Source organism: Psychrobacter immobilis (genome assembly GCF_904846175.1).
GTDB classification, from domain to species: Bacteria; Pseudomonadota; Gammaproteobacteria; order Pseudomonadales; family Moraxellaceae; genus Psychrobacter; species Psychrobacter immobilis_E.
This window is the reverse complement of sequence record NZ_CAJGZM010000006.1, coordinates 57,672-115,342: the sequence shown is the minus strand read 5'-3', so window position 1 is coordinate 115,342 and position 57,671 is coordinate 57,672. Positions and strand designations below refer to the sequence as shown.

The following is a 57,671-nucleotide window of genomic DNA, read 5'->3' as shown; positions in this document are numbered from 1 at the left end:
CAATCCAAACCCTGAGCGTGCGGTACCGCCCTGCCCGCATTTTGGCGTCTGTGGTGGCTGTAATCTGCAACATTGGCAGCCAGAAGGTCAAATCAACTTTAAGCAATCTGTGCTTGCTGAAATGCTTATCCATCAAGCCAATGTCGAACCAGATCATTGGCTCGCGCCAGTAGTCGGCGATCGCTTAGGTTACCGAACTAAAGCACGACTCGGCGTCCGTTATGTCGCCAAAAAAGAAACCGCCTTGGTTGGTTTCCGTGAGCGCTCAAGTAACTTTTTAGCGGAGTTAAATGAGTGTCACATCCTAGACCCACGTATTGGCTTTGAGATTGAAAATTTAAAAGCACTTATCAGCACGCTAGAGAGTCGTGACAAGATTGCTCAGCTTGAACTAGCTATAGGTGAAGCGATGCCAGAGCTGCCTGATGGCAATCAGCCCGTTGCCCTTATTGTGCGTAATTTAGCGCCATTATCAGATGCGGATATTGAGAAATTAAAAACGTTCTTTGCGGCACGCAATTGGCAGTTATATTTACAGTCAAAAGGCGCCGATAGCATTCAGCGTATTGCCTTGACTGAGCATGATGACATGAGTGAGCAGTTTGGGCGCTTATATTATCAATTGCCAGAGTATGATTTGACGTTTGAATTTATCCCAACTGACTTTACTCAGGTCAATTTATCGGTCAATCGTCAAATGACCAAACTTGCTTGCGACTTACTAGACTTAAAAGCAGGCGAGCGCGTGCTAGATTTATTCAGTGGTTTGGGCAACTTCAGCTTACCACTAGCACGTTTAGTCGGTGAAACTGGCTCGGTGGTTGGCGTTGAAGGCAGTGAAGCCATGACTGCCCGTGCTGCCGATAACGCACGCCGCAATGGCATTAATAATACTGAGTTTTATAGCCAAGATTTAACCCAAGATTGCACCGATAAACCTTGGGCGAATCAAGGCTTTGATGCGTTATTGATTGACCCACCGCGTTCAGGCGCATGGGAAATTATGCAGTATCTGCCGAAGTTCAATGCCGAACGCATTGTTTATGTATCCTGTAACCCTGCTACCCTTGCGCGTGATACCAAAGCCTTGTTAGAGCAAGGTTATCGCTTAACCCATGCGGGCGTGATGGATATGTTCTGTCATACAGGTCACGTCGAGTCAATCGCGCGTTTTGAGAAAATCCCAGCTTAATATTAGTTTTAATAATACCAATATTAACGCATGGTTTTTTTGAATATGACATTTTTTAGCATAACGTTTGCAAGAATCATAACGCTCATTTTTAACCGCATTGCTTTATGCAAAAACGGATTAAGCGATAAGGTTAATAAGGCGTTATGTTATCTAAACCTACACGGTCATTACAGAGCCTTGCTTGATTTGTCATTTTAAAATGAGATAATAATAACCAGTATACTGAAGCTTTCTTAATCAAGATATGATGAGTACCCTTACTCATCGCTTTATATATTATTTATCTCTATCATTTTATAGCTGCTAAAAAAGGATTTTTTAGCGGCTGAATTGATTTATAGCTAACTGCTTACTTATCGAAAACTTATATTTTTCTAAGTATATATCTTTCTAAGTAACTATGCTTTTAATCAATTCTGAATAGCTAAGAGGAGTGGGCTATGGTAAAAATTCGTGAAGGATTACCGCTGGTAGATGGACAAACCACGCAAGCCGATAGCGCAACATTGGCAGCACAACTGGTCGCAAGTCAGCGTTCTCATCAGTCTGCCAATAGCTATGCCCAAATTCCACACGATATCAAATACCAGCTGTCTACCCATAAGCTACACACTACCTTTGATCGCTCTGCTCAGTATGCTTATCACAGTCATGACCCCAACCTCAAAGATGAGTATTTAGACAATCAACTGCTTGATGATACGCATGCGCTTTCAGCAAAAGAGCTAGAAGAGATTGATTTAGACCAAATAAATATCGACGTGCCTACTTGGCTTGATAATGTCGCCAAGCGTATCGGTCAAGAATCTGTACCCAATCTTGCCGCCGCTTGCGAGTTTATCCGCAGTCACATGAATACCAGTGAATCTGAACGCTCAGGCGCTTATGTCACCGGTATTGCGATGACCGATATCCTAACCTATCTGTATCAAGATGAAGATGCGCTCGTCGCAGCGATGCTTTATCGTAGCGCCCGTAAATCGATTATTAGCTTAGCGGAAATTGAAAAAAAATTCGGTGCGGATATCTCAACCTTAGTCAAAGATACATTGGCGATGGGTAAGCTGTCGGAGATTATCGAAAGCAATAAGCGCTTAGAAGACCACTTTGTCAATAATCAACGTGACCAGCTATCCAACATTTATAGCATGCTCATCTCCGTTACCAATGATGTCCGCGTCGTGCTGATTAAATTGGCTGAGCGTACCTTTGCCATGCGTGAACTGACCTTTTCTAGTGAAGAGCGGCAACATCGAGTCGCGCGCGAGGTCATGACTATTTATGCACCATTGGCTCATAGGCTGGGTATTGCCCAATTAAAATGGGAGCTTGAAGACTTAGCGTTTCGCTATCTTGCGCCTGAGCGTTATAAAGAAATTGCCAAATTGCTATCAGAAAAGCGTAGCGAACGTGAGTCCTATATTCAGCGCGTACAAGATAAGCTTAATGCAGCCTTAGCCGAAGCTGGTATTGAGGGCGAGGTTTCAGGACGCGTGAAGCACATCTATTCTATTTACCGGAAAATGAAGCTCAAAGGTTTATCCTTTGATCAGCTTTATGATATTCGCGCGCTGCGCGTATTGGTCAATAGTCCTTCAGACTGCTATCACGTTTTAGGCTTGGTACACGGTTTATGGCGCTACATTCCTGAGCAATTCGACGACTATATTACCAATCCTAAATCTAACGGTTATCGCTCGCTACATACCGCCGTTATTGCTGAGAATAAATCGCTTGAAGTTCAGATACGTACCCAAGAAATGCACTTTGAAGCCGAGCTTGGCATGTGCGCGCACGTCAATTATAAAGAAGGTTTGAAGAATAAAAAGGATAATTACCTTAACCAAAGAATCAGCTCACTACGGCAACTGCTTTCTATCAATAATGAGACGCGCAATCAACCGCGCTCAACATTATTAACAGGCGAAGAGTTAGAAGAAATCGAATTTGACGAAGAAGAGCAACTGGTTGATTTTGATGAGCTTGAGCGTATTTATATTTTTAGTCGTGACGGCGATATTACTGAACTGCCTAAAGGCGCGACGGTACTGGATTTTGCCTATTATGTGCATACGCAAGTCGGTAATCGTGCGCAAGCGGCGTGTGTCAACCAGCGTTATGTGCCGCTAACTTATCAGTTAAAGACAGGTGAACAAGTTGAAATTATCACCAAAGCATCGCGCGAACCTAACCGCGATTGGTTGGTCGCCTCGCTCGGTTATATTCATACCAACCGCGCGCGCTCAAAACTGCGCCAATGGTTTAACAAGCAGGACCGCGATAAAAATATTGAGATAGGTCGCCAAATGCTCAGTAAAGAGCTTGAGCGTTTATCGGTGCATCCAAACAGTATCGATTTAAACGACTATACGCAGCATTTTAACGTTAATAATACCGATGATATCGTGGTCGGTTTGGTGACCGGCGACATTGGTCTCAATCAGCTTACCAGTCATATTTCTCGTCAATTGCATCTAGAGCCTGAAAAACCTGAAGAAGATTTTACCCCTACTATTAATGCAAAAGACGCAGGAAAACTTGATGCTTATAAAATCCATATCGATGGCTTGGATAATATCGAGATTAACCTAGCAGGCTGCTGCCATCCTGTCCACGGCGAACCCATCGCCGGCTACATTACTTTGTCGCGTGGTGTCAGCGTACACAATCGTGGTTGCCCCGAATACTTGCGCTTGATTGAAAATGACCCAGCACGTGAAATTGACGCTGCTTGGACAGTTAAAGCTGGGCGTTATCAACCGGTAGATATTCATATAGAAGCGTATGATAGACGTGGGTTACTGCGTGATTTGACCCAGATTATCGATAAAGAAAACGTCAATATTCGCCAAGTTGAAACGCTGAGTAATGATGATAACATCGCTTTTTTAAAGTTTCATATTGAAGTTTCAGGGCTTGCACATTTATCTAAGCTCCTTGCTAAGCTTGAACAGCAGCACGGCATCTTACACGCTCGCCGCGCCGTTGTTTGATCCGTTTTTTACACTGCAATCATTAAAACTATTCTCTCATACCGTTAATCCATAATCATAATAGAGTGTTGATAAAAAATACTATGCCTGAGTTGCCTGAAGTAGAAACCACTAAAACCAGTCTTAACCCCTTATTAGGTCAACAAGTGGTCGATGTCAAAGTTTTCCAACCCAAACTACGCTGGTCAATGCCTGATGATTTAAACCAACTGATTAATTATACTTTGGATAGCGTCGAGCGCCGAGCAAAGTACTTGATACTGAATTTTATACCGCTCATTTCTGTCAATACCATCACTCCTATTCAGCCTAATACTTTGGCACCGCGCCAACTATTGATTCATCTAGGTATGTCAGGTAGCCTACAGCAGCATAGCTATGGCACTGATAAGCGTAAACATGACCATCTGGTGGTCACATTCAGCGGCGCTGATGATACCCAAACACAGTTGCATTATTACGACCCAAGGCGCTTTGGCTCGGTGTTATGGTTTGATGATTATGGTCATAAGCTATTAGATCATTTAGGTCCCGAACCATTATCAGCAGAATTTACCGCTGATTATTTATATCATTCAATTCAGCGCTCAGATAGCCCAAATCAAATTTCTGATAATGCTTTAAGCAATAATGTCAGCATCACAACAACCGATACGCGTAAATCAAATACTACCAAACAGCCTATCAAGCGCGCCATAAAATCAGTCATTATGGAACAGCAAATCGTCGTCGGCGTTGGTAATATTTACGCCACTGAAAGCCTCTATTTATCAGGCATCCATCCGGCAACGCCCGCTCATAAAGTTTCATACGAGCAAATAATGACCTTGGTTGACCATATCAAAGCGATTCTAAAAAAAGCGATAACGTTAGGTGGCTCCACATTACGCGATTTTACCGTCGCCAGCGGTCAAACCGGTTACTTTCAACAAACCTTAAATGTCTATGGCAGACAAGGCGAAACTTGTCCACATTGCGACACAGCATTAGAAAATATTAAGCTTAATGGACGGGCTAGTGTGTTTTGCCCTGATTGTCAGCCAATTAATATTAATAAGCTATAAAAGATTAAGACGATAACCTTAATATGGTTATTTTAATCACGTATCTGATATCTAAGATTTTTCATAAATTTCTTTATAATTAAGAGCTGTTCTAGATAAACAAAATAATCTAGGGTAACTCCTACAATTATCTATATTGAGAAATATCCTGCTGATACCAATATAGTGCGCATTTTTGTTGCTTATTAGCTGACATCTTGCTTTAATAGCGCTAATATTTACATAAATAGTGCAAAGCGTTTATTTATCTGTAATAATAAAAAATACCTATCGTTGTCGCCTTGTTTCTATAGAGAAATCGTCTCTGTATGCAAATAGCAGCAGCTATTAATCATACTACTTATAAGTTTTAGGATACTATTATGAGTGCTCCAACTAAACTAAAACGTACCGCTAAATATAAGCTACTGACCACGATAGTAAGCGTAAGCTTAATTTGTGCTAGTATGCAGCCCGCTTTAGCAGCGATAGAAATCGATGAGACTGATTTTGGTCCCTCTTATGAGACTATGGCAGTCGATACGATTGTCGGTAAGCCATTACAATTAGTAGCCGCTGTAGCAGGCACAGCAGCGTATCTTGTAAGTCTGCCCTTCTCACTCATCGGTGGTAATGCCGATCAAGCACAGCAGAAGTTATTCGTTGAGCCATGGGATGCGATGGGACGCTGCTTAGGGTGCACCGTTGCTGAAGATAATTTTTATAAATCACAAGTCATTGATAATAATGTCGTGCGTATCGTAGTCGATGGGCCTTCAGAAATTCTTATTAATACCAATGACTATGTGGTAGTTACGCCATAGCGTTATACGCTTTAAGCTTATCAATCGACAATAAAAAAGGCTAAATTATCGTTAGCCTTTTTTGATTCTGGTAAGCAAATTATATGACTTTATTTCGTAATGTGAGTATTGCTCAGCTTTGCGCTAATCTCACGCAGTAATTGCACCTCTTCTGACGGCTCTGCTACAGCTTCTTCCACCTCATCTTCACGGCGTAATCTATTAACCATTTTGACCATCATAAAGATGATAAACGCCAAAATCAGGAAGTTAATCAACACCGTGATAAAACTACCATAAGCCAACACCGGCACACCTGCTGCCTTGAGTGCATCATAAGTCATTGCAACGCCTTCGGGTGCATCTCCTAGTATGAAAAACATATTTTTAAAGTTAATTTCGCCGCCAGCAATAAAAGCGACGATTGGCATTATAATGTCTTCAACTAAAGAAGTCGTGATAGTTGCAAAAGCGCCACCAATGATGACACCGACTGCTAAGTCCATCACGTTACCTTTTAAAGCAAATTCCTTAAACTCAGATACCATACTCATAATGTCACTCCTTGAAGTTTTTACCTATGGTCAGGTAAATAATTGAATGGTTATTCTTACTTAGAAATAATAAAATTAATTCTAAACAATATAGTTAGGTTAATTAGTTTTACTATTATATAAAAAGACAGGCACAAAAAAAAGCAATATAAAGTGAACCATATTCAGCTCACTTCATACTGCCAATTATATCTCTCAATGCTACTAAACAATAACTAGCATTGCGTGCTTCTTGAATAATAATATAAATTACGAAGTAATTTACATATCGATATTATGCACCTTTCTTACGACCAAAACGCTTACGCTCACTTTCAGTCAAGTAACGCTTACGCAGACGGATAGATTTTGGTGTTACTTCAACCAACTCGTCATCTTGAATGAATTCAAGCGCCTGCTCAAGTGTAAACTTAATCGCAGGCGTTAGAGTTAACGCTTCGTCGGTACCACTAGCACGAACGTTGGTTAACTGTTTGGCGGTTGTTGGGTTAACGGCCATATCATCGTTACGTGAGTTTAAACCAACAATCATACCTTCATAAACTTCAAGCTGTGGCTCAGCAAACATCTTACCGCGCTTTTGTAGGTTAAATAGTGCGAAGCCTAAGCAAACGCCTTTGGTCATAGAAACAAGTACACCATTAGAGCGAGCACCGACATCACCAATTTTTTGTGGACCGTAATGCGAGAAGCTTGACGTTAGGATACCTGTTCCTGAAGTCAAGGTTAAGAACTCAGAACGGAAACCAATCAAACCACGAGCTGGCATAGTTGCTTCAATACGCATACGACCTTTACTATCAAGCTCCATGTTAGTCATCTCGCCTTTACGCAAGCCAACCTGCTCCATGATTGAACCTTGATGCTGCTCTTCAATATCAAAGACTACATTTTCATACGGCTCTTGTAGCTTACCATCAACTTCTTTAACGATAACTTCTGGACGCGACACACCAAGCTCATACCCTTCACGGCGCATGTTTTCAATCAATACAGACAGATGTAGCTCACCACGACCTGATACTTTAAATTTATCAGGAGACTCAGTATCTTCTACACGTAGCGCAACGTTATGAATCAGTTCACGCTCAAGACGCTCACGAATGTTGCGTGACGTCACAAACTTACCTTCACGACCAGCAAACGGAGAGTTGTTCACTTGGAAAGTCATTGATACCGTTGGTTCATCAACCGTTAGCGGTGGCAAAGCTTCAACATGATTAGGATCACAGATAGTATCTGAGATATTAAGCGCGTCAACACCGGTAATACAGACAATATCACCTGCTTGTGCATCATCTACTTCAATACGATCAAGACCATGATAACCCATAATCTTCAATATACGACCGTTACGTGTTTCGCCGTCTTTATCGATGACAGTTACTTGCGTATTCGTAGATATGCGACCACGTTGAATACGGCCAATACCGATAACACCTACAAAGCTATTATAATCGATACTTGATATTTGCATACGGAACGGAGCATCAGCATCAACCTGTGGTGGCTGTACGACATCAACAATAGTTTTGAACAGTGGTGTCATGTCATCAGCTAAGTTATCAGCTTCTAAACCGGCAATACCATTCAATGCTGAGGCGTAAACAACTGGGAAATCTAACTGCTCATCAGTCGCGCCTAAGTTGTCAAACAAATCAAAAATTTGATCCATTACCCAATCAGGACGTGAACCAGGACGGTCGATTTTATTAATAACAACAATTGGCTTCAGGCCTTGTTCAAATGCTTTTTGAGTCACGAAACGGGTTTGTGGCATTGGGCCATCAACACCGTCAACGACTAATAGTACACAGTCAACCATTGACATAACACGCTCAACTTCACCACCAAAATCGGCGTGACCAGGAGTGTCGACAATATTAATACGATACTCAGTGCCATCAGTATCATCTGTCCAGCGGATAGCAGTATTCTTCGCTAAGATGGTAATACCACGCTCTTGCTCAATATCACCTGAATCCATTGCACGCTCAGCAATGTTTGCACGATCGCCAAAAGTACCAGATTGATGTAATAGCTTGTCAACCAAAGTGGTTTTACCGTGGTCAACGTGGGCAATAATTGCAATGTTACGCAGGTGTTTGATATCGTTCGCCATATAAAATGCTCGTTTTGTCTTAAAAAAATGCAGTAGCAGTAAGCGCCGCTGGATAAACTGTTAACATCAACCAGATAGACATGATTGGCTTAGGATTAAATAATTGCACAATACGTACAGCGATTTAATATTAACGAAATCAAATACCTATGCTGATAAATCCATCGTACAGATAGCTATGCTAATGTACACCTTGTCAATTTACAAAGTGTTTGGGTCGCTAGTATAACATTATTGCATCATGAATTTATGCAATAACTTACTTTTCTCACTGCCTAAATAAAAAAAAGCCACCCAGAGGATGACTTTTTTTGTAACTAATTACTTTATAAGATAATTAGCAGCTATTACTTATTGAACAACCATATCTTTAGTTTGTTCAACAGTCATGGTTTTGTCACCAGTGATGATGGCATATACACGACGGTTCATAGCGCGACCTTCTTCAGTGTTGTTATCAGCGATTGGTTGGTCATAACCATAACCAACTGTTGATAGACGGTTTGGAGCAATACCAAATTCGTTAGTCAACATAGATTTCACTGCAACAGCACGGGCTTCAGATAGACGTTGGTTATAACGTGCTGAAGGACCAGTTTTAGAAGCATGACCTTCTACACGTGCTGTAGAGTTAGGATACTCACGCATCTTCTCTGCTACTTTAGCGATTTCTGGTTTGTATTGGTTTTTGATAGCTGATTTATCGTTATCAAAGAATACACGTAGTTCCATTTTTAGCTCATCAGTAATGTCTACTGGTACTGGGCAACCACGCTCATCAACCACTACGTTCATTGGAGTGCCTGGGCATGCATCGATGCTATCAGGTACGCCATCACCGTCAGAATCAAGATCAGATTCAACAACAACGATTGGAGCATTATCAACTAATGGCTCTTGCATTGGTGGAACAGCAACAGTAGGAGCTAAGTGACCGCCTAATACGACTTCTAAACCAGCTAGAGCCATACCTTCCCACCAGTTTTGGTCAAAGTTATGAATCGCACGACCTTCACCACGTAGGCTTAATGCATCGTTGATACGATACATAGCGCCTAAACCTAAGTTACCGATTGTATCTTTAGTACCTGATACCATATTGCCGCTAGCATCTTCGATTTCAAGTTTAGATCGACCAGCACCAATCAATGCATAAGGTTTAAATGCATTATCTGTATAGCCACTGAACTCTTCAAAACCGATTAAAAAGTTACCAGAGATCATTTCTTGTTCGGCGTCATAAGAGCCTGCACCTGGCTTATTACTTATAGCATCAGTATTAGATACACCGTATTCTACTTGGAACTGAGTAGAAGGAGTTAGCTCGATACCTAGTGCTGCACCAGTATACAAACCATTCTCTACGTAAAAGTTTTCTGCACCATCGTTATAGTTTGCTAACAGGTCGCGTTGGTCTTCACCGTCTTCTGTCCAGTGATAACCAAGTAATAGTGGACTAATAGTAACACCAGCGTTTGCTGCTAGTGGGGCCGCTGTAATGGCAAACAATGCCAAAGCAATTTTATTTAATTTCATGAACTTCCTCCAAAGGATAATTTTAGTAATGCGTTAAGCAAAACTGCATCTCAAAATGTCTAAAAATAGACATCTTTTACAAATTTTAAGTGACAAAGCAAAACCAATTAAGGAGTAGCTTAGCGATTATCAACTCAGTTTACAACTTTTTTCGTTAACCAGCTACACATTATTACACGATAATGTCATAACCAAAACACATTAGTCAGCTCAACTTACCGATAACTAACACACTTTACACTTTTTATCTTTTGTATGTTAGGTCGCAATAGATGATGAAACGAATCATACCTATTGTTTGAGCCTATTTTAATACAAATCTTTAGTTTTCTCTATTGATAAAACTGCTCATTCACGAATTGAAACATTATTTGACACTAGATATATATTTAGTCTATATTTAACTAGTAAACATTATTTCATTTTTTTATTTAAGTACTTGGATTTCTACTAAATTCTCTATTCTTTATATAGCTATGTAAAGCTACGAGGTTCATTACTTTATCGATCCTCATATTCAACGTTGGTAGTAAAAAACATTGGCAGTGAAGTCAGATCCATTTATAAGTTGTTTTTCTATATCGCCATACCTCTTATATAGGTAACAGTCCATCATGATTGAATTATATAAAGTATCTTCGAATAAACAAAGACACCTTCGACCACATAATGAACATGGCTTTAATTTAGTAGAGTTAATCGTTACCGTCGCCGTTTTAGCTATCATTGCAATAATTGCAACGCCTTATATCCTAGAGCAATTAGCCCGTATGGAAGCAAAACGTATTGAAAACCAAATTGAAAATACACTCACATTAGCTAAAGCTGAAAGTTATATCAGGAGACAGGACTTGCTGCTTTGTCTGTCTAACGGCGGTGGCCTTTGTCACAGAGACAGTTATAAGAAGCTGTTATTATTCTTAGACAAGAACAATAATAAGAACTTCGATTTAGGAGTTGACGACCTACTAGAAGAACAGGCATTAGAGCCCAAATACAGCACCTTGTATTTACGGGTAGGAGATAAGCGCCATTACACTAAATTTTGGGGTGATAGCGGTAAACCGCGCGGTCATTTCGGACATTTTAAATACTGTCCAACTTCAACCTACAATCACACCATGTATCAAATCTCATTTAGCCAAATCGGTCGTATCACTTATAAACCTAACGAAAGCCACCCTACTGACTGCGGGCAATAGAGAACCATGATAAGGTTAAAATAGTTAAACAATTTGATGCATAGCAGATTTCATCATAACAACCGCTTGCTCTAATCCAACAAAGATGGCATCGGCAATAAGGGCATGTCCAATATTTAGCTCATATATGCCGTCAATTTGGGCAATCTCCTTAACATTGTCGCGCGTGAGACCATGACCAGCATTAATCAGCATACTACTATTAGCGTCTTGGGCCGTCCGCACCGCTTGCCTAATCCTTGTAAGCTCATCATTCATCTTATCGACGTCACTGGCTAAGCTTGCTTCAGCATAAGCACCTGTATGTAATTCAATCGCGTCGGCTCCGCAGCTTACCGCTGCAGCAATCTGCTTATCTTCTGGATCAATGAACAAAGAGACTTTAATACCGACTGCTTGTAACTTGGCGATATAATCCGTCAACCAAGGTATCTGACTAGAAACGTCAAGACCGCCTTCGGTAGTTAATTCGGCGCGCTTTTCAGGCACTAAGCATACCCAGAAAGGCTTAACCTTACCAGCAATCTCAAGCATCTCAGTCGTTGCTGCCATCTCTAGGTTCATTCTTGTGGTCAGCTGCTCGGCAATATCATATACATCGGCATCTTGAATATGGCGACGGTCTTCACGCAAATGAATCGTGATACCATCTGCTCCCGCTTTTTCACATAAAAGAGCCGCTGCCAATGGGCTTGGATAACTGACACCTCGTGCTTGGCGTAAAGTGGCTACATGGTCAATATTGACCCCTAATAGAGGTTTTTTTAAGCTGTTTTCTGAAGTTTCTGCTGAGTTAGCTGTCTGTACTAACGTTGTATTAGTCATAAAAAATCCTTTCAATAATATCCAGATTATTTACTGCGTATTACTTTATAAAGCCTTTATAAATACTAGGATTGATAGCGCTGCTGTTGTTGCCAAAGTAGGCGACTTTGTAATGGCTGATAATCAAGCAGATGATCAATCAGTTGGCGATGCAAACGCGACCAAGTATTGAGAGTGACAATAGATATGCCCCGCTCTACCATTACTAGAACTTCACTACCTTTGAAAATAGTTTGCGCTATTGCATTTTTATTATCGTCATTATGAATAATCGGTACCAAGCCCACATCAGGTAAGAAGCGATAAGAGCAGTCGGACTCAATAGGCTGATCAAGGCTGTCATGTTTTAGCGTTAAAGCAAAGCCCAGTTCATTAAATAGATCCGTCTCAAACTGGCGCAAACACAAACGCAACTCATCAGCAGTTAAAGGCTGCTTAAGCTGCTGTAGACTGTTTTGATAGTGTTGCCATAATACTGGCATAGGATCTTCAGTAGGTAGTAGCCGCCATAATATCTCATTCAAGTAAAGGCCAGCGTACTGATGTTGCCCACTAATACTCTCGTGGTGCAACGCTTCTGCTAGGTTCGCGTTACTGTCCTCTGGCGCTAAAAAATCTTGTGTTACAGAACCTTGAATTGAGCTTAATGGCGCAATATTAATCTGACTGAATGTTTTTAAATCGCGTTTGCCAGTTGCAAAAAGTTGCAGTGGCATAAAGAGCGGCGCGCCTTTTTTACCAATCCCATGGATGACACCATGGTGCTGAGAAAATAAATAGTATAAGGCGCGCTTTTCTTGGTAAGGACGCTGATGTAATAAATAACCGATTAACGCTTCGTTACGCATGGATTATTACCTCAGCAATAATTATATAAATGCATGGCGACAAACATAGATGACGCCATGCAATTTCTGATAAAGCGCTCTTAGTATCCTAAACTGGTCAAAGCACGCTCATCATCAGACCAACCACGCTTCACTTTTACCCATAACGTTAACATGATTTTCTTATCAAACAGCTGTTCCATATCTTTACGTGCATCCATGCCCACTTGTTTGATACGCTGGCCTTTATCACCAATCACGATTGCTTTTTGTCCACTGCGCTCGACATAAATGGTCGCATCGATAAAGGTGCAAGCTTTACGGGGACGACCAGTTTTTGGATCTATATGCGCGGCTTCGTCTTTAAAACCATCAATCTGTACGGTTAAATCGTATGGTACTTCATCACCTGCACTACGCATGATTTTTTCGCGGATAATTTCACTGGCTAAAAAGCGCTCTGAGCGATCGGTAATCTGTTCGGTATCGTAGATAGGATCGGCGATTGGCAAATGTGAGGCAATCACTTCTTGCAAACGATCTAAGTTTTGATTCTTTAAAGCAGAAACAGGGACAATATCAGCAAAATCAAAACTGTCGTTAAAGGTTTCGATCAATGGCAATACGCTACCTTTATCTTTTAAAGTATCGGCTTTATTAATAACCAGTACCACAGTTAAATTGGTATCGCCAAGCTTTTGTAAAACAAGCAAATCATCGTCGCGCCATTGGTCAGAATCAACGACAAACAAGACCAAATCAACATCAACCAACGCAGATACTGCGGCTTTATTCATGCGCTCATTGATAGCACGTACTTCATTGCGATGAATACCTGGGGTATCGACGAACACCGCTTGCATCTCATCGTTAGACAAAATACCGTGAATACGATGGCGGGTCGTTTGTGGTTTACGCGAGGTGATAGATAGCTTTTGACCCAACAAGTGGTTCATCAAGGTTGATTTACCCACATTTGGGCGACCAACAATGGCCACATAACCCGTTTTAAAACCATCAGCTATATGTGCATTATTATTGGGTGAAAAGAACTCTTCGATCGCCGTGTCATTTTCTATTGCGTTATTCTGTAACGCAGTATCTTCTGTGTTATCAACATTTAACTTAGCATCATTTAATCTAGTATTACTTAATTCAGCATGGTTTTGTTCAACGTCATTTGCTTCAACATTATTTTGGGTTGAGCTGGTATTGGTGTTTTCGGTCATATTTTTGGCATTATCTTCATTATTTAATGGCAAGTCGTTGTGATTGCTCATGGGTTAATCCTATGGAGGTTGTCATCAGTCATGCCACTTATTAGTCGTTTGAAGGAAAGTGGCATAAATCTGATCATATTAAGAATATTTGGTATTTCGAATAATCGTTTATTGAAACAATCGAAAAATTAGCACTTAGAAAAATTAGTACTTAGAAAACTGAACATTTCAATAAACGAACTTTAAAAAAGCGCTATAAAACACGTTTGAAAAATGAGCTATGAGCGTTTTTTAGGCTGACCTGGCAATTTATGCAACTGATTAATCATCAGCTCTGCCGCTTTTTGCTCAGCAATCCGGCGGCTTTCACCCGATTCGGTAATGTCAGGACAGTTATTAATATTTACCTGACAGCGCACTACAAAAATTTGATGCGGGGCGTTGCCGCGGGTTTCCATCAGCTCATAATGCGGCAAATCAAACTGCTTAGATTGCAACCATTCTTGTAAGCGGCTTTTGGCGTCTTTTAGCGCTTTTTGATCATTCACATTATCAATAAGGTCACCGTACCAAGAAAGCACACAGTCACGGGTGATATCCATGTCTTGGCTGTCTAGATAAATCGCCCCAATCAATGACTCTACGGCATCCGCTAAGATAGAAGCACGATTGCGCCCGCCACCTTTACGCTCGCCAACGCCCAATATCAATTGGTTAGATAGCTCTAGGTTTTGCGCAATAATGACCAGTGATTCTTGGCGGACTAAAGTTGCGCGCATCCGGGTCAGACGACCTTCATTTTGCGTCGGATAACGATGATATAAAGCTTCACCGACTATCATACCTAGTAGCGCATCGCCCAAAAACTCTAAACGTTCATAGTTTTTCTTACTATCAAACGAGCGATGGGTGAGCGCCAGCTTAGGCAAACTCAAATCATTAAACACATAACCCAACTTGCGCGTCAATATCGCTAAGCGTTGAATAAATTCTGAGCTAATAATAAGCGTGTCATCAGACATGCTACTTTTTTGGTGATTAGGAACCGCCTGAGGATACTGCGAAGTTGGTTTCATGCGTGGTTTGTGATTATCCCTTTTGTTGCATTTTTTTGCATTAATGAATATGGCTAACTTTTGGTGCGTTAGAATCTTTTAAATTTCTTAGAAAAGTAAATATCAATCATGAATATTCACTTTTCTATAATGTAGAGTAAAGATTATTCGGCTGTGGTTGCATCAATATCGCCTTCGAAGCGATTAACAATATCGATATTACCAAAAAGATTATTGGTTACTGCATATTCCTTATGAATAGCAAGCTGACCTGTTTTCTTATCAGTAAAGGTAAAAACCTCTTCTGCTTTAGTATCATAATCAGCATTAATAGAAAGCTGCTTATTGACACGTTCAACAAACTGTTTAGCCGTTTCTTTATTAGCATTGGATTCTTTAAGCTGCGCACTTAACGTTTTAGTTAGCTGATAATCACCAATCTGCGCCGGTACGATAGCGACAATCAATTTAGCAGCCACACCCAAAACGATAATGATAAAAACGATACTAGTCACACTAGCACCGCGCTGCGAAGACAAACCTGATAATTGTTGCACTATAATACCTCTCAAAGGGTAACTTGCTTAAGTTGCTATAGGTAAACCGCCATACTATTAAAGCCATATTATTAATATCATTGCTTAATAGTTGATATTTTTAAGTCATTCAGCAGTTTATTAGATAGCTATAATATTAGCACAAACTATTATCGGTAAATCAATCTTTAGCGCAGCGATGATATCAGTCAATACTGCCATTACGTTTAAAGGTTGGTAAATTAAGACCAGGCGGCTTATGCATCCAAATATAGACCGCTTTACCGGCTAAATTGTCATCAGGAACGAAGCCCCAAAAACGCCCGTCAGCACTGCGATCACGGTTATCACCCATCACAAAGTAGTGACCTTCTGGGACACTGATACGCCATTCTGTTCCTTCAGAGTTGACCACTTCTGGTGACTCTTGCTGTAAAAATGGCGCATATTGCGAACTATTCATATTAGGTAAGTAGCGCACCAAGTGTTTGTTGTCGCCTTGAGTCTCTTCAAAATACTGCGCAGCGTTTTCTTCCTGTTGACCCATTTGTATAGCATTGTCTTCAGTCAAGACTTGCCCTGGCGCAACTTGTCCTGCAGGATATAACTGTGAGGTCAGTTCAGCATCGGCGTCAAAATTTACCGCCTTGGTAGGAACTGGTTTGTCATTAATCGCGAGCGTACCCTTGTTATAACTCACGGTATCACCCGGTAGACCAATGACGCGCTTGATATAATAAATACTTGGATTTTCAGGGTAACGAAAAACCACCACATCGCCATGCTCAGGCGCGCCTGTATCAAGTACTTTATTATAAGTGAGCGGCAGACGCACACCATAAGCGTATTTATTGACCGCGATAAAGTCGCCAGTATATAGAGTCGGTACCATAGACGATGAGGGGATATTAAACGGCTCAATCAAGAACGAGCGCACAATCAACACCACGGCTAGTACAGGAAAAAAGTCATAGGCCCAGCGCACCAACAAGCTTTCTTTACCGCGACCTCGTGTTTTACGTTGTTTCAGCGTCAGCTTATCTAATAGCCAAATAATACCTAAACCAATGGTTAAGGGTACTAGAATCAAATTAAAATCAAAATCCATACTTATTTGCCTATTAGCGAGCTACTTATCTGCCAGTCTTTATTATTCATAAATGAGCTATTAAAAAAGATATTAAGACAGATGACGTTTGGTCATTTATCGGTGATTTATTCAACTTGCAAAACAGCTAGGAAGGCTTCTTGTGGAATTTCCACATTACCGACTTGCTTCATACGTTTTTTACCGGCTTTCTGTTTTGAGAGCAGCTTTTTCTTACGCGAAACGTCGCCACCATAACATTTGGCTAGTACGTCTTTACGCATGGCTTTCACGGTACTGCGGCCGATAATCTGGCTACCAATCGCGGCCTGAATCGCTACATCAAACATCTGACGCGGAATCAGCTCTTTCATTTTACCAACCAATGCATTACCACGATAGCGCGCTTGGTCTTGATGCACAATCATGGCTAACGCATCGACTTTCTCGCCATTAATCAGCACGTCAACTTTTACCAATTTATCTACTTGATAACGCTCAAAGTTGTAATCCAGCGACGCAAATCCGCGCGAGACGGATTTTAGACGGTCAAAGAAGTCCATGACCACCTCGCCCATCGGAATATCAAAAATCAGCTGCACTTGACGACCCATAAAGCGCATATCGACCTGTACACCGCGGCGCTCAATGCAAAGCGTCATCACGTTACCCAAGTAATCTTGCGGTACTAAAATCTGACAGCGCGCAATCGGCTCACGGAATTCTTCGATATTATTTGGCTCAGGCAATCTTGATGGATTATCAACATAAATCACTTCACCGTTCTTCTTTTCAATCTCATAGATAACCGATGGCGCCGTGGTGATTAAATCCAAGTCATATTCGCGCTCTAAGCGCTCTTGGATAATCTCCATATGCAGCATACCTAAGAAGCCGCAGCGGAAACCAAAACCAAGCGCATCAGAGGTGTCAGGCTCAAAAAATAATGAGGCATCGTTAATCTGTAGTTTTTGCAGCGCTTCACGAAATTTTTCAAAATCGGTAGAGTCAACTGGGAACATGCCAGAATACACCTGCGGGGTAATCTGTTTAAAACCCGGAATACGATCAACGTCAGGGGTCTTGGAATGGGTAATTGTATCACCCACGGGAGCGCCTGCGATGTCTTTGATACCAGCAATGATAAAGCCAACTTCACCGGCTTCTAAAATCCCCGTATCTAAAGGCTTTGGAGTAAAGACACCAATCGAGCTGACCAAATGCGCTTCCTTGGTCGATAAGATATAAATTTTATCGCCTTTTTTGACCGTTCCTTCACGCACACGTACGAGCGAAACCACGCCTAAATAACTGTCAAACCATGAGTCGATAATCAATGCTTGTAGCGGCGCCTCACGATCGCCAGTTGGCGCAGGAATAAACTCGACCAAGGCTTCTAGCAGCTTATCGACGCCAAGACCAGACTTGGCTGATACACGTGGTGCATCAACGGCATCAATGCCAATGATGTCTTCAATCTCTTGAATCACACGCTCAGGCTCAACTTGTGGCAAGTCAATCTTATTTAAGACTGCCATCACCTCTAAGCCTTGGTCAACCGCGGTATAGCAGTTTGCAACCGATTGCGCCTCTACGCCTTGCGCAGCATCAACGACCAATAGCGCGCCTTCACAAGCGGCTAATGAACGTGATACTTCGTAGGAGAAGTCGACGTGACCAGGGGTATCAATAAAATTCAGCTGATAACGCTCACCGTTAGGATGGTCGTAAAACAAGGTCACGGACTGGGCTTTAATAGTGATGCCGCGCTCACGCTCAATGTCCATAGAATCGAGGACCTGCGCCTGCATTTCACGATCTTGCAGCGCACCGCACATCTGAATAAAACGATCGGCAAGAGTCGACTTGCCGTGATCAATGTGGGCAATAATAGAAAAGTTACGAATATTGGCTAATGCAGTCACAAAGCGCCTACTAAATAATGGAGGATTGAATAACGAAAATAAATGCTGTTAGATAGAATCAATAAAATGCTTACTCATATTACGGTATCAGCCAATACGCCAATACTGTCGTAATGAGTAAGTAAACTATCATATCTAAGGTAAAAGCTCATGGCGCTTATTACTACTGACTAACTCAATTGGTTAGTGATTAATACGCGCAGGCATGTGAGGGTATTCTAGCAGTTTTCCACTGTAAAGTAAGGCGATTTTATTAGCAAGATGTTGCGTGATACATGATGGCAATCAGCTACTCTGAAAATACAAAAATCTTTGCTCACTGAGAAGCTAGATAAAGCCGCTGAGCTAGACGCTACTTGGCAAAAATCAGGCAAAAAAAAACCAATCACAGAATGATTGGCATTTTTTAATACTGCTAGTCTTGCAATAAATGGTGGCGATGAAGAGACTTGAACTCTTGACCTCACGATTATGAGTCATGCGCTCTAACCAGCTGAGCTACATCGCCATTTAAGGCTCGGTATAATACCGATAGAGATGACTATCGTCAACCCCTAATTATCGTTTATTTGCAAAAAATAGGAATTTTATTCAAATTAATAGCAAATATGCATAATACTAACGATAAAAACGAACAATAAAAAAGTTGGTAGACCGATAAGCCGGGTTCTGTCGTGGACGATCATTCCTCTAGGCGTATCATCGCTGATACGCTCAAGCAACCTACCCGCATCGAACGCGGGCCGCGCCATGCCGATGCCTATTTGGTCTTGCTACGCGTGGAGTTTACCATGCCGTGAACTGTTGCCAGCCACGCGGTGCGCTCTTACCGCACCCTTTCACCCTTACCGATAATGTCTTGCGACACCAAAGGCGGTCTCCTCTCTGCTGCACTTGTCGTCAAGTTACCCTGCCCAGCCGTTAGCTGGCACGCTGCCCTATGTAGCCCGGACTTTCCTCCCCTGCATGTCTGTTGTCAGTGTGCAGCGGCGATCGCCTAGTCTACCAAGCGCGCTAGTATAGCAAATCTAAAGGCTGCGTGGGAATGTCTTTTGTGCTTATTTTGATTTTACACTAAATAATTCAAATAATAATTTAAATAAAGTTCAGCGGCAATATTAAATCATTGTTATTTTTCTGGTCTTTATCTTGGTATGGCAGCTGTAACCAATTGGCATTTGGATAGTTTTGCGCCAGATAGTTTTTTAAATAATCAATGCTGCTATTAGTAATATCAGTATCGGTATTACCAGCAGTATCATGAATATGATTGTAAATCACGCTATGCATCGTTAAACCGCGCGCTCGGATTGCTTCCAAGCTAAGCAAGGTATGATTAATGCTACCAAGCCGACCTGATGTGACTAAAATGACCGGATAACCTTGAGTCACAATATAATCTAAGGTCAATAGCTGCTCGGTTATGGGCACCAGCAATCCACCTGCGCCTTCTAATAGCACAACATCGTAGTTTGCTTGCAATTGCTGCGTAGATTTGGTGATTGTTTCAGGGTCTAAAACGGTGTTGGCAAGTCTCACTGCCAAATGCGGCGACGCAGGCTTTTTATAACGATACGGGCAAGTAGTGCTATCAATATCGCAAGGCTGTAGTGCAATTCCCATCAGCTGACGATGAGTGATAATATCATCGGCAATATTCATTTCACCGTTATCTGGATTTATTGCGACACCAGTCTGCACCAATTTTTGGGTAATGACATTAACACCTTGTTGCATCAGAGCTTTTGCTATCATGCCGGTGGCGTACGTTTTGCCAATATCGGTATCAATGCCTGAAATAAAGAGTACGCTCATCATTAACCCTTTTGCGTTAAATAAATACTGACCACTTTTAATAACGCTTGGCATAACGTCACCAACTCATCATCAGTAATGACATAAGGTGGCATGATATAGACCAATTTACCAAACGGTCGCACCCAAATGCCATTGTCAATTAATAATGATTGGAAAACCGGCATATCAACGGCTGCCTCTAATTCAATGACGGCCACTGCGCCCAAACAACGTATCTCTTTAACGCCAGCTAACGTCGCTGCAGGCGCAAGCTGTTGTTCCATCACAGCTTGCATATTTGCTGTGCGGACTTCGATATCGTAGGACAGAATTAAATCAATCGAGGCAGAAGCAACGGCACATGCCAGCGGATTGCCCATAAAGGTTGGACCGTGCATCAATGCCGGATAATTACTTTGGCTAATGGTATCAGCAATCGTACGCGTACATAAAGTCGCGGAAAAAGTCATATAGCCACCGGTCAGCGCTTTACCAATAGTCATAATATCTGGACTAATATTGGCATGCTCACAAGCAAATAACTTGCCACTACGCCCAAAACCAGTAGCGATTTCATCCGCAATCAGCAGCACGTCATGCTCATCACACAATTGGCGCAACAGTCGTAGATATTCCGGACTATAAAAGCGCATCCCACCTGCACCTTGAATAATCGGCTCAATGATAAATCCGGCAAGCTGATGGCTATGTTTGGCAAAAAATGCGGTTAATTCATCACGTGTAGTTTGATTTAGCTGACGCCCAAACCCTAACGGCGGTGCAGGCACAAAATGCTGCAAAGGTAATTGCTTACCATAAAGGCTATGCATGCCAGCAAGCGGATCGCAGACACTCATCGCGTGCCAGGTATCACCATAATAACCAGAGTGCGTTGAGGCAAACTGACATTTTTGCGGACGCTTAGCGGCAATTTGATATTGCAGTGCCATTTTTAGTGCCACTTCTACCGCGATACTGCCACTGTCAGCATAAAATATAGCATCGAGTCCAGCAGGTACAATAGCTAGCAGTTTTTTGCCTAAATCTATCGCTGGCTGATGGGTCAAACCACCAAACATCACATGCGCCATCTTACCTAACTGTTCAATCATCGCCGCATTTATCTTGGGATGATTATAACCATGCACACTCGCCCACCATGACGACATCCCATCAATCAGGCGCGTGCCATCTTCGGTAACGATATAGATGTCTTCAGCATGGTCAATAACAATATTTGGATAGGTGGGTGGCAAGCTGGCATAAGGATGCCAAAGGTGTTGCTGGTCGAAGTCGTTTGTTGAGAAATTACTCGTTGAGAGGTTGGATATTGTCATATTTTATTGACCAGTGATACGCTTATATTTTGACATCAAGTCGCTTTGGGTTTCGACGTGGTTTGGGTCATGCGGAATACAGTCGACGGGGCAGATGACCACGCATTGTGGCTCATCGAAATGACCGACGCATTCGGTACATAAATCAGGGTCGATGACATAAATATCGTCGCCTTCTGAGATGGCTTCATTGGGGCAAGCGGGCTCGCACACATCACAATTGATACATTCATCGGTAATTAATAACGCCATAAACTGCTCCTTATTTGCTAGCAGTTGATAATAAATGAGTACGTCTGTTGTTTATTATTACACTTAATATTGAACAATCAGCCCATATTTAAAGCTTAACTTACTAAGCGTTTAACTAAATTTAGCGACTGAGTTTTTTTATAAAAGCTTCTGAGACGCAAGGTGGCACAAATTTCGTCACATCACCGCCAAGTTTGGCAATTTCACGAATCATCGTTGACGAAATAAACGAGTAATTTTGCGACGGGGTTAAAAATACCGCTTCAAAGTTTTCATCAAGCTCGCGGTTCATATTCGCCAATTGAAACTCATACTCAAAGTCTGACATCGCACGCAAACCACGCAAGACTGCGGTGGCGTTTTTTTCACGCATAAAGTCGACCAACAAACCTTCAAAGCCAATCACCGACACTTGCGGTAAATCAGCAAATACCGTTTCGACCAAGGCAACACGCTCTTCAAAATCGAATAAAGGCTTTTTATGATGACCTGAGGCGACAGCAATGACCACCTCATCGAACAGTTTCGTTGCGCGTTTAACCAAGTCTACATGACCATTGGTAATGGGATCAAAGGTACCCGGGTATAAAATCTTGGTATGCAATTTTGAAGAAGTAGCAGAAGGGCTCATAACAGGGCTAATATAGTTAATTATAGTGACTCATATGCTAGCAAATTTTACTCAAACTTCATACTTATCTGCTACATTTGTCCTAACAGCCGATTTACCTTTTCGCTGTGCGCTTTGCTACAATAGTCGGTTCGACTCATCCCTTTTGCCATGCTTGATTTGCCGTGCTTAATATGACAAACCAGCATGACAAAAAAACTCTCTATATTTGAGGGTTAGGATGAGGAACAGTTAGACTGGGACAATTTATACAAACAATGTATATTGAAGTCCTTATGGAGAAATTATGTCAAAAAAATCAAAAAAACCGGAAAATCAAATCTGTGCCAATAAAAAAGCTCGTCACGAGTATTTTATTGAAGAGACGTTTGAGGCAGGTCTATCGTTACAAGGTTGGGAAGTTAAGGCTATTCGTGCCGGAAAAATGACCATTACCGAAGCGTATATTATCTTCCGTAATAATGAGGCGTTTATTTTTGGCGCGCATATTCAGCCGCTGCTCTCAAGCTCAACCCATGTCAGTCCTGACAGCATCCGTACGCGTAAGCTGCTGCTCAATCGCCGAGAAATCGAAAAACTTATGGGCGCGGTCAATCAAAAAGGCTATGCTTGCGTGCCGTTATCTTGCTATTGGAAAAACTCTTTGGTGAAATGCCAAATTGCTTTAGCGCTAGGTAAAAAACAGCACGATAAACGTAAAACACTGAAAGACCGTGATTGGGAACGTGATAAGCAGCGCGGCTTTAAAAATGCCGACTAAATTTATTGGTTTAATACTACTGTCTTAAATTAATTATTTTTAGCGCGATAAAAAAGGACGATGCAGCATAATTTGCATCGTCCTTTTTTTATTTGCATCAATTGTTGTCTGTATAAAGCACTAAGCTGCATGAGAAATTTTTGTCATTTTCGAGTGTTTATGAGCGTGGCGCAACTGACGGATACCATGCGCAATTAAGCAAGCAATTCCTAGCCAAATCAAGCCATAGCTATAAATCATTGCTGACTCAAAAGGATTGCCCAAAACGGTAATTGCTAAGATAAACAATAACGCTGGCTCTATATAGCTCATCATACCGTAAACATTTACTGGCAGCATCTGACTGGCATCAACATTGGTTTTCATTGCCAGCACACTAAGCACGCCTAGTCCTGCAAGCATCATAATAAAAAAGCCAGAACTGCCAACCAACCCTAAACTGCTTGGTGCAAATAACAATAAATAGGCTACAGCAAAAGGTACAAAGATGGTTAAATCGACCAACAAACCTGTAATCGCGTCAATACCTTGTAGGCGGCGTAAAATGTAGTAAATAGGATAAGTCCCACAAACCCAAAGCGTCGCCCAAGAAACACTTTGCGTGCGCACAATCTCACTGCCTACGCCGACAGCGGCAAAAGCAACGGCCAACCATTGTAGACGGCTTAACTTTTCACCAAAAAGAACACAGCCAAATATCACCATCATCAGTGGAAATAGAAAATAACCCATCGCGGTTTGTACGCCCTGACCATTGACTGGCGCCCACATAAACAGCCAAAATTGACTGAGAAATATCGGCGTTGGCAATAATAGCCACGCCCACTGCTTCACGGTTTGGAGAGCCTTTAACTTATCAAGATGCAAACTCAAGCGCCCACTAATGAGCAAATATCCTATGAGTGCTGCCCACATTGCTAGCATCCGCCAGATAAAGACTTGCGTGCCAGATAGCGGTGCTAAAAAACTGCTATAGGTGTAAAGCACGCCAAACAATAGATTTGATAATATCGCTAACGCCACGCCCATTATCACTGTCCGTTGCTGAGCACTACCTGCTGTCCATATCGCAGGCAACGGCAGACGCGAAACCGTATTTTCTAACGTACTAGCAAAAACTTGAGATAGGGTTGAGTTGGACATGATAAGCACCGTAAATATAAATAGAGGTTAGAAGCGTTAGCGATTATTTTTATTTTTGCTAACAGAATTATTAACAGCGTCTATTTTACTAAGGTCTTATGAGATATTATTTCTATATAAGAGTTTCTTTGAATAAATTTATCTAAATTTCTAACAAGAAATAATTTTTTTCTTATATTTATAGTTATAACGGTAATACTTATAATCGAATCTTAGAGTAAAATCTTAAGTGACTACGTTTTTTTAGGAATGAGATATTGTGAGCCACCTTTTAGATGATACCGATAAAGCCATTTTAAATTTGTTACAGGACGATGCGAGCTTACCATTAAAGACCGTAGCAGAACGCGTGCACGTCTCTATCGCTACTGCCCAACGGCGCATTCAGGCATTAATAGATAACGGAATAATCACCAAACAAGTCGCTATCGTTGACCCAAATAAGGTCGGTTACGGGCTTACGGCGGTGGTAATGATACAAATTTCGCGCTCAAATACCTCGATGCAGCATCGATTTGAGCGCTTAATGCATGACCAACCACGAGTAATGAGCTGCTATGAAGTGTCAGGAGATGCCGATTTTATGCTCATGGTCAATGCGAAAAACATGAATGACTATCATGAATTTACCCGTAATTTACTGACTTACGAAAACAATGTGCGCAGCTTTAAAAGCCAGTTTGTGATGAACTTTACCAAGAGTGGCACCAAGATTTTGCTTGATTAACGATAGCTACAAAGCCCATTCAATTTTTATCATCAATATGAGTGGATAAGTGCTCTGTAAAAAAGGTACGATAGCAACGAAAGCTTGGCACATTAAATGCTAGATAAACCATCAACCGTATAGCAGACAAGGAAGCCTGATTATGAGTAAAAAGATACAGCCTATCGACACAAACAAGAATACTCAGACCCTATCAAAGTTATTAAACCCAAAAATTTTATTAACAGGTGCATCACTTGCGGCATTGCTTGCCAGCTCAGGCTGCGCAACCAGCTCTTTATTAGAAGGTGATAATCACGTCAGCACCACGACTAGCAAGCAAATCTTATCTGAAGACCAAATTGTCGCCTTTGGTCGTCCTGCCCAAGCATTGCCAAAAACGCCGAACGCTACCATGGTTATCGTCGGTGAAAAGAACAGCTATGTGCTGACCCAAGGCGGGACGGAAATGATTGCCTTACTAAGCAATCTGACGCCAAAAAATATCCACGTTGATAATGATATGAGTTTTTCTGTGCCCAATAACGATGGCTATTTTCAGGGTGAAATGAAGCTTTCTTATGCCAAATTAAAAGATGAATTCCAACGCTCTGACTATCAATTCTTTTTGCAAAATAATGGCCGCGACTGTACTTCAGCTAGCGACCTGCGTATCAACGCTCAGCGCTTTTGCTTTAGCGTTCCTGTCAAAGGTGCTATCTATCCACAAGTCAGTAATTTAAGCTTAATTCAATCTAATTACCGCGCTTTGAGCAAACCTTATATGGTCAGCTTTTACACCCAAAACCAGCAACAACAAGTGTCTCGTAGCGGTGCCAATACTGCTCAAAAGCTGGTATTACTGCCTTTTGCCTTAGCCTTTGATGTTATTACCTTTCCCTTCCAACTATTAGAACAATAATTTCTGCAATTAATAACAGCATCAATAAAGAAGGATTTTTTAACTTTTAATAATCCTTCTTTTATATAGATTACCTTACGCTATCAATAACTTATCGTTAATCCTTTATCAGCGTTTATCACATCCTGAGCGTAATTCATGTTAAAATGAGCGCTTTTAAATGAGCCGTTGTTAATTAATAACAATAACGGCTATTTTTTAGTGCCATTTTCTAATTAACAGGTCCCCTCATGTCTGCCGATACCATCGCCCGCACCGCCTTCAAACAAGGCACCAAACCACTTTACGACTACGACAAACATTGGGCGAGCTGCTACGAGCCTGCGCCTTATTTGCCAATGAGCCGCAAAGAGATGGACGATTTGGGCTGGGATGCCTGTGATGTCATCATCATCTCAGGCGATGCTTATGTCGACCACCCAAGCTTTGGCATGGCGATTATCGGACGCTTATTAGAAGCGCAAGGCTTTCGCGTGGGCATCATTGCCCAGCCAGATTGGAAGAGCAAAGACGCCTTTATGGAGCTTGGTAAACCGGTTTACGCTTACGGCGTGACCGCCGGTAACATGGACAGCATGATTAACCGCTATACCGCCGACCGCAAAATCCGTAGCGATGATGCATATTCGCCGGGTAACGTGGCTGACAAACGTCCTGACCGCGCGGCTATCGTTTATAGCCAGCGCTGCCGCGAAGCTTATCCCGATGTGCCGATTATTTTAGGTGGTATCGAAGGCAGCTTACGCCGTATCGCCCATTATGATTATTGGTCAGATAAAGTCCGCCGCAGTATCTTGATGGATGCCCGTGCCGATGTCTTATTATATGGTAATGCTGAGCGAGCTATCGTCGATGTGGTCCATGGTCTATCAAAAGGTTACAGCTTTGAGCAAATGAGTAGCTTACGTGGTACGTCATATCTATTGACCCCAACCCGTCGCCATTGGCAAGCGGGCATGGTGGAAGTTGCCAGTAACGATGTCGATACCGTTGGCCGCGTTGATCCGATTATTAACCCATATGTGATGACTGAAGACGTTGACAGCTGCAAAATCGAACAAGAAAAGCCATCTGACTCACCCGTTGGGCAAGCACTGTCAGGAATGGCTTCACAATATCCGGGCTTCGTATCTGAGCCAGTGACCAATAAAATATTGAATGCTGACCAAGTCGATGAAGACACGCAAGTAGTGCAAATGCGCGGTTTTGACAAACCGATGACGGCGCGCAAGCATAAAATTAAAATGCCAGCGCGTGAGCAAACGGTGATTCGCCTGCCTGATTATGAGCATGTCAAAGCTGACCCAGTTTTATACGCTCATGCCAACCGTATCTTGCATCTTGAAACCAATCCGGGTAACGCGCGTGCTTTGGTACAGCGTCATAGTAGCGGCGCTGGTAACTCGCATACCTCGATTGACGTTTGGCTCAATCCGCCACCGATTCCACTTTCAACCGAAGAGATGGATTACGTCTTTGACTTGCCGTACGCCCGTCTGCCGCATCCAAGCTATGGCGATGCGCGCATTCCTGCTTATGACATGATTAAATTTTCGGTCAATATTATGCGTGGTTGTTTTGGCGGTTGTACTTTTTGTTCAATCACTGAGCATGAAGGCCGTATTATCCAAAATCGTTCAGAAGAGTCTATATTGCGCGAAGTCGAAGCGATTCGTGATACGGCGCCGAACTTTACCGGTGTCATCTCTGACCTTGGTGGTCCGACCGCCAATATGTATCGTCTCAACTGTAAAGATGAAACCATTGAAAAGAACTGCCGCAAACCATCGTGTGTCTATCCTGATGTCTGCGAAAACCTGATTACCGATCACAGTAATTTGACCCAGCTGTATCGTAAAGCCCGTGACATCAAAGGCGTGAAAAAAATCCTCATTGCCTCAGGTTTGCGTTATGACTTAGCGATTAAAGACCCTGAATATGTCAAAGAATTGGTGACCCATCACGTCGGTGGTTATCTAAAAATTGCCCCTGAGCATTCTGAAGAAGCGGTATTGTCAAAAATGATGAAGCCTGGCATGGGCAACTATGACAAATTCAAAGCCATGTTTGAGCAATACAGCCAAGAAGCTGGTAAAGAACAGTATCTGATTCCGTACTTTATCGCCGCTCACCCCGGTACTAGAGACGAGGATATGATGAATCTGGCACTGTGGTTAAAAGGTCACGGGTACCGCGCTGACCAAGTACAGGCGTTTTATCCTAGCCCGATGGCGACCGCGACCACCATGTACCATACTCATAAAGACCCGCTGCATAAAATCAGCCGTGACGAAGGTGACATGGATATCGTCAAATCTGGTAAGCAGCGCAAATTGCATAAAGCTTTCTTACGCTATCACGATCCAAAAAACTGGGTCATGCTACGTAAAGCGCTGCAAGATATGGGACGCAGTGATTTGATTGGTAAAGGTCGTGGCTGTTTAATACCGCCATTTAACGCTAGCTTGGAAGGTCGCGACGCCGCGCAAGACAGTTATCAATCGGCGCGTAAAAAGAACAGCCGCTTGGGTAATGACTCGGTGAAACGCAGCAACAATAGTCCTAGCGCTGCAAAAAACACCTCGAGTAACGATACTTTAGGTAAAAACAGCAAAAGAGTCAGCAAAGGCAACTTCCAAACTCAGCATACTGGTCTGCCACCGCGTAAGACTAGATAAGTTAAATAGCTGTAGGTGAAATAGCTGTAAGTAATTGCTGCTAAATAAGTTGGAAGTTTTTAATTAAGCTTAAATCAAAGCGCCTATCGGCTCAGCAGTCGATAGGCGCTTTTTTATATTTTTTATATTGAGCTTGTTGGCTTAATTCTTTTTTGCATAGCTGCCTAGCTACTTGCCATTTGGCTCATTTAAGCTTAGCTATTTTACAAAAGCTTTTAAGGGCAGCGTTACATTAGTCAGTGTTTAAGTAACTTAACGAACATGTAACAAACAATTTCTAACATTATCTGAAAAGGCTTTTCGTTAACATATGCGCTATATGCTTAACGCATCGTTAAAAAGCACATTATTAGAAAAATCCCAGCCAAAAAAGCACATAAATTTTTTACACCTTTGGAGAAAACCATGAATACCCTAACCAAATTCGCTATTGCCCTACCTACTCTTGCTCTACTAAGCGCCTGTGCCACTACCGCACCTACTACCCCAAACAAAACCCCTGCTTCAGAAAGCGTAACCGATGTCGCTTATGATCGCATGGCACCAGCACCTTATACTTGTACTGATGGCAGCAAAATCTTGGCAAAACAGTCAATTAATAAAAAACAAGTCATGCTAGACGCGACCTTACCTAAAGTGAACTGGGCAAATCAGCCTATCATCTTAAATGGCGGCGTCCAAGGTGATACTGCAAGCTATGTCAACGAATCAAACTCTGAAGTGGTCTATGCATGGCACATGAAAGAAGACAAAGGTATTTTCGCCATGAAATGGGCAAACGGTAAAGAATATCAAGTAAACTGTCAGGTAGGTAGATAATAATTTTGGTTTAATCGTTAATTGATAATGATAAACCTATAATTATTAGACTTAGCATTATTATAAACAGTCATCATTTGGTGACTGTTTTTTTATGGCTAAAAATCAAACTGTATCATCGCCAATGCCTTGTTTAATAACTTACTTAATGCATTTTTTCTTTTATATCAGTCTACTGTCATTCGTTATTAATAAGAAATTACCTTTTGCAGCATTTAGCTAGAGAAGCACGTTAAAAGCTGTCAAAATAGTTCATCTATAAAAACAGCTCATGACCCACTAATAAAGAGAGTAACTCAATGATAAAGCGCTTATTAAGTATGATGATAATAGCTAGTGCAGGCATGATGACACTAACGGGCTGCGATAATAGCGCTGACAACTCTAATGGCACTGATAGCGTTGATAGCATTGATAGCTCTGATAAAGACTCAGTCACAGCAGCGCCTGATGCGGCAAAAGCTAACACCATTGATTGGTCACTGGTCGCAAGCGGCGAAAAAGCTGCTGACCGTACGAATTATAAATATCCGTTTGCGCTTGATAGCCAAAATGTACGCGATTATGCGGAATATTTTAAATTAGATAACGCCACCGCTCAGCACAACCTGACGATAAGCATGGCAAGCAACGAAGCGCTGTCAAAGGTGCTCGATCAGCTTAGCGAGAGCTATACTTCACATGAAATCATTGATAGTAAAGACATGAAACTTGTCATCCATACCACGCCTGATGTCGCTGCCAGTAGCTATGATTATGTACTGTCAGATGACTTTGCTAAAGGACTGGTATTGCCTATCGTGATTCAGCCAGATGGTAAGAAAGGTGAGGTAAAGGCGCATGGTGAGGTGGCGGAGTAGAAGAGTTGGTAGCGTGTGTTTTGATTTATGTGACACACGCCAAGATATTAAGTCTGACGATAAGGGTTATTTGAGGTTTCTACTGTTACTTCCTTTTTATCGCAAAGTAGGTTAGCTATATAAGGCTGAAATTTCTTAGCAGCAGGAGCAATATAGACCTTATCTAAATTCGATTTTACATCAGGTTCATATTCAACATATAAGAATTTCCCGAAAGTCATTTTCACTTCAGGGTTATCTAGTGCAGTAATGTAGATCACTCTACACTCTTGCTCTTCTTGAAAAGCCGAGTGTTTAATAAGATACTTTAACGGCACAAGAATTTCATCTAACAATGTTTCAATATTGTTCAATATATCCTTTTCAACATTTTTTAGTTTCACTTTATCGAAAATTATTTTTTGATAAAGCACTTTAAGCTTTATAAATAAGATTTTAAATTGTTCAGTCTTGTTGAACATATATTTTTCGTAAATATCCCATTCTATTTCTGCTTTACTTTTTTTTGAAATAGTAAGTATTCGCTGTTTTTCTACTATAGATATATCTTGATGCTCAACTTTTATATAGCCATACTCTCTGAAAAAAGTTAATCGATTTCTTTGGGCTAGATGTATGTATTCTGATGTTGGATCAATATATACACAGCGAATAACAGGTAACTTCTTAACCTTTTTCGTTTCTTCATTAACTTTAAGAATTTCTTCCTGAAAACTATATTCTGTCTCAAAATTACTCGTGTCATGAATGGAACTTTGAGAATTAGATATATTAGATAAAAATGGAATAGCATCTACTTTACTTATAGATTGGAAAAATTCTTTTTTAAAAACAAGACTTACACCTGATGCTTCTTGATTATCCGTTTTACCGTATAACCTAAACTGATTTAAACTATCGTGATTGAATGTAAAACAACTAATGAATGCATGTAGGTTCTCATCAAAATCTGGAGCATAATATTCTTTCTCTTCATTTTCCTCATAACTCAGATAGTTGCTTAGCAAATGCCCTTCACTTGGGTCATTAAAATTACTTACTGTGTTCAAGCGAAAAGAGCTTGGTAAATTATTTTCACTATCAAAATTTAATAACTTATTTGTAGTATCTGTACTCGTATAATGCGCTAGTTTCCTCTCAGGTGATTTAGAAACAACAACATTTTTATTATTATTTTCTGATTTCAAATGATCTTCATTAAAATCTAATGTCAAAACATTAACAATTTTTTTTATTAGTTCCATTAAATCTAAAGACTTATCACCAATATTAAAAGTGTTCTCATTAACTAATAACTCGCAAACTTTGCTGTAGCAATATGATTCATAAGGATAGAAATCTTTCGCATTTTCAAAAGCTACTTTAGCACTGATAATATCTCCAAAATCACTACTCAGAATTAGCTTCTTTCCTATTCTATATTGAGCCTGAGCATATGCTTTAGGTTCTTCCGAACGCTTAATATTACTTAATTTTTCTAATAACTCATTATTAAATTGAGTATTATCTACTATATTCTTAATACTATTTTGTGCACTTTTATAAACTTCCGGTTCATCAGAATATTTTATATTTTTCAATGCTAATAAGGCACCTTCAAAGTTATCTAACTCCATCAAAGTGACACCTGTATTAAACTGTGCCTTTGCATACGCTGCCGAGTTATCTAAGCGCTTAACCTTACTCCAAGCTATTAATGCTTCATCAATCTTGTTATTAATCTTTAATTCATACCCTATACCAAATTGTGCATCTGCAAATATTTTAGGATCATCCGTTTTTTTAATATTACTCCATGCTACTATTGCTGATTTTCTATCAATGTCTTTCTCTATGAGAATAGCGCCGATACTAAACTGAGCTTTAGCATAGGCAAGTGGGTCGTCAGCGCGGCTTATATTGCTCCAAAAATTTATAGCTCCTTTAGAATCACCTTCTACAAGTGAAATCTCTGCAATACGAAACTGTGCTTCAATAAAAAGCTCTAAGCTATCTTCACGCTTAATGTTCTTGTAAGCTTTTATCGATTCTAAACTACGATTTAATTTGTATAATACTCGACCAGTATAAAATTGTGCATAAGCATATGCGACTGGACTATCAGAACGGGTTACTTTACTCCATTCTATCAAAGCACGTTCATCATCGTCTCCTTGCTTAAACATGACTCCAATATCTACTCGAAGTTGAGCATAAAGTTCAGGATTATCTTCATTTTCAATTTTATTCCATGCTTCCAAAGCACTCTTTAAGTTATTGCTTTTAAAGTATGCATTTCCTATATTGAATTGAGCTGCCGCAAAAAATTCGTCGCCATCTTTCTCACGAGTTATTTTCTGCAACTCTTCAATTTCTTTTTTAGTTTCTTCATCCAAACCTTTCAAATCATCAACATTCATACCCTACTCCGCAACCAAAGCCAAAAACTCTTCCTCACCCACCACTTTCACGCCTAGTTTCTCTGCCTTTGCCATTTTCGAACCAGCCTTATCACCTGCCAGCAGCGCAGTCGTTTTTGCCGAGATACTACCTGAGACTTTGGCACCGAGCGCTTGTAGTTTGGCTTTGGCTTCATCGCGCGCCATACTATCGAGCGCGCCCGTGATGACCCATGTTTGCCCATCGAGCGGCAATCCCTCTGACACCACTTGCTCAACCTTATCCCAGTGCACGCCCGCTTCACGTAATGCGGTGATGACTTCGATATTATGCGGCGCGCGGAAGAATTTATAAGCAAGCTCAGCGGTGATTGCGCCAACGTCAGGCGTTTGTAGGAGCTTGTCGATATCTGCTGCCATCAGGCTATCAAGGTCGCCAAATTGCTGCGCCAAATTCTGTGCTGTTGTTTCACCGACACCGCGAATACCAAGCGCATAGATAAAGCGTGCGAGCGTCGTCTGCTTACTGGTTTCAATGGCACTCAGGATGTTTTGAACAGATTTTTCGCCCAGTTTCTCAAGCGTAATCAGCTCGTCTTGATGTTTATGCAACTGATAAATATCGGCGACAGTCTTGACCAAACCGTGCTCAAAAAAGCTAATCAACCAACTTGCACCTAAACCATCAATATCCATTGCTCGACGTGAGACAAAGTGTATGAGCGCCTCGACCTGCTGGGCGGGACAAAATAGCCCACCGGTACAGCGTGCCAAGGCTTCGTCTTTGGGCAATACCACTGGCGAATCGCAAACGGGGCAGGTCGACGGTAGCTGTACAGGTTCAGAGTTTTCTGGACGTTGCTCATGCCAAACGCGAGTAACTTTCGGAATAACGTCGCCTGCGCGGTGTACGCTGACCATATCGCCTGCACGCACATCCAAGCGCTGAATCTCACCAAAGTTATGCAAGGTGACATTACTGACAGTAACGCCGCCGACTTTAACGGGCTCAAGCTTACCTACAGGAGTAATTGCGCCAGTGCGCCCAACTTGCCAATCGATGCTATGCAGACGCGTCATGACAGTTTCTGCCGGAAACTTATAAGCGGTTGCCCAACGCGGCTCACGCGATAAAAAACCAAGCTGCTGCTGCAATGCCAAATTATTGACCTTGATGACCATGCCATCAATCTCAAACGGCAGCTTACTACGTGTTTCAATCATCGACTCATAATAAGCTTGTGCTTCGCGCGGGTTTTGTACCACTCTCACAGCGCTGACGCTAAACCCAATGTCACCGAGCCAAGCCAAGGCGGCTGATTGGGTATCGATAGTCTCAGGTAGACCTTGATTGACTGAATAACAATAAAAAGCTAACGGACGGCTGGCAGCAATCGCCGGGTCTAGCTGACGTAAACTACCAGCGGCGGCATTGCGCGGATTGGCAAAAGTTTTATCGCCTTTTTCTTCCGCTAAGCGATTCAGACGCTCAAAACCTGCTTTGGGCATCAGCACTTCGCCGCGTACTTCTAACAGCTCAATATCAGCGGCAGCGGCTAGCCAAAGCGGTAAATTGCGAATGGTTTTGGCATTTTGGGTAATATCTTCGCCCGTTTGACCATCACCGCGTGTTACCGCTTGGATAAATTGCCCATAAGCGTATTTGAGTGACACTGCCAAACCATCAAGCTTTAGCTCCATCTCATATTCAGGATTTTTCTGTGCGTCATTGAGTCGATCATTGACACGGCGCATAAAGCCATGTAACTCGTCATAATCAAAGACGTTGCCCAATGACAACATCGGAATATCATGAGTGACTTGGGTAAAAGCAGATAGTGGCATATCGCCAACTTGATTGATTGGGCTATCCGGCTGCACCAATTCTGGGTATTGTTCTTCGAGCTCCAATAAAGAGCGACGCAACTGATCGTATTCGCTGTCTTCTAAAATCGGATTATCGAGCACATAATAGGCATAATTATGCGTCTTTAAAGTATCAATCAACGTGCGCATTTGGGTGACGATAGCATCATCATTGCCAGCAGATTTTGCAGTATTGATGTCTTTATTAATGTCTTTAGAGGTAAGCGGTGCGATAGGATCAGTCATAGTCGGCGTCTTTTCTTTGCGATTCAAGATGCCGATATAATAACAAGTTTGCAGGATATGCGGATATCATTTTGTAGAAAACTAATTCTGTTGAAAACTCATTCTGTTGAAAACCAAGTTTATAGAAAATTATGCGAATGAAACGCTCATCAACCAAAAACTAAAAAAGGCAAATAACGTCAAACGCTATTTGCCTTTTTCACTGCTACTAATATTATCAGCTTATGTTAATCAGTTAAAACTAACCTTCATAATCACGCACTTGGTTGCGTAGTTGTTGCTTGTATTCAGGGGTGATTGGATCATTCTCTTCATCTAGCATAACGGCGTCCAAATCGCTTGCCATCATATAAGCAATACTCATCATACTATCAAAACTGCGCAAGGCTTGTGGATGTGGCAACGATAAAAATACCACTACACCATTATAATTATTGGTCGCGACGCTATGCGGATCAAAAGGTGCGATACCACTATCAGTGATGCCCATCATGCTAAACCACAGCATGCCTGTACCGTCTTTTTGCTCATAGCGATGGAACATATTCATCGCGCCATAACGCAGACCGTATTTATCAATTAACGCCAACAAGTCACGACCACGAATCACTGCTGCTGGGCGGTCACGGTATTGGTGCGGCAAGATGGTGATATTAATGTTGTCTTTGGCGTTAATTAACGGACCGTTTTGCGCTTCATCAACCGGCTCTGAGAGATGCTGATCGAGTATCGGACTATTATTATCAAAGCTTGGCTCGTCTACGGTATCAATCACTGGCATCAAACTGTCAGTAGCTGACATGAGGCTTGAAAATGCATCCGGCTCTTGCTCGATATGCATGTGTTCAGCTACTTCTATAAACTCGCTGTTGTCAGTGCGCTGCTGCTCGTCCTGCCAGCGCGCATAGTCGGCGTCATCTATCATGCCACTACTATCATTATTAATATCATGGCGGGCAGCCGTTAGCTGGGCATCGATATTGGTATGAGATTGGCTCAAAGGCTCTTCTTCAACGACGGCATTAAGATAACTGCGATCAGGGGCGATACTGGTTTCGCCTGCGACCGTATCATCTAAGTCTGGCTGCTCGACGATATTGCGCTCATGACGCGGAATAATGGGAATACCATTTTTATCATAATTGACCGCGGCAGCCTCAGCAGTTTTGCGACGCTTAAAGCTACGAATGACCATAAATAGCCCTGCAAGCACGATAAATGCGGCAATAGCGATCAAGATAAACTGGATAGCGGTCATGAGAAATACATCCTAATATATGACAAAAGGGAATAAATAAGAGTGAATAAATGGCAATAGTCTAGCATGGCTAATGAATATCGTCACCATATAGTCATCGTTTATCATTAGCCCCAAATACTTGACTGACTACTTACGTGACTTTAAATTATAGACCTAACTATACCACTGACAATCGCTTGCAGTTATTAATTATTTTGCTACTGTGCGCTGCTCTTAATCAGAAAGGTAACGCGCAGCTTCATCGAGCGAAACGCTGACCAAAGTAGAAATGCCCGCGCTTGGCATGGTGACGCCTTTTAATTCATCAGCAATCTGCATCGTCAGCTTATTATGACTGATAAAGATAAACTGCAAATCGTCTGCTAACTCGTGAATAAGACTGGTAAAACGGGCGACGTTGGCATCATCAAGCGGTGCATCGACTTCATCAAGCACACAAAATGGGGCAGGATGCTGCTTAAATATGGCAAAAATCAAGCTCAGCGCGGTCAAGGTCTTTTCACCGCCTGAAAGCACAGCTAATCGACTGTTACGCTTGCCTTTCGGCTGTGCCATTAAAGTTAGTCCTACCCGCCAATGCTCTGACTTTGGCGCGTTAGCAGGCATATCGTCAGTATTAAGGGTTAAGCTTGCTTGCCCCCCACCAAAGACTTTGGCAAACAAATTGGCAAGCTCGTTATTGACCGCATCCAGCGTCTGCATAAATAGCGTCTTAGTAGTCTCATCAATCGAGGCAATCGCTTCCGTTAACGTCTGCATACTGGCAGCAATATCGGCTGTCTGCTGCGCGAGTGGCTCTAAACGCTCATTAACTTCAGCAAGCTCTGCTACAGCAGCGAGATTGACCGCACCAATTTTACTTAATTGCTGCTCAAGCTTATTAGTCTCAGATTCTAATTCTGCGATTTTATCTGGACGTACACGGCGATCATGAGCAATAAAGTCTGCCAATAAATTTGAGACGCTCATCACTTGTTGTTGTTGCTGTGGCTGCTGCGATATCTCCGATTGCGCTTTATATTTATGACTCAAATTATCATAGGCATCTAGTGCTTCTTGGGTATGGCTACTGGCATCATCCAAACGCGCGGCGCTGAGTGCCAACTCGGTAGCAAGGCGAGCAAGCTCGCTTTGCTGCACTTGCAAGGTATTTTGCAAACTGTCTAGTTCGACCTGTTGCTGACTATATTCCTCTTTAAGCGCCGTTAATGCTGTCTCGCGCGTCGTTAATATTACCTGTTGCTCATCACGCGCTGTTTGTGCCGTCTGCAATGCTGCTTGCAGTGCTGGCAACTTATTTTGCTGCTGCTCATGCTGCGCCTTTAGACTTTTCTCGCTTTGTAGCGACTTTTCATGCTGCTCGGTTGCCCGCGCAAGACTACTCACGCTGTGTTCTAAGCGCATCTCGCTCTGCTGAATACGAAGCTGTAGTGCTTGCCAAGCATCATCATCCGTCTGCCGCGCGCGATTTAGCTCACTACGCTCAGACTGCAATTGCTGACTTAATGCACGCGCATCGGAGATTTGTGGCGTCAGTGCCGCTATATCGCTTTCAATATGTTGCTGCTCATCGTTAAGCGCTTGCTGTTCTTGCTCAAGCTCTTGTTGTTCTTGCTCAAGAGTGGCTTTATCAGCATTGAGGCGTTGGCTATCCGCTTGGATGCGCTCAACATTGGCACGCTCGGTGATCAGCTTTTGCTGATATTGATGTTTATCACGAGTCAATTGGTCAGCCTGAGCGCGCGTTTCTTCTAAGCTGACCGTCAAGGCATCATAGTTGCGCTGGTTATTAGCAATCGCCTTTTGCTGGTCTTGTATTTTGACCTCAAACTCATCAAGCAGATTTTCTAACGCTTGCAGACGGCTACGCTGCTGTAAGCGCTGGCTTAAGAATTGGTTATTGCTATCGTTTTGACCATTTTGCGCGCCAGCAAACTTGCTGAGATTTATCGTACCTTGACGACTGATAAGCCAACCGTCAGTCGTTAGTAAAATAGCTGATGATGGTAAAGATTTTAGGATAATGGCAAGCACTTCTAACGTTTGCTTATTATCTGTCTCAGATTGTGCAATATATAAATAACAGTGCTGCCAAAGCGCTAAATTAGGTGCGGTAATCAGCTCTGATAAAGGCATTATTTTATCAGCCAAAGTATCTGACAATTCGCTAATAAATAAATGTTCTTTACTCTCACTTTGCTTAGCAGATAGCCATAAACTATGACCAGTTTCTATCTGTGATTTATTTTCTTTAGTAGTAAGCTCATTTTTTGCAGTCTGATAAATAAATAAATCTGTTAAGTCATGTTCAAGTGCTTGCCATAAGCTATCGGTTTTTTGAGAGTTATCATTAATCTTTTCACTGCTCGTTTGGTCAGAAATCAGCACATGACTATCGAGCCATAACGCCAATACGCTATCGAGTAGCTGCGCGTGCTGCTGCCCTTTTGCGCTTAAATCAATATGTTCACGTAAGGTGGTAATGGCTAATTCGTTATACTCGCTAGCTACTTCATTTTCTAATGCAGTTTTAACATCAGCAGTTTTTGCGTTAGTAGATTGTTGCGATTTCGGCATAGGCTTAGGATGCAATATCTGGTGCAGAGTATCGTACTCACCTGCTAATACTGCGTGACGTTTTTCATCTTCGCTTAACTCGCGCTGTTGAATGTACAAACGTTGCTGTAACTCATGCGCTTGCAGTTGTAGCTCAGACAAACGCTCATCGATACTATCTTGTTGGCGCTCAATTTGCTGCAGCTGTTTATTTAGCTCAGCAACCTGTGCCTCTAAAGTCTGCTGTAAATTTTTCGTATCAGTTTTTTCTCGCCCATCAGCACTTTCAACTGATGATAGTGACTGTTGTAATTGCTGCCATAAATCCTGCCAATTTTGCTGGCGACGTTGCCATTTATCATGACTTTGCTGCTGGCGTTTTTGTGCTTGGTTATTGATGGCTTGTTGTTGCTCAAGCATGCGCGCAGTATCTTGCAGCCTTGATAGCTGATTTTGCGAGTCATGGTAGGCACGCTGCAATGGTTGCTCGTTGCGTTTATGTGTGTCACGTTTATTGGTTAGCTCGCTAAGCTGTGGGCGCAATTCTTCTAGTACATTTTGTTGCTCAGCTTGCTCAGTTTTTAAGCGCTCAATTTCAGTCACGGCTTGCTGACGCTGCTGCTCTAAGCTCGTAAGCTGCTGTGCGATAGCGTTTAATTGTGATTTAGCATCACCTAATTGATGTTCTGCTTGTTGATAGCTTAATTGTTGCTGATAATGGTTACTTTGGGCATCGTCTTTTAGCCATTGCTCTTGATTGATATGCGCTGCAAGCTTATCTTGTTTGGCTTTTAGCGTTTCATAGCTCGTTTGCAGTTTGGCGACTTCATTAGCGCTACGTTCATAAGCTATTTTTTGCTGCTGCTGATTATGCTTAGCTTGATACAATTGCTGAATAGCAAGTTGTTGCTTGATATCAGCAAGCGTTATTGCCAACTCTTCATAACGCTCAGCACTGGCCGCTTGCTTAGATAAGCGTTTTTGTTGGCTGACTAGCTCACTTTGCATATCATGCAGGCGTGCCAAATTATCTTTAGTTTTCTCAAGCTTCTTTTGCGTTTCTTCGCGGCGCGCTTGATAGCGTGAGACCCCTGCCGCCTCTTCGATAAATTCACGCAACTGCAGCGGGCTAGATTCAACAATCCGCCCAATCATACCTTGCTCGATGACCGCATAACTGCGCGCGCCAAGCCCAGTCCCCAAAAATACATCGACCACATCACGGCGACGACAGCGCGTACCATTGATAAAATAATCAGAGCGTCCCTCTAAATTTACCTGACGACGAACGGATAGCTCTTGATAGAGATTAAACTCATGGCGAATGCCATTCTGCTCATCTTGCGTATGTTCAAAAGTCAGCTCGACACTGGCAACACTTTTGGCCGCTTTATCTTGCGTACCGGCAAAAATGACATCACTCATCGCCCCGCCACGCAGCTGCTTAGCAGAGGTTTCGCCCAGCACCCAACGTATGGCATCAATCACATTAGATTTGCCACAGCCGTTTGGCCCGACAATGGCGGTAATGCCATGGCGAAAGGTAAAAGTCGTAGGATTGGCAAAGGATTTAAAGCCTGCCAGCTTGAGAGATTTTAGACGCATGAAATATCGATAAACTTAGCAAAAACAGGCGGCTATTCTACCTGAAATTGGGCTAGGTTTTTAGGGTTTGTAAGGAATGCTATAATAGGGCTGAAAATTCGCACCATTCATCTAAATAATAAAAATTAAGGGCATTCAAATGACTGATTATAATCCTCAAGAACTACAACAAAAATATGAAGAATGGTGTGAGCTGCATCGTCAACAGCTTGAGGCGCAGCAGCAATTTTTGCGCGCTGAAGCATTGCAAAATGAGTTGAAAGATTACTATCTGAATCCGCAATGGATGACAGACCGTGAAGCGGATCTGCCCATTGAGCATTCGGGTAAAGCGTACTCTATCTTTAGTGAAGATGCGCTGTGGAGTATGCTCAGCGACCATGATGAGGTAGCAAAAAAGTGGATGCGTTTGGGGCTAGATGCGATTGATAAGAAATAATCATTTTAAGCTTTCATCTGCTTTGATTAAAAATACAATGGTAGAGGCTGTCATGTGTAGTACATACTGAATAAGATGTTCAGGAACTTCTATGTCATCATTACCTTTACCATGACCACTCAATTTGTTTCGAGGTGTCCCTATACTCGAAGTAAGCATATTACTTAGTGAATTAAAATGATCAGACCAAAACTTTGGTATCAATTCATTAGCTATGCAACAATCAATAAGCTTCTTTGAGGTGTCCTTTTTACCATATTCCCAGTCACGTTTATCTAATATAATTTTCATGGTGCTTTCAAAGGCTTTGAGACAATCTGTTAGAGCTGAATCGTAACGACCATGACGATAATGTTCGTGAGCCTTTAAGAATTCCTCTTGTGCACCTTTATATATTGGATTACTCAGTAATTGTAAAGCAGGCTTAACTGCTTCAGCATGAATAAATTCAGAATCAATTCTAATAATTTGACCGTTCTCGTATTGATAACCTACGCCATGTTCACGAAAACGTTGATTCAGTTCAGCTATTGTATCGACAATGTCAATTCCTATTTCTCTATGATGATTAAGAGCAAAGGTTTCAGTTTTTTGGGCCATTAGCTCAATTACACTTAAGGATTTTTCAGTATCAGACTCATTTATAAAATAATTAGCAATTTTATCAAAGTAATTATCTGAAGGTAAATGCTTGTTCTCATTATCCCACTTATTTAATTCAAAGACGCCCAACTCTTTACATAAAGTCCTATAACATTTTTCAAGATAAGCTCTATTCAATGAAGCAGGTTGAAACTGATTTTTACGTTTATCTCTATCTATAGTTTCATTCCAAAGATGAACTATTTGAACTTTAAGCTCGCGTGGTAATTCATCGTATTGGTAAACGTCAGGATATTCACCTCGAAGCCTTTTCTGCCTTTTATGGAATAAATCAAAAACAGCCATTTTCAATCCTTAATTATCAATAGTACTTTTCATAAAAGGTGATTTTTACAACACCCCAATCCCACTTAATAACAGCTGTCCACCTGCAAATAATAGCAACACCCCAAAGGCGCGTTTAAGCATTAACGCTGGCAATTTATACGCAAGCTTTGCGCCGAATTTTGCCATCATAAAGCTCACTACTGAAATACATAAAAATGCAGAAATATGTACGAAACCTATCGTACCTTCAGGCAAGTTTTCAACATTTTGACCAAACCATGCAAACCCTAGTGCTCCTGCAACGGCTATAGGTAAACCGCAAGCAGCAGCCGTACCGACTGACTGCTTCATCGTCAGCCCTGCCCAGTTCAAAAACGGCACTGTTAAACTACCGCCACCAATACCAAAAATAGACGACGCCAAACCAATCCCAGTACCAGCACCAAACTGCACACCAGTAGAAGGCAGAGGTTTGCCAAGTTGTTCTTTATTAGAGAAAAACAGCATCTTGATAGCGACTAATAATGCACCACCACCTATAATGGCTTTTAACGCTTGTCCATCAATCGATTCTGCAACGCCTGCACCGATTAGACTACCAATGACCAAACCCAAACCCATTTTACGCCAGATATCCCAGCGCACGCCGCCACGCTTATTGTGCGCAGTCATTGAGCTGATTGAGGTTATAACAATGGTCGCCAAGGAAGTGCCAATTGCTAAATGGGTGACCACTTCAGGAGGGAAATGATAGGCGGTAAAAATCCATACCAATGCTGGTACGATAATCATGCCACCACCGACACCGAACAAGCCTGCGCAAACACCCGCAAATGCTCCTGCAATAACAAACCATACATATAACATCATCCAATCAGCCTTTTATCGCATTTATTTTTATAAAAATTATTTAGTTTTATAATCACTTGTATATCGCATTTGCTAAATTATAATCCGACCTTTATGCTGTTTATTTGATACTGTCTAATCATGACAATCGCGTTAGTATATCAAAAGCTATCTTAAAGACTAGATTAAACCTTATATGAACCAAAGCGACTAAATTTATGCCGTTACCTATATCTATGCCGTCACCAACCAATCCATCTGTCCATTTATCTGAGCTTACCCATCGTCACGTCACTAGCAGCGCTTCTACCAATAGCGAGCTGATTGCAGCGGTACAAAATGGCTCGCTAAATGCCGCAGCCATGTATCTGCTAACCGCTGAAACCCAAAGTGCAGGGCGTGGACAACATGGGCGCTCATGGCAATCACCGCGCGGTAATGTCTATCTGTCTTTATATCATCCGATACATATGCCAATTAGTGGTTTATTGTCGTTAATAATTGGCGTTGAACTGGCAAAAATGCCCATTATCCAAACGCTGAATGAGCAGTTACATGCGCAAGGATTGACACCCATCGGCGTAAAGTGGGCAAATGATTTAGGCTTTTATTCATATCAACATCAAACTGATTTTGAACAAGCTACATCAGAACAGGAAGCGCTGCCATCTCCCTTTCATAAACTGGCTGGCATTTTGATAGAACCTGTATTGCAAGCAGGAAAGTTGGTCGGCGTAGTGATGGGGGTTGGACTCAATGTACAAGCCACTCCAAAGCTGACGGCAGAAACTTGCGAAGGCATGAGTTATCAAGCGATCAGCTTACAAGATATTTACGGTATGCTGGAATCAGATAATACTAATAGCCTACCGACCTTACAAACGCTTTATCAGCAAATTAGTGAGGCATTACTGGCAGCGATGACGCGCTTTGAGCACTTTGATATAGAGAAGCCGACCGGACATAGCTATTATTTGGACAGCTTTTTGCAAGAGTTTGCAACGATGGACGCACTAGCAGGTCTGCGATTACAGGTCACTCAAGACCATGATGATAAAGCGCATGTGGTCACCGGAGACGCCTGCAGTATTGATACAAACGGATGTTTGCAATTACGTCAAGATAACGGTAAGATTTCTGCGCTTTTTACCGGACGCATTGACGTTATTAATAAGGCTTAAATTAAAGACCCAACGGGCACTATATAAAGGGATTTTTTATGCTCTGGTTAGATCTGGGAAACACCCGTCTCAAATACTGGCTGACCGACGATATCGGACAGATAGTCGCACATGATGCCAAGCAACATTTGCAAGCGCCGGCTGAATTACTTATGGGTTTGACCGATCGCTTTGAGCGTTATGCGCCTGACTTTATTGGTATCTCATCAGTGCTAGGCGATGATCTCAATGCTAAAGTATCAGAAACTTTAAGTCGCCTTAATATCCCATTTGAATTTGTCCATGTCGATGCCAATTATCCGCTGATGAAAAGCGCTTATAATGATGAGCAGCTCGGCTGTGATCGTTGGCTGCAAATGCTGGGCGCGGTGGATAAAACCAAACGTCAATGTGTGATTGGCTGCGGTACAGCGGTGACTATTGACTTGATTGACCATGCTGAGCATTTAGGTGGTTACATTTTCCCTAGCATCTACCTGCAGCGTGAGTCGCTATTCTCTGGCACCAAGCAAATCACCATCTCTAACGGTACTTTTGATAGTGTCAGTCAGGGAATTACCACGCAAGATGCGGTACATCGCGGCATATTACTATCTATCGTTGGCGCGATAAACGAGATTAGCCATCGCTATCCCAACTTTGAAGTCATTATGACCGGTGGCGATGCAGCCATTATCGCCCAACATGTTAATCGCCCAGTGCGTATTCGTGATGATTTATTATTAAATGGTCTGGCACGCTATTTTGACCATAGTAAACAGGCATAATTACTGAAAGTCTTTATAAAGCAGAACTAAAAAAAGCAGTACGCTTAAAACGTACTGCTTTTTTGTTATAACTAATACCTAAATGCTTTTACCTAAACATTTTCTATTTCGTCTCGTTAAACAACTCACGACCGACCAGCATACGGCGAATTTCACTGGTACCTGCGCCGATTTCATACAGCTTGGCATCACGCCAGTAGCGACCAAGCGGATACTCATTGGTATAGCCATTACCACCAAAGATTTGAATGCCCTCGCCTGCCATCCAAGTGGCTTTTTCAGCACACCATAAAATCACACTGGCACAATCTTTACGCACTTCTCTACTATGACCTGCGCCACGTTTATCTAACATATCGAGATTTTTACCAACGGTATATAAGAAGCTGCGCCCTGCTTGCAAGATGGTATACATATCGGCAACTTTACCTTGGATAAGCTGGAATTCACCAATCGCTTGACCAAACTGCTTACGGTCGTGGATATAAGGCACGACATTATCCATCACTGCTTGCATGATACCGATAGGACCAGCTGCTAATACCGCACGCTCATAGTCGAGACCACTCATCAGTACCTTAACGCCTTCATTTAGGCTGCCCAAGATATTTTCTTTGGGTACTTCAACATTGTTAAAGGTCATCTCACCAGTATGACTACCGCGCATGCCAAGTTTGTCGAGCTTTTGCGCCGTGCCAAAGCCTGCCATGCCTTTTTCAACGATAAAAGCGGTCATGCCTTTGCCGCCTAGCTCTGGATTGGTCTTAGCATATACAACCATTATGTCAGCATCAGGACCATTGGTAATCCACATTTTGCTACCATTTAGCACATAATGACCGTCTTTCTCTTCGGCTTTCAGCTTCATACTGACCACATCAGAGCCAGCGCCAGTTTCACTCATGGCGAGTGCACCGATAAACTCACCGCTGATAAGTTTTGGCAGATATTTTTGTTTTTGAGCTTCACTGCCGTTACGTTTAATTTGGTTGATACACAGATTTGAATGCGCTCCATAGCTCAGCGCTACAGAGGCAGAGGCGCGGCTAATCTCTTCCATCGCGACCATATGGGCGACGTAACCCATATCAGATCCGCCGTATTCTTCAGGAACGGTGATGCCATGTAGACCAATGTCGCCCATCTTTTGCCACAAATCCATTGGGAACTCATCGCTACTGTCAATCTCGGCCGCACGCGGAGCGATTTCTTTGGCAGCAAACTGCTGCACCATATCACGTAAGGCGTCGATATCTTCGCCAAGCTGAAAATTCAATCCAGGTAAACTCATAACCATTCCTTGTATTTTGATGTTTTAAATCTTGAATTTTAATTTGTTTTTTAAAGCCACTGTGTTTTTAATGCAATTCGTTAAGCCTGACGCTTATTAATTAACGCACGAGCCACGCTTGAACCATTGCGACGACCTAGAAACTCACTAATACGCTCGCCAGCTATGACCAGCTTATCTAAATCAATGCCTGTGCTGATGCCCATACCATGCAGCATATAGACGACGTCTTCGGTGGCGACATTACCCGTTGCACCTTTGGCGTATGGACAACCACCAAGCCCCGCCACTGAGGTATCAAATTCACTGACACCCATTTGTAAGGCGGCTAAAGTATTACTGACTGCTTGACCGTAAGTATCATGAAAATGTCCTGATAACATGCTGATATCGGCGTACTCCAGTGCGGCTTGCAACGCGCGCTGTACCTTGAGCGGCGTACCTACGCCAATGGTATCGGCAATACCAATCTGCTCTGAGCCTATCTCAACCAAACGCTTGGTGACATAAGCCACTTGGCTTGGGTTAATCTCGCCTTCATAGGGGCAACCGACCGTGCAAGAGATAACGCCTCGCACTTTGATACCTTGTGCTTTTGCAGCAGCAGCAACGGGCGCAAAGCGCTCAATGCTTTCATCAATACTGCAGTTGATATTTTTTTGGCTAAAAGTTTCACTGGCTGAGCCAAAAATAACGATTTCATCAGGACGATGCATGATGGCATTTTCAAAACCGCGCATATTGGGCACTAATACCGAATAGCAAACGTCCGCATGGCGTGTGGGCGCCAATGCTTCTAGCAGCGCGCGATTATCACCCATTTGTGGCACCCATTTGGGTGAAACAAAGCTAGTCGCCTCAAGCTTTTTGACACCTGCTGCGATTAAATCATCGATAAGCCTTTGCTTAACCGCCGTTGGTACCGTCATGGCTTCATTTTGCAAGCCATCACGTGGACTGACATCGACGATGGTGACGTGTTCTGGGTACGAGTGCTTCATGCTTATCATCCTTTTTACTTATTATCTGCACTGTCAATACGCAATAGCTCATCGCCATCGGCAACCAAGTCACCAGCGCCAAATAACAATTCTGCCACCACACCATCGGTCGGGGCGGTAATGGTATGTTCAATTTTCATTGCTTCGATAACCGCAAGTGGCTCGCCTTTTTTCACGCTATCGCCAACAGCGACTTTAAAGGCAACGACCTGACCTGGCATTGGTGATTTTAAACTACCAACCGCCGCACTCTCTTCGCCGACGTGCGCCATGATATCAATCAGCGTAATTTCGTCACGACCGCTATCGGTAAACACATAGACGGTCTCATTATGTACCCAGCTTTGGGCGCTAATACGTGCCTCATCTAACCATAACGTATGATTGTGTGCGTCACTACTGACATAACTAACTTGCCCTTCATAAACTCTTTCTGTTTGGGCGGCTACATTAGCATTGCTATTCTCTTGAGTGTGAGCGATTTCTTTTTCAATGACCAGCGTAAAGCTACTCAGATTTTCAGCACCTTTTTTGCCGTCAGAACAATTTGCATTGTGCCAATGACTAATACGAGCAGTGTAAGATTGCTCAGCATAAACCAAGCCAAACGATCTTGTGTAGTCGCTATAAGCACGGAAACCGGTTGGTTTGCTAAACGGATCTGACCCTTGCGTCGTCGCTTCACTGGCAAGCTGCTGAGTAATAGCAGTAACGACAAGCGCTGATAATTCAAGCGGATGCTGATTAAAGAGCTCGTCATGCTCACGTTCAATCAATGCCGTATCAAGATTTGCTTGGCTAAATGATTCTGTATTTATGATATAACGCAAAAACGCGACGTTATTTGGCAGACCGACGATGCGTGTTTGCGCGAGTGCACGGTCAAGTTTGGCCAATGCTTGCTCGCGTGTGGGCGCATGAACGATGAGCTTTGCAATCATAGAATCATAGAACGGACTAATCACATCACCTTCGCGTACGCCATCGTCGATACGCACATCTGCAACATTGAAGGTGCTGTGTTCAGGTTTTTGATAAGTGAATAAAGTACCCGTCGCTGGCAGAAATTCATTGTCAGGGTTTTCAGCACAGATACGTGCTTCAATCGCATGACCGTTAATCGCTAGCTCCTCTTGTTTTTTCGGCAAAGGCAAACCTGCCGCTACTAGTAGCTGCCATTCAACCAAATCTACCCCAGAGATGGCTTCACTAACCGGATGCTCAACTTGCAGGCGGGTATTCATCTCCATAAAATAAAAGTGCATCAAGCCCGCGCGTTGCTCAACGATAAACTCGACCGTGCCTGCACCAAAATAATTGACCGCACGCGCGGCTTCAATGGCAGCGGTGCCCATTGCTTCACGCATCGCCGCGTCAACACCCGGTGCTGGCGCTTCTTCTAATACTTTTTGATGGCGACGCTGTACCGAGCAATCTCGCTCAAACAGATGCACATAATTACCATGGGTATCACCAAATACTTGGATTTCAATATGACGTGGTTTTAGGGCATACTTTTCAATCAGTACTTGATCATTACCAAAACTGGTAATCGCTTCGCGGCGACATGAGTCTAGTAGGTCAATAAAATCGCTGCTCTGTTCAACGATACGCATGCCTTTACCACCACCGCCAGCACTGGCTTTAATCAATACCGGATAGCCGATACTGTCTGCTTGCTGCTGTAAGAATTCTGCTTCTTGATTTTCACCGTGATAGCCGGGTATCAGTGGCACGCCAGCCGCTTCCATCAGGCGCTTAGACTCGGATTTTCCGCCCATGGCGCGAATAGCGTCAGCCGATGGACCGATAAATACCAAACCAGCATCTTGGCAAGCTTGCGCAAAATCCGCATTTTCACTTAAAAAACCATAACCTGGGTGAATCGCTTGTGCGCCAGTTGCTTTGGCAATCGCAATGATGGCATCGCCCTTGAGGTAGCTATCTTTAGGAGCCGAACCACCCAAATAAACAGCCTCATCACAGACAGCAACATGCTTAGCCTCACGGTCAGCATCAGAATAAACAGCAACGGTACTTACGCCCAAACGCTTGGCAGTCGCGGCAACTCGGCAGGCAATTTCACCACGGTTGGCGATTAGAATTTTAGAAAACATAACTATCCCTATGTCTTGTCATTTTTATCGTTTTTTACATTGATAAATAATAAAAATATATGCTGATATTCACATACGACTGGTTTAAATTAAATAGTATTTATTTTTAATTTATCGTCAATTTGCCGAAAGTCTCTTCTACTATTAATCTGCTGTCAGCCAATCAGGCTTGCGCTTCTGTAAAAATGCTTGCACACCTTCTTTGCCTTGCTGTGATGAACGAATATCAGCGATACCTTTGACGGTGTCAGCAATTAGCTCATCGGTAATCGGTGCGACCGCGACTTCATGCAATAAACGTTTGCAGGTCTTGACCGCATCTGGGCTGTTTTTGACCACTGTAGCGCAGAATAGAGCAACTGCCTCATCAAGTGATTCCTCACTGACACGCTCATGAATAAAACCTAATTGACGCGCCTTTTTAGCATCGAATACTTCCGCGCTTAAGAAATAACGCTGCGAGGCTCTAGCACCTAATGCGCGTATGACATAAGGGCTGATGGTCGCTGGCGCCAATCCTAAACGCACTTCACTGAGGCAGAAGTTGGCGATTTTAACCGCAATGGCCACATCACAAACGGCTACCAAGCCCATGCCGCCTGCATAGACGTCACCTTGGATAGCGGCAACCGTTGGCTTAGGGCACTCATAAACGGTCTTGAGCATTTGCGCGAGTTTATCAGCATCGGCTAAATTTTCTTCATAGCTATAATCTGCCATTGCACGCATCCAATTAAGATCCGCACCAGCACAAAATGCCTTACCCGCAGCCGCTAAGACGATAACACGTACATCATCATCTGCACCAAGCGTGGTGAAAGTCTCGGTCAGCTCGGCAATCATTTCATCGTTAAAGGCGTTACGTATCTCAGGACGGTTTAAAGTTACCGTCGCGCTATGCTGCTCAACGTTAACCAATAGGCTTTTATAATTATTCAGATTTTTTTGCATAACCTTCTCTATTTTTATGTATTTATGAGCGCTAAATGACTGACGATATTCCATTTAATGCTACATTCTAAAGACACCAAAAGTTGTCTCTTCAATCGGTGCGTTATAGGCAGCGCTCAGCCCTAATGCCAATACATTACGGGTATCAGCAGGATCAATTACGCCGTCATCCCACAGTCTGGCAGTGGCATAATATGGATGACCTTGCTTTTCATACATATCGAGAATCGGGGCTTTAAATGCCGCTTCGTCCTCGCTACTCCATTCCTCACCTTTGCGGTCGAAGTTGTCACGCTTGACCGTTGCTAATACCGAGGCTGCTTGCTCACCGCCCATCACAGAGATACGCGCATTGGGCCACATCCATAAGAAGCGTGGGCTATAAGCACGTCCACACATGCCGTAGTTGCCAGCACCGAATGAGCCGCCGACAATGACAGTGAATTTTGGTACTTTGGCGTTGGCTACCGCCATGACCATCTTGGCACCGTGACGAGCGATACCTTCATTTTCGTATTTACGCCCGACCATAAAACCGGTGATATTCTGCAAGAACACCAACGGGATTTTACGCTTACAGCACAGTTCAATAAAATGCGTGCCTTTTTGCGCTGATTCACTAAATAAGATGCCATTGTTGGCGATAATACCGACTGGCATACCTTCGATATGAGCGAAACCACAAACCAGCGTCGTGCCAAAGCGTGCTTTAAATTCATCAAACGCACTGTCATCGACGATACGGGCGATGATTTCTTTGATATCAAAGGGCTTGCGCTTATCTGTTGGAATGACGCCATATAGCTCTTTGGCATCATAGCGTGGTGGACGTGGTTTGATTTGATTCGGCACTTGCTTCGCAGGACGGTTTAGATGACTGACGATATTACGGGCAATCGATAACGCATGGGTATCGTTTTGCGCTAAGTGATCAACCACGCCTGACAGACGCGTATGCACATCGCCGCCACCCAAGTCCTCAGCCGTAACTTCTTCGCCGGTTGCCGCCTTTACCAATGGCGGACCACCTAAAAAAATGGTTCCTTGGTCTTTAACGATGATAGATTCGTCGCTCATCGCCGGCACATAAGCACCGCCAGCCGTACAGCTGCCCATGACCACGGCAATCTGTGGAATACCAGCGGCACTCATATTGGCCTGATTAAAAAAGATACGCCCAAAGTGCTCTTTATCAGGAAATACGTCATCTTGGTTGGGTAAGTTAGCGCCGCCCGAGTCCACCAAGTACACACAAGGTAGGTTATTTTCTTGCGCAATTTCTTGTGCACGTAGATGTTTTTTGACCGTCATTGGGTAATAAGTACCGCCTTTTACGGTGGCATCATTACAAACAATCATACACTCAGTGCCGTTAATGCGACCAATACCAGCAATCACGCCAGCCGCTGGAATATCTTCGCCATACATATCATGCGCCGCCATCGGCGCCACTTCTAAGAATGGTGTGCCGACATCAAGCAAACGCTCAACACGCTCGCGAGGCAAGAGTTTGCCACGGGCTAAATGCTTGGCGCGCGCACGTTCTGAACCACCTTGGACAATTTTACGCAAGTGCACATATAAGTCGTCGACCACCTCTTGCATAGCGGCACTGTTTTGCTGAAATTCAGCGGCGTTTGGACTCAATTTACTGGTTATGATAGCGCTCATGATATCCCTTTTCTTTAATGCGTCAATGCGAGTAATTTTTTATAAGAGTTATTCTAACTGCTTGTTGTTTTAGTCTTTACTAATATAAGTCATTAGTAAAATAAGAAATAAAACAGCTCAAGTTTTTATAAGCCTAATTCTTCTTTCATCTGTTCAATGATTTTATATTTCTGAATTTTGCCAGTGATGGTCATCGGGTACTCAGTCACAAAGCGATAATAGGTCGGCACTTTATAATGGGCGATATGCTCACTACAGAATTGGCGTACTTCTTCTTCCGTTAAGCAGCCCTCTTCTTTAGGAATAATCCAAGCAGCCAATACTTCGCCATAACGCTTATCGGGGATGCCAACGATTTGTACATCACGGATTTTGGGATGGCGATAGAGATAATTTTCGACTTCTACTGGATAGATATTTTCACCGCCACGGATGACCATATCTTTACTACGACCAACAACTTTGACATAGCCGTCTTCGTCCATGGTTGCCAAATCACCGGTATGCATCCAGCCGTCTTGAATGGCTTCGCGGGTTTTAAAACGACTGCCCCAATAACCTTTCATCACCGAATAACCGCGAGTCAGCAGCTCGCCAGTCTCCCCTAAAGGTACAATCTCACCTGTTTCGGTATCGATGACTTTCACTTCAAGCGCAGGTTGCACGAGTCCTACAGTCGATACCTGCATCTCAAGTGGCGTATGCTCATTGGTCTGGCAAGACACCGGACTGGTCTCAGTCATTCCATAAGCAATGGTCACTTCCTTCATGTGCATCTCATCGATGACGCGGCGCATGACCTCAATCGGACAGCTAGAGCCAGCCATAATGCCAGTACGTAATGTCGATAAATCAAAGTTTTTAAATTCAGGATGGTCAAGCTCAGCGATAAACATCGTTGGAACGCCATGTAGACCGGTACATTTTTCTTCTTCGACTGCTTTTAATACTGATAATGGCTCAAAACCATCGTTTGGATAGACGATACAACCGCCATGCGTCAGAATCGCCAAATTACCAAGAACCATACCGAAGCAATGATATAACGGTACCGGAATACACAATCTATCTTCTTCGGTGAGATTCATAGCCTCACCAATAAAATAGCCGTTATTAAGAATATTGCGATGGCTTAAAGTGGCACCTTTTGGCGTACCAGTTGTGCCACTAGTGAACTGTACATTGATAGCATCGGTATTTTTAAGCTGGGCTTGGCGCTCTGCAACACGCGGATCGTTGGCATCACCTTCAGCCATCCAAGCCGAAAACTTCTGCATATAATTAAACTCTTCATCAGAGTTTGGCTCATCAATCCAAATAATGCGCTCAATCGTCGGAATCTCGACCAAATCAAGCTGAGTATAATCTTTATGATAAATCTCAGGGCACAGCTCGCGAATCAGACTCGCATAGTCGCTGCTTTTGAAATGGCGCATCAATACCAATGCTGAACAACCCAATTTATTCAACGCATATTGTAGCTCAAAGGTACGATAGGCAGGATTGATATTGACCAAGATAACGCCGGCTTTCGCGGTGGCTAATTGCATCAGCAACCATTCGGCATTGTTGTGCGACCAGATACCGATGCGATCGCCAATCTCAAGTCCCATCTCAATCATACTGCTTGCCAGCTGATTGACTTGCTGCTGTAGCTCACGATAAGTCCAACGGATATTTTGGTGACGCACGACCAGTGCTTCACGCTCAGGATATTTAGAAACGATGGCATCAAAAAAATCGCCGATGGTCGCTTCTATTAGCGGCACATCAGGGCCTTTATCATAGCTTTGGGTGAGTGGCGCATTTGCCGAGCGTGCACCCATATTGATGCTAGGAATGTTAGCTAGGATAGTATCGAAATCAATATTTTGCGTCATAACGAGTCCTTTCGTTTTACTTTTTATGGTGCTTATTGGTCGCCTATGACCTCTTCATTCTTCCTTGAACAAATCTTGACTGGCGTGAGCTACTATACCGCCTTAAATCGAAAGCTGTCAATAATAGTAATACAATATGTATCATTTAAGAAGAAGATATAAAATCAATTTATCATTGATTGCTAGATGACGAGTCTTTTATGTGACTTAAATGACAAAAGCCAGCCTTATACCATAATAGTAAAAAGCTGGCTTTTCCAGTGATTAATAGTTTCAAGTTATCCTAGACCCAATTCCTCCACCATTTGCTCAACGATTTTATATTTCTGAATTTTGCCAGTGATGGTCATCGGGTACTCAGTCACAAAGCGATAATAGGTCGGCACTTTATAATGGGCGATATGCTCACTACAGAATTGGCGTACTTCTTCTTCCGTTAAGCAGCCCTCTTCTTTAGGAATAATCCAAGCAGCCAATACTTCGCCATAACGCTTATCGGGGATGCCAACGATTTGTACATCACGGATTTTGGGATGGCGATAGAGATAATTTTCGACTTCTACTGGATAGATATTTTCACCGCCACGAATGATCATATCTTTACTACGCCCAACCACAGTGATATAGCCATCTTCATCCATCGTTGCCAAATCACCGGTATGCATCCAGCCATCAGTAATTGCCGCACGGGTTTTAAAGCGGCTGCCCCAATAGCCTTTCATCACCGCATAGCCATACGTATGTAATTCGCCTGTCTCTCCAATCGGTACGACTTGACCCGTTTCAGTGTCAACGATTTTAACTTCAAGCCCTGGCAGTACCATCCCTACGGTAGAGACTCTCTTCTCAAGTGGCGTTTGCGAGCTGGACTGACAGGAAGCTGGACTGGTCTCAGTCATGCCATAAGCAATGGTCACTTCCTTCATGTGCATCTCATCGATGACGCGGCGCATGACCTCAATCGGACAGCTAGAGCCGCCCATGATACCGGTGCGCAAGCTGGACAAATCAAAGCTATCGAAGTCTGGATGATCGAGCTCCGCGATAAACATCGTCGGTACACCAAGCAAAGCGGTACATTTCTCCTCTTCGACCGTCTGCAATACCGTTAATTGATCAAAACCATCATTAGGATAAACTACACAGCCACCATGAGTTAAAATGGCGAGATTACCGCCCACCATGCCAAAGCAGTGATACAGCGGTAATGGAATACACAGCCTATCATCACAGGTCAACTTCATGCCTTCGCCAAGAAAATAGCCATTATTCAAGATATTACGATGGCTTAAGGTGGCGCCTTTCGGTGTCCCTGTTGTGCCACTAGTAAACTGCACACTAATAGCATCAGTATTCTTAAGCTGGGCTTGGCGCTCTGCGACGCGTGGATCATTGGCATCACCTTCTGCCATCCAAGCCGAAAATTTTTGCATAAAGTGAAAATCTTCATCACTGTCTGGCTCATCAATCCAAATGATGCGCTCAATCGTCGGAATCTCGACCAAATCAAGTTGCTGATAATTCTTATGATAAATCTCAGGACACAGCTCACGAATCATCTGCGTATAGTCGCTGCTTTTAAAATGACGCATCAATACCAATACCGAACAGCCCAATTTATTCAGCGCATATTGCAGCTCAAAAGTACGATAAGCAGGATTGATATTAACTAGAATTACACCGATTTTTGCTGTTGCTAATTGCATCAGCAGCCATTCAGCATTGTTATGCGACCAAATGGCGATACGATCGCCTATCTCAAGTCCCATCTCAATCATGCTACTGGCCAACTGATTAACTTTTTCCTGTAACTCACGATAAGTCCAACGGATACCTTGATGGCGGGAAACCAAGGCTTCACGCTCAGGATATTTATCGACAATCGCATCAAAAAAATCCCCAATGGTCGCTTCTATCAGCGGCACATCAAGTCCTTTATCATGGCTTTGACTGAGTGGCGCATTTACTGAGCGCGCACCTACATCAACTTTTGGAACATTATTAAGAATACTGTCAAAATCAGTAAGCTGAGTCATAACGAATCCTTTCGTTTTACGGTTGAGGGTTTTTAGCAGTGCTATAAAAATAGGCTACCAAATTAAATGCGATATTTTTCCTTGAATACTTTTTAATGAATACTCTTTATCGCTATGGATTTATCACCGCAGATTCTGATTAAACTAAACTAAGTTTTAACCAATAATACGGTGCTTTAAATTAAAGAATATCAATAATAATACGATATGTATCGATAATATTAGACTGAAGGGTTCTTAAGTCTAATATCGATAAAAGAGATGCGCTAGATATAAACAAAAAAAAGCCAGCACTGCATTAGAATGGCAGCACTGGCTATGGGGCTTAGCGTTTTTTTAATAATTAAACGTTGGGCATGACAGGTGCTTTGATGGTTACCGTTGCGCTGATTGCATTATCATCATCGAGCAAGTCCATGATGAGCTCTTCATCAGTTTCAGTCTTTACCTGCCAATTACCAGACGCTTGCGGTACGCCTGTCACCATCACCGAAATTGCTTTATTTTTTAGGCGAATCATCGGTGGCTTATGCTCATAGCCACTATGCTCTAATCCCAAAATATCATCAGCAATCGTCGCTGCTTGTGCGCGCAGTGGCGCGACATAACGACAAGCGACGCCATTGATCGACATACAATCGCCAATGGCATAAATATTATCGGTAGTAGTACGTAACGTTGGTGCATCTACCTCGATGCCAGTACGGCGATTAAAATCAACCCCAGCGGCGGTTGGCAATGTACCATCAACGGTCAGACCTGTACTCGCAATCACATGGTCGACGATTAATATATCAGATGAATGAGCCGCAGTTTCTTCTGAATGAGAAGCAAGCGACTCATAACTAACTTGTAGCTTTTCACCCTCACTATTACGAGTGACACCAGATACTTGATAACCACCTAAAAAGTTAATGCCCTGCGACAGCACTGCTTTGGCAATACGAGCAGTAGCTTGTGGCGGTAGCATCTGTGATAACGGCGCGTCATTCAAATCAATTAGTGTCACCTGATGACCGGCTTTTAATAAGTCTTCGGCGATTTCTGTCCCAACCATACCAGCACCAACGATGGCAACGTGCTGACTGCCAGTTGCCAGCTTCTCTTGTAATTGTCCAAAACGCTCGATATGATTGACATGCCAAACCAAATCCTCTGGTAAGCTCTTAGGAAAGATAGGATGAGCGCCCATTGCCAACACCAGCTTGTCATAGCTGATGGTTGCATAATTAGTATAGACAGGATCTGAGCGCAGCGCTGAGATAAGCTGTACGGTTTTAGCAGTAGCGTCGATATCCGTCACTTGCGTATTAGCAATCAAGTTAATATTTGCAGCTTCTGCTGCATCAGCACCTGTCGCCCGTACCAAATCCGCTGCATTTTTCTGTTGGCTAATGGCCATCGTTAGCATGGGTTTATGATAACGGTCGCCATTATCAGAAGTGACTAAGGTAATCGGAATGTCTTTATCCTTTACGCGGATAGCATCAATCACGTGCCAGCCGGCTAAGCCTGCACCGATGATAACGATACCTTTAGATGCTGCTTTTGTCGATGAAAGCATATTTTCTGAGCTCATACTGACTCCATGATAGATGATAGATTATTTTATTTTTTATAATAGTAGCTATCATTGTATCAGTAAACAGGTATTCACTCACGTATTCAGTAATGTAGTTATTTACATAGCTATCGACATAGTTGCTAGCAATAAAAAAGCGTCTATTAATATAATAGACGCTCTTAATGAATTAAATCTAAATAACGCTGTGAAAATTTAAGAGTTAATGATTGAGAATTTTTGATAAGAACATTTGC

44 protein-coding genes, 1 tRNA gene and 1 other RNA gene (2 of these 46 cut by a window edge) are annotated in these 57,671 nt (G+C 42.6%); 14 read left to right on the top strand and 32 right to left on the bottom strand.

Annotated features, from left to right (window positions below; translation table 11 throughout):
- From rlmD to JMW39_RS09475, 4 genes are all read left to right on the top strand, one after another.
- Positions 1 to 1,192 carry the 3' portion of a 23S rRNA (uracil(1939)-C(5))-methyltransferase RlmD gene (rlmD, locus tag JMW39_RS09490; RefSeq protein WP_201546246.1) on the top strand. It extends 350 nt beyond the left edge of the window, so only the last 1,192 of its 1,542 coding nucleotides appear in the window; its start codon lies beyond the left edge, outside the window; its stop codon occupies positions 1,190 to 1,192.
- 443 nt (positions 1,193 to 1,635) lie between these two features.
- On the top strand, positions 1,636 to 4,188 hold the full coding sequence (locus tag JMW39_RS09485) for a RelA/SpoT family protein (protein WP_201546245.1): 2,553 nt from the start codon (positions 1,636 to 1,638) through the stop codon (positions 4,186 to 4,188).
- Positions 4,189 to 4,271: 83 nt separating this feature from the next.
- Positions 4,272 to 5,252 (top strand): bifunctional DNA-formamidopyrimidine glycosylase/DNA-(apurinic or apyrimidinic site) lyase, encoded by a 981-nt coding sequence (gene mutM, locus JMW39_RS09480; RefSeq protein ID WP_201546244.1) that lies wholly within the window; start codon positions 4,272 to 4,274, stop codon positions 5,250 to 5,252.
- A gap of 362 nt (positions 5,253 to 5,614) precedes the next feature.
- Positions 5,615 to 6,055 carry a hypothetical protein gene (locus tag JMW39_RS09475; RefSeq protein ID WP_201546243.1) on the top strand — a complete coding sequence of 147 codons (441 nt, stop codon included), beginning with the start codon at positions 5,615 to 5,617 and terminating at the stop codon, positions 6,053 to 6,055.
- An 89-nt stretch (positions 6,056 to 6,144) separates the two neighbouring features.
- On the opposite strand, the gene mscL is transcribed toward JMW39_RS09475, so the two are convergent.
- From mscL to JMW39_RS09460, 3 genes are all read right to left on the bottom strand, one after another.
- Complete coding sequence (gene mscL, locus JMW39_RS09470) at positions 6,145 to 6,588, bottom strand: large conductance mechanosensitive channel protein MscL (RefSeq protein WP_201546242.1); 444 nt, start codon at positions 6,586 to 6,588, stop codon at positions 6,145 to 6,147.
- Positions 6,589 to 6,862: 274 nt separating this feature from the next.
- Complete coding sequence (typA, locus tag JMW39_RS09465) at positions 6,863 to 8,710, bottom strand: translational GTPase TypA (protein WP_201546241.1); 1,848 nt, start codon at positions 8,708 to 8,710, stop codon at positions 6,863 to 6,865.
- 351 nt (positions 8,711 to 9,061) lie between these two features.
- Positions 9,062 to 10,246, bottom strand: a complete 1,185-nt coding sequence (locus tag JMW39_RS09460; protein WP_201546240.1) for an OmpA family protein — start codon at positions 10,244 to 10,246, stop codon at positions 9,062 to 9,064.
- 614 nt (positions 10,247 to 10,860) lie between these two features.
- Here JMW39_RS09460 and JMW39_RS09455 point away from each other — a divergent pair.
- Complete coding sequence (locus tag JMW39_RS09455; RefSeq protein ID WP_201546239.1) at positions 10,861 to 11,448, top strand: prepilin-type N-terminal cleavage/methylation domain-containing protein; 588 nt, start codon at positions 10,861 to 10,863, stop codon at positions 11,446 to 11,448.
- A 24-nt stretch (positions 11,449 to 11,472) separates the two neighbouring features.
- On the opposite strand, the gene JMW39_RS09450 is transcribed toward JMW39_RS09455, so the two are convergent.
- The 13 genes from JMW39_RS09450 to coaD form a co-directional block, all read right to left on the bottom strand.
- Complete coding sequence (locus tag JMW39_RS09450; protein ID WP_201546238.1) at positions 11,473 to 12,273, bottom strand: pyridoxine 5'-phosphate synthase; 801 nt, start codon at positions 12,271 to 12,273, stop codon at positions 11,473 to 11,475.
- 65 nt (positions 12,274 to 12,338) lie between these two features.
- Positions 12,339 to 13,121: a DNA repair protein RecO gene (gene recO / locus JMW39_RS09445; protein WP_201546237.1), complete on the bottom strand. Its 783-nt coding sequence runs from the start codon at positions 13,119 to 13,121 to the stop codon at positions 12,339 to 12,341.
- Between the two features lie 80 nt (positions 13,122 to 13,201).
- Positions 13,202 to 14,380 (bottom strand): GTPase Era, encoded by a 1,179-nt coding sequence (gene era / locus JMW39_RS09440; protein ID WP_201546236.1) that lies wholly within the window; start codon positions 14,378 to 14,380, stop codon positions 13,202 to 13,204.
- 218 nt (positions 14,381 to 14,598) lie between these two features.
- Positions 14,599 to 15,396: a ribonuclease III gene (gene rnc / locus JMW39_RS09435; protein WP_183619926.1), complete on the bottom strand. Its 798-nt coding sequence runs from the start codon at positions 15,394 to 15,396 to the stop codon at positions 14,599 to 14,601.
- 143 nt (positions 15,397 to 15,539) lie between these two features.
- Positions 15,540 to 15,932 carry a DUF4845 domain-containing protein gene (locus tag JMW39_RS09430; protein WP_227679476.1) on the bottom strand — a complete coding sequence of 131 codons (393 nt, stop codon included), beginning with the start codon at positions 15,930 to 15,932 and terminating at the stop codon, positions 15,540 to 15,542.
- A gap of 184 nt (positions 15,933 to 16,116) precedes the next feature.
- A complete protein-coding gene (lepB, locus tag JMW39_RS09425) occupies positions 16,117 to 17,019 on the bottom strand; it encodes a signal peptidase I (protein WP_201546235.1) in 903 nt (300 codons plus the stop codon).
- A 107-nt stretch (positions 17,020 to 17,126) separates the two neighbouring features.
- Positions 17,127 to 18,923, bottom strand: coding sequence for a translation elongation factor 4 (gene lepA / locus JMW39_RS09420; RefSeq protein WP_201546234.1), 1,797 nt, complete (start codon positions 18,921 to 18,923; stop codon positions 17,127 to 17,129).
- Positions 18,924 to 19,354: 431 nt separating this feature from the next.
- Positions 19,355 to 19,431, bottom strand: a tRNA-Met gene (locus JMW39_RS09415).
- Between the two features lie 134 nt (positions 19,432 to 19,565).
- Positions 19,566 to 19,932: RNase P RNA component class A (rnpB, locus tag JMW39_RS09410), an RNA gene on the bottom strand.
- Positions 19,933 to 20,018: 86 nt separating this feature from the next.
- Positions 20,019 to 20,738 (bottom strand): dethiobiotin synthase, encoded by a 720-nt coding sequence (gene bioD, locus JMW39_RS09405; protein ID WP_413786228.1) that lies wholly within the window; start codon positions 20,736 to 20,738, stop codon positions 20,019 to 20,021.
- Positions 20,739 to 20,740: 2 nt separating this feature from the next.
- Entirely contained in the window at positions 20,741 to 22,057 is a 1,317-nt protein-coding gene (gene bioA / locus JMW39_RS09400; protein WP_201546233.1) for an adenosylmethionine--8-amino-7-oxononanoate transaminase, read from the bottom strand.
- A gap of 3 nt (positions 22,058 to 22,060) precedes the next feature.
- The gene (locus JMW39_RS09395) at positions 22,061 to 22,309 is read right to left on the bottom strand and encodes a YfhL family 4Fe-4S dicluster ferredoxin (protein WP_149490624.1); all 249 of its coding nucleotides are present in this window, start codon (positions 22,307 to 22,309) and stop codon (positions 22,061 to 22,063) included.
- Positions 22,310 to 22,430: 121 nt separating this feature from the next.
- On the bottom strand, positions 22,431 to 22,940 hold the full coding sequence (gene coaD / locus JMW39_RS09390; RefSeq protein ID WP_201546232.1) for a pantetheine-phosphate adenylyltransferase: 510 nt from the start codon (positions 22,938 to 22,940) through the stop codon (positions 22,431 to 22,433).
- A gap of 286 nt (positions 22,941 to 23,226) precedes the next feature.
- Here coaD and smpB point away from each other — a divergent pair, with 286 nt between their 5' ends.
- Positions 23,227 to 23,700, top strand: coding sequence for an SsrA-binding protein SmpB (gene smpB / locus JMW39_RS09385; RefSeq protein ID WP_079690859.1), 474 nt, complete (start codon positions 23,227 to 23,229; stop codon positions 23,698 to 23,700).
- A 120-nt stretch (positions 23,701 to 23,820) separates the two neighbouring features.
- Here smpB and rarD read toward each other — a convergent pair whose 3' ends face one another.
- Complete coding sequence (gene rarD, locus JMW39_RS09380; protein ID WP_201546231.1) at positions 23,821 to 24,843, bottom strand: EamA family transporter RarD; 1,023 nt, start codon at positions 24,841 to 24,843, stop codon at positions 23,821 to 23,823.
- 259 nt (positions 24,844 to 25,102) lie between these two features.
- Between rarD and JMW39_RS09375 the strand changes: the two genes are divergently transcribed.
- From JMW39_RS09375 to JMW39_RS09355, 5 genes are all read left to right on the top strand, one after another.
- Positions 25,103 to 25,570: an Lrp/AsnC family transcriptional regulator gene (locus JMW39_RS09375; RefSeq protein ID WP_201546230.1), complete on the top strand. Its 468-nt coding sequence runs from the start codon at positions 25,103 to 25,105 to the stop codon at positions 25,568 to 25,570.
- A 142-nt stretch (positions 25,571 to 25,712) separates the two neighbouring features.
- Positions 25,713 to 26,471: a hypothetical protein gene (locus JMW39_RS09370; protein WP_201546229.1), complete on the top strand. Its 759-nt coding sequence runs from the start codon at positions 25,713 to 25,715 to the stop codon at positions 26,469 to 26,471.
- Between the two features lie 230 nt (positions 26,472 to 26,701).
- On the top strand, positions 26,702 to 29,149 hold the full coding sequence (locus JMW39_RS09365; RefSeq protein WP_201546228.1) for a YgiQ family radical SAM protein: 2,448 nt from the start codon (positions 26,702 to 26,704) through the stop codon (positions 29,147 to 29,149).
- 405 nt (positions 29,150 to 29,554) lie between these two features.
- The gene (locus JMW39_RS09360; protein ID WP_201546227.1) at positions 29,555 to 29,968 is read left to right on the top strand and encodes a hypothetical protein; all 414 of its coding nucleotides are present in this window, start codon (positions 29,555 to 29,557) and stop codon (positions 29,966 to 29,968) included.
- A 320-nt stretch (positions 29,969 to 30,288) separates the two neighbouring features.
- A complete protein-coding gene (locus tag JMW39_RS09355) occupies positions 30,289 to 30,828 on the top strand; it encodes a hypothetical protein (protein WP_227679475.1) in 540 nt (179 codons plus the stop codon).
- Positions 30,829 to 30,875: 47 nt separating this feature from the next.
- Here the strand turns inward: JMW39_RS09355 and JMW39_RS09350 are convergent, their stop codons facing one another.
- The 4 genes from JMW39_RS09350 to JMW39_RS09335 all read right to left on the bottom strand — a co-directional run bounded on the left by JMW39_RS09350 (position 30,876) and on the right by JMW39_RS09335 (position 40,740).
- On the bottom strand, positions 30,876 to 33,227 hold the full coding sequence (locus tag JMW39_RS09350) for a DUF2971 domain-containing protein (protein ID WP_201546225.1): 2,352 nt from the start codon (positions 33,225 to 33,227) through the stop codon (positions 30,876 to 30,878).
- A 3-nt stretch (positions 33,228 to 33,230) separates the two neighbouring features.
- On the bottom strand, positions 33,231 to 35,318 hold the full coding sequence (ligA, locus tag JMW39_RS09345) for an NAD-dependent DNA ligase LigA (protein WP_201546224.1): 2,088 nt from the start codon (positions 35,316 to 35,318) through the stop codon (positions 33,231 to 33,233).
- Between the two features lie 241 nt (positions 35,319 to 35,559).
- Entirely contained in the window at positions 35,560 to 36,576 is a 1,017-nt protein-coding gene (locus tag JMW39_RS09340; RefSeq protein ID WP_201546223.1) for a cell division protein ZipA C-terminal FtsZ-binding domain-containing protein, read from the bottom strand.
- Positions 36,577 to 36,792: 216 nt separating this feature from the next.
- Positions 36,793 to 40,740, bottom strand: a complete 3,948-nt coding sequence (locus JMW39_RS09335) for an AAA family ATPase (RefSeq protein WP_201546222.1) — start codon at positions 40,738 to 40,740, stop codon at positions 36,793 to 36,795.
- Between the two features lie 139 nt (positions 40,741 to 40,879).
- Between JMW39_RS09335 and JMW39_RS09330 the strand changes: the two genes are divergently transcribed.
- Complete coding sequence (locus JMW39_RS09330; RefSeq protein ID WP_201546221.1) at positions 40,880 to 41,179, top strand: DUF4298 domain-containing protein; 300 nt, start codon at positions 40,880 to 40,882, stop codon at positions 41,177 to 41,179.
- Here JMW39_RS09330 and JMW39_RS09325 read toward each other — a convergent pair whose 3' ends face one another.
- Both JMW39_RS09325 and JMW39_RS09320 read right to left on the bottom strand, forming a co-directional pair.
- On the bottom strand, positions 41,180 to 42,127 hold the full coding sequence (locus tag JMW39_RS09325) for an STM4504/CBY_0614 family protein (RefSeq protein ID WP_201546220.1): 948 nt from the start codon (positions 42,125 to 42,127) through the stop codon (positions 41,180 to 41,182). It abuts the gene before it with no gap.
- A 45-nt stretch (positions 42,128 to 42,172) separates the two neighbouring features.
- On the bottom strand, positions 42,173 to 42,976 hold the full coding sequence (locus tag JMW39_RS09320; RefSeq protein ID WP_201546289.1) for a sulfite exporter TauE/SafE family protein: 804 nt from the start codon (positions 42,974 to 42,976) through the stop codon (positions 42,173 to 42,175).
- 200 nt (positions 42,977 to 43,176) lie between these two features.
- Between JMW39_RS09320 and JMW39_RS09315 the strand changes: the two genes are divergently transcribed.
- Positions 43,177 to 44,139: a biotin--[acetyl-CoA-carboxylase] ligase gene (locus JMW39_RS09315; RefSeq protein WP_201546219.1), complete on the top strand. Its 963-nt coding sequence runs from the start codon at positions 43,177 to 43,179 to the stop codon at positions 44,137 to 44,139.
- A gap of 38 nt (positions 44,140 to 44,177) precedes the next feature.
- Entirely contained in the window at positions 44,178 to 44,906 is a 729-nt protein-coding gene (locus tag JMW39_RS09310) for a pantothenate kinase (protein ID WP_201546218.1), read from the top strand.
- A gap of 103 nt (positions 44,907 to 45,009) precedes the next feature.
- On the opposite strand, the gene JMW39_RS09305 is transcribed toward JMW39_RS09310, so the two are convergent.
- The 9 genes from JMW39_RS09305 to JMW39_RS09265 form a co-directional block, all read right to left on the bottom strand.
- On the bottom strand, positions 45,010 to 46,197 hold the full coding sequence (locus JMW39_RS09305) for an isovaleryl-CoA dehydrogenase (protein WP_201546217.1): 1,188 nt from the start codon (positions 46,195 to 46,197) through the stop codon (positions 45,010 to 45,012).
- A gap of 80 nt (positions 46,198 to 46,277) precedes the next feature.
- A complete protein-coding gene (locus JMW39_RS09300; RefSeq protein ID WP_201546216.1) occupies positions 46,278 to 47,198 on the bottom strand; it encodes a hydroxymethylglutaryl-CoA lyase in 921 nt (306 codons plus the stop codon).
- 14 nt (positions 47,199 to 47,212) lie between these two features.
- Positions 47,213 to 49,315, bottom strand: a complete 2,103-nt coding sequence (locus JMW39_RS09295) for an acetyl/propionyl/methylcrotonyl-CoA carboxylase subunit alpha (RefSeq protein ID WP_201546215.1) — start codon at positions 49,313 to 49,315, stop codon at positions 47,213 to 47,215.
- Between the two features lie 144 nt (positions 49,316 to 49,459).
- Positions 49,460 to 50,266 carry an enoyl-CoA hydratase/isomerase family protein gene (locus JMW39_RS09290; protein ID WP_201546214.1) on the bottom strand — a complete coding sequence of 269 codons (807 nt, stop codon included), beginning with the start codon at positions 50,264 to 50,266 and terminating at the stop codon, positions 49,460 to 49,462.
- Positions 50,267 to 50,326: 60 nt separating this feature from the next.
- Positions 50,327 to 51,937, bottom strand: coding sequence for a carboxyl transferase domain-containing protein (locus JMW39_RS09285; RefSeq protein ID WP_201546213.1), 1,611 nt, complete (start codon positions 51,935 to 51,937; stop codon positions 50,327 to 50,329).
- Positions 51,938 to 52,062: 125 nt separating this feature from the next.
- Positions 52,063 to 53,817, bottom strand: a complete 1,755-nt coding sequence (locus tag JMW39_RS09280) for an AMP-binding protein (RefSeq protein WP_201546212.1) — start codon at positions 53,815 to 53,817, stop codon at positions 52,063 to 52,065.
- Between the two features lie 278 nt (positions 53,818 to 54,095).
- Positions 54,096 to 55,853, bottom strand: coding sequence for an AMP-binding protein (locus tag JMW39_RS09275; RefSeq protein ID WP_201546211.1), 1,758 nt, complete (start codon positions 55,851 to 55,853; stop codon positions 54,096 to 54,098).
- 343 nt (positions 55,854 to 56,196) lie between these two features.
- The gene (locus JMW39_RS09270) at positions 56,197 to 57,432 is read right to left on the bottom strand and encodes an FAD-dependent oxidoreductase (RefSeq protein WP_201546210.1); all 1,236 of its coding nucleotides are present in this window, start codon (positions 57,430 to 57,432) and stop codon (positions 56,197 to 56,199) included.
- Positions 57,433 to 57,637: 205 nt separating this feature from the next.
- Positions 57,638 to 57,671, bottom strand: the final stretch of a protein-coding gene (locus JMW39_RS09265) for an amino acid ABC transporter ATP-binding protein (RefSeq protein ID WP_201546288.1). It continues 686 nt past the right edge of the window; only the last 34 of its 720 coding nucleotides appear in the window; the start codon falls outside the window, past its right edge; the stop codon is at positions 57,638 to 57,640.

Bases quoted from the DNA above. Each gene is read 5' to 3' on its own strand.
- JMW39_RS09485 (WP_201546245.1), top strand. From the start codon at position 1,636: ATGGTAAAAATTCGTGAAGGATTACCGCTGGTAGATGGACAAACCACG.
- mutM (WP_201546244.1), top strand. From the start codon at position 4,272: ATGCCTGAGTTGCCTGAAGTAGAAACCACTAAAACCAGTCTTAACCCC.
- JMW39_RS09475 (WP_201546243.1), top strand. From the start codon at position 5,615: ATGAGTGCTCCAACTAAACTAAAACGTACCGCTAAATATAAGCTACTG.
- mscL (WP_201546242.1), bottom strand. From the start codon at position 6,588: ATGAGTATGGTATCTGAGTTTAAGGAATTTGCTTTAAAAGGTAACGTG.
- typA (WP_201546241.1), bottom strand. From the start codon at position 8,710: ATGGCGAACGATATCAAACACCTGCGTAACATTGCAATTATTGCCCAC.
- JMW39_RS09460 (WP_201546240.1), bottom strand. From the start codon at position 10,246: ATGAAATTAAATAAAATTGCTTTGGCATTGTTTGCCATTACAGCGGCC.
- JMW39_RS09455 (WP_201546239.1), top strand. From the start codon at position 10,861: ATGATTGAATTATATAAAGTATCTTCGAATAAACAAAGACACCTTCGA.
- JMW39_RS09450 (WP_201546238.1), bottom strand. From the start codon at position 12,273: ATGACTAATACAACGTTAGTACAGACAGCTAACTCAGCAGAAACTTCA.
- recO (WP_201546237.1), bottom strand. From the start codon at position 13,121: ATGCGTAACGAAGCGTTAATCGGTTATTTATTACATCAGCGTCCTTAC.
- era (WP_201546236.1), bottom strand. From the start codon at position 14,380: ATGAGCAATCACAACGACTTGCCATTAAATAATGAAGATAATGCCAAA.
- rnc (WP_183619926.1), bottom strand. From the start codon at position 15,396: ATGAAACCAACTTCGCAGTATCCTCAGGCGGTTCCTAATCACCAAAAA.
- lepB (WP_201546235.1), bottom strand. From the start codon at position 17,019: ATGGATTTTGATTTTAATTTGATTCTAGTACCCTTAACCATTGGTTTA.
- bioD (WP_413786228.1), bottom strand. From the start codon at position 20,738: ATGAGCGTACTCTTTATTTCAGGCATTGATACCGATATTGGCAAAACG.
- bioA (WP_201546233.1), bottom strand. From the start codon at position 22,057: ATGACAATATCCAACCTCTCAACGAGTAATTTCTCAACAAACGACTTC.
- JMW39_RS09395 (WP_149490624.1), bottom strand. From the start codon at position 22,309: ATGGCGTTATTAATTACCGATGAATGTATCAATTGTGATGTGTGCGAG.
- coaD (WP_201546232.1), bottom strand. From the start codon at position 22,940: ATGAGCCCTTCTGCTACTTCTTCAAAATTGCATACCAAGATTTTATAC.
- smpB (WP_079690859.1), top strand. From the start codon at position 23,227: ATGTCAAAAAAATCAAAAAAACCGGAAAATCAAATCTGTGCCAATAAA.
- rarD (WP_201546231.1), bottom strand. From the start codon at position 24,843: ATGTCCAACTCAACCCTATCTCAAGTTTTTGCTAGTACGTTAGAAAAT.
- JMW39_RS09370 (WP_201546229.1), top strand. From the start codon at position 25,713: ATGAGTAAAAAGATACAGCCTATCGACACAAACAAGAATACTCAGACC.
- JMW39_RS09365 (WP_201546228.1), top strand. From the start codon at position 26,702: ATGTCTGCCGATACCATCGCCCGCACCGCCTTCAAACAAGGCACCAAA.
- JMW39_RS09360 (WP_201546227.1), top strand. From the start codon at position 29,555: ATGAATACCCTAACCAAATTCGCTATTGCCCTACCTACTCTTGCTCTA.
- JMW39_RS09355 (WP_227679475.1), top strand. From the start codon at position 30,289: ATGATGATAATAGCTAGTGCAGGCATGATGACACTAACGGGCTGCGAT.
- JMW39_RS09350 (WP_201546225.1), bottom strand. From the start codon at position 33,227: ATGAATGTTGATGATTTGAAAGGTTTGGATGAAGAAACTAAAAAAGAA.
- ligA (WP_201546224.1), bottom strand. From the start codon at position 35,318: ATGACTGATCCTATCGCACCGCTTACCTCTAAAGACATTAATAAAGAC.
- JMW39_RS09340 (WP_201546223.1), bottom strand. From the start codon at position 36,576: ATGACCGCTATCCAGTTTATCTTGATCGCTATTGCCGCATTTATCGTG.
- JMW39_RS09335 (WP_201546222.1), bottom strand. From the start codon at position 40,740: ATGCGTCTAAAATCTCTCAAGCTGGCAGGCTTTAAATCCTTTGCCAAT.
- JMW39_RS09330 (WP_201546221.1), top strand. From the start codon at position 40,880: ATGACTGATTATAATCCTCAAGAACTACAACAAAAATATGAAGAATGG.
- JMW39_RS09325 (WP_201546220.1), bottom strand. From the start codon at position 42,127: ATGGCTGTTTTTGATTTATTCCATAAAAGGCAGAAAAGGCTTCGAGGT.
- JMW39_RS09320 (WP_201546289.1), bottom strand. From the start codon at position 42,976: ATGTTATATGTATGGTTTGTTATTGCAGGAGCATTTGCGGGTGTTTGC.
- JMW39_RS09315 (WP_201546219.1), top strand. From the start codon at position 43,177: ATGCCGTTACCTATATCTATGCCGTCACCAACCAATCCATCTGTCCAT.
- JMW39_RS09310 (WP_201546218.1), top strand. From the start codon at position 44,178: ATGCTCTGGTTAGATCTGGGAAACACCCGTCTCAAATACTGGCTGACC.
- JMW39_RS09305 (WP_201546217.1), bottom strand. From the start codon at position 46,197: ATGAGTTTACCTGGATTGAATTTTCAGCTTGGCGAAGATATCGACGCC.
- JMW39_RS09300 (WP_201546216.1), bottom strand. From the start codon at position 47,198: ATGAAGCACTCGTACCCAGAACACGTCACCATCGTCGATGTCAGTCCA.
- JMW39_RS09295 (WP_201546215.1), bottom strand. From the start codon at position 49,315: ATGTTTTCTAAAATTCTAATCGCCAACCGTGGTGAAATTGCCTGCCGA.
- JMW39_RS09290 (WP_201546214.1), bottom strand. From the start codon at position 50,266: ATGCAAAAAAATCTGAATAATTATAAAAGCCTATTGGTTAACGTTGAG.
- JMW39_RS09285 (WP_201546213.1), bottom strand. From the start codon at position 51,937: ATGAGCGCTATCATAACCAGTAAATTGAGTCCAAACGCCGCTGAATTT.
- JMW39_RS09280 (WP_201546212.1), bottom strand. From the start codon at position 53,817: ATGACGCAAAATATTGATTTCGATACTATCCTAGCTAACATTCCTAGC.
- JMW39_RS09275 (WP_201546211.1), bottom strand. From the start codon at position 55,853: ATGACTCAGCTTACTGATTTTGACAGTATTCTTAATAATGTTCCAAAA.
- JMW39_RS09270 (WP_201546210.1), bottom strand. From the start codon at position 57,432: ATGAGCTCAGAAAATATGCTTTCATCGACAAAAGCAGCATCTAAAGGT.